The 50,679-nt window shown below is 54.4% G+C and carries 40 protein-coding genes and 1 pseudogene; 18 read left to right on the forward strand and 23 right to left on the reverse strand.

Going from position 1 to position 50,679, the window contains the following annotated elements:
- Positions 1-42: 42 nt before the first annotated feature.
- Positions 43-576, reverse strand: coding sequence for a helix-turn-helix domain-containing protein (locus WHJ28_RS03665; protein WP_340039807.1), 534 nt, complete (start codon positions 574-576; stop codon positions 43-45).
- 525 nt (positions 577-1,101) lie between these two features.
- Between WHJ28_RS03665 and WHJ28_RS03670 the strand changes: the two genes are divergently transcribed.
- The 11 genes from WHJ28_RS03670 to WHJ28_RS16475 all read left to right on the forward strand — a co-directional run bounded on the left by WHJ28_RS03670 (position 1,102) and on the right by WHJ28_RS16475 (position 20,704).
- Positions 1,102-7,221 carry an S-layer homology domain-containing protein gene (locus WHJ28_RS03670; RefSeq protein WP_340039808.1) on the forward strand — a complete coding sequence of 2,040 codons (6,120 nt, stop codon included), beginning with the start codon at positions 1,102-1,104 and terminating at the stop codon, positions 7,219-7,221.
- Between the two features lie 77 nt (positions 7,222-7,298).
- Positions 7,299-8,498, forward strand: coding sequence for a YibE/F family protein (locus WHJ28_RS03675; protein ID WP_340039809.1), 1,200 nt, complete (start codon positions 7,299-7,301; stop codon positions 8,496-8,498).
- A 1,116-nt stretch (positions 8,499-9,614) separates the two neighbouring features.
- Positions 9,615-10,865: a WYL domain-containing transcriptional regulator gene (locus tag WHJ28_RS03680; RefSeq protein ID WP_340039810.1), complete on the forward strand. Its 1,251-nt coding sequence runs from the start codon at positions 9,615-9,617 to the stop codon at positions 10,863-10,865.
- A complete protein-coding gene (locus WHJ28_RS03685) occupies positions 10,862-11,803 on the forward strand; it encodes a WYL domain-containing protein (RefSeq protein ID WP_340039812.1) in 942 nt (313 codons plus the stop codon). The genes WHJ28_RS03680 and WHJ28_RS03685 overlap by 4 nt, the downstream gene beginning before the upstream one ends.
- Positions 11,804-12,333: 530 nt before the next feature.
- A complete protein-coding gene (locus WHJ28_RS03690) occupies positions 12,334-14,487 on the forward strand; it encodes a hypothetical protein (protein ID WP_340039813.1) in 2,154 nt (717 codons plus the stop codon).
- Positions 14,488-14,506: 19 nt separating this feature from the next.
- The gene (locus tag WHJ28_RS03695; RefSeq protein WP_340039814.1) at positions 14,507-15,238 is read left to right on the forward strand and encodes a vWA domain-containing protein; all 732 of its coding nucleotides are present in this window, start codon (positions 14,507-14,509) and stop codon (positions 15,236-15,238) included.
- Between the two features lie 3 nt (positions 15,239-15,241).
- Positions 15,242-15,964 (forward strand): PP2C family serine/threonine-protein phosphatase, encoded by a 723-nt coding sequence (locus WHJ28_RS03700; protein ID WP_340039815.1) that lies wholly within the window; start codon positions 15,242-15,244, stop codon positions 15,962-15,964.
- 53 nt (positions 15,965-16,017) lie between these two features.
- On the forward strand, positions 16,018-17,757 hold the full coding sequence (locus WHJ28_RS03705) for a hypothetical protein (protein WP_340039816.1): 1,740 nt from the start codon (positions 16,018-16,020) through the stop codon (positions 17,755-17,757).
- 160 nt (positions 17,758-17,917) lie between these two features.
- The gene (locus WHJ28_RS03710) at positions 17,918-18,721 is read left to right on the forward strand and encodes a hypothetical protein (RefSeq protein ID WP_340039818.1); all 804 of its coding nucleotides are present in this window, start codon (positions 17,918-17,920) and stop codon (positions 18,719-18,721) included.
- A gap of 15 nt (positions 18,722-18,736) precedes the next feature.
- Positions 18,737-19,381 (forward strand): S-layer homology domain-containing protein, encoded by a 645-nt coding sequence (locus WHJ28_RS03715; RefSeq protein WP_340039819.1) that lies wholly within the window; start codon positions 18,737-18,739, stop codon positions 19,379-19,381.
- 1,068 nt (positions 19,382-20,449) lie between these two features.
- Positions 20,450-20,704: a DDE-type integrase/transposase/recombinase gene (locus WHJ28_RS16475; RefSeq protein ID WP_425461096.1), complete on the forward strand. Its 255-nt coding sequence runs from the start codon at positions 20,450-20,452 to the stop codon at positions 20,702-20,704.
- A gap of 26 nt (positions 20,705-20,730) precedes the next feature.
- Here WHJ28_RS16475 and WHJ28_RS03720 read toward each other — a convergent pair.
- The 17 genes and pseudogenes from WHJ28_RS03720 to WHJ28_RS03800 all read right to left on the reverse strand — a co-directional run.
- A pseudogene (locus tag WHJ28_RS03720) lies at positions 20,731-21,578 on the reverse strand (IS256 family transposase); the annotation flags it as partial.
- Positions 21,579-22,258: 680 nt separating this feature from the next.
- Positions 22,259-22,618 carry a hypothetical protein gene (locus WHJ28_RS03725; protein WP_087334825.1) on the reverse strand — a complete coding sequence of 120 codons (360 nt, stop codon included), beginning with the start codon at positions 22,616-22,618 and terminating at the stop codon, positions 22,259-22,261.
- Between the two features lie 117 nt (positions 22,619-22,735).
- Positions 22,736-23,125 (reverse strand): recombinase family protein, encoded by a 390-nt coding sequence (locus tag WHJ28_RS03730; protein WP_148337050.1) that lies wholly within the window; start codon positions 23,123-23,125, stop codon positions 22,736-22,738.
- A 42-nt stretch (positions 23,126-23,167) separates the two neighbouring features.
- Positions 23,168-23,479: a hypothetical protein gene (locus WHJ28_RS03735; RefSeq protein ID WP_101691777.1), complete on the reverse strand. Its 312-nt coding sequence runs from the start codon at positions 23,477-23,479 to the stop codon at positions 23,168-23,170.
- Positions 23,479-23,703 carry a hypothetical protein gene (locus WHJ28_RS03740; RefSeq protein WP_087937001.1) on the reverse strand — a complete coding sequence of 75 codons (225 nt, stop codon included), beginning with the start codon at positions 23,701-23,703 and terminating at the stop codon, positions 23,479-23,481. Before WHJ28_RS03740 ends, WHJ28_RS03735 begins: the two co-directional genes overlap by 1 nt.
- A complete protein-coding gene (locus WHJ28_RS03745; RefSeq protein WP_340039821.1) occupies positions 23,696-24,151 on the reverse strand; it encodes a hypothetical protein in 456 nt (151 codons plus the stop codon). The genes WHJ28_RS03740 and WHJ28_RS03745 overlap by 8 nt, the downstream gene beginning before the upstream one ends.
- A gap of 424 nt (positions 24,152-24,575) precedes the next feature.
- Positions 24,576-24,806 carry an S-layer homology domain-containing protein gene (locus WHJ28_RS03750; RefSeq protein WP_340039823.1) on the reverse strand — a complete coding sequence of 77 codons (231 nt, stop codon included), beginning with the start codon at positions 24,804-24,806 and terminating at the stop codon, positions 24,576-24,578.
- Entirely contained in the window at positions 24,791-31,531 is a 6,741-nt protein-coding gene (locus tag WHJ28_RS03755) for a YDG domain-containing protein (RefSeq protein ID WP_340039824.1), read from the reverse strand. The genes WHJ28_RS03750 and WHJ28_RS03755 overlap by 16 nt, the downstream gene beginning before the upstream one ends.
- Positions 31,532-31,724: 193 nt before the next feature.
- Positions 31,725-32,519, reverse strand: a complete 795-nt coding sequence (locus WHJ28_RS03760; RefSeq protein ID WP_340039825.1) for a LytTR family transcriptional regulator DNA-binding domain-containing protein — start codon at positions 32,517-32,519, stop codon at positions 31,725-31,727.
- Positions 32,520-32,705: 186 nt separating this feature from the next.
- A complete protein-coding gene (locus tag WHJ28_RS03765; protein WP_340039826.1) occupies positions 32,706-33,932 on the reverse strand; it encodes an ATP-binding protein in 1,227 nt (408 codons plus the stop codon).
- Between the two features lie 184 nt (positions 33,933-34,116).
- A complete protein-coding gene (locus WHJ28_RS03770) occupies positions 34,117-35,217 on the reverse strand; it encodes an anthrax toxin lethal factor-related metalloendopeptidase (RefSeq protein WP_340039827.1) in 1,101 nt (366 codons plus the stop codon).
- 74 nt (positions 35,218-35,291) lie between these two features.
- Positions 35,292-35,558, reverse strand: coding sequence for a hypothetical protein (locus WHJ28_RS03775; RefSeq protein ID WP_340039828.1), 267 nt, complete (start codon positions 35,556-35,558; stop codon positions 35,292-35,294).
- Between the two features lie 29 nt (positions 35,559-35,587).
- The gene (locus WHJ28_RS03780; RefSeq protein WP_340039829.1) at positions 35,588-35,794 is read right to left on the reverse strand and encodes a hypothetical protein; all 207 of its coding nucleotides are present in this window, start codon (positions 35,792-35,794) and stop codon (positions 35,588-35,590) included.
- Positions 35,791-37,035 carry a hypothetical protein gene (locus WHJ28_RS03785; RefSeq protein ID WP_340039830.1) on the reverse strand — a complete coding sequence of 415 codons (1,245 nt, stop codon included), beginning with the start codon at positions 37,033-37,035 and terminating at the stop codon, positions 35,791-35,793. Before WHJ28_RS03785 ends, WHJ28_RS03780 begins: the two co-directional genes overlap by 4 nt.
- Positions 37,032-37,382: a hypothetical protein gene (locus WHJ28_RS03790; protein WP_122791190.1), complete on the reverse strand. Its 351-nt coding sequence runs from the start codon at positions 37,380-37,382 to the stop codon at positions 37,032-37,034. Before WHJ28_RS03790 ends, WHJ28_RS03785 begins: the two co-directional genes overlap by 4 nt.
- A complete protein-coding gene (locus tag WHJ28_RS03795) occupies positions 37,379-38,098 on the reverse strand; it encodes a metallophosphoesterase (RefSeq protein ID WP_340039831.1) in 720 nt (239 codons plus the stop codon). The genes WHJ28_RS03790 and WHJ28_RS03795 overlap by 4 nt, the downstream gene beginning before the upstream one ends.
- Positions 38,099-38,258: 160 nt before the next feature.
- Complete coding sequence (locus WHJ28_RS03800; RefSeq protein ID WP_022289419.1) at positions 38,259-38,636, reverse strand: helix-turn-helix domain-containing protein; 378 nt, start codon at positions 38,634-38,636, stop codon at positions 38,259-38,261.
- Between the two features lie 140 nt (positions 38,637-38,776).
- On the opposite strand from WHJ28_RS03800, the gene WHJ28_RS03805 reads away from it, so the two are divergent.
- From WHJ28_RS03805 to WHJ28_RS03835, 7 genes are all read left to right on the forward strand, one after another.
- On the forward strand, positions 38,777-39,136 hold the full coding sequence (locus tag WHJ28_RS03805) for a helix-turn-helix domain-containing protein (RefSeq protein ID WP_022289418.1): 360 nt from the start codon (positions 38,777-38,779) through the stop codon (positions 39,134-39,136).
- Positions 39,137-39,280: 144 nt separating this feature from the next.
- Positions 39,281-39,886 (forward strand): recombinase family protein, encoded by a 606-nt coding sequence (locus WHJ28_RS03810; protein WP_101691772.1) that lies wholly within the window; start codon positions 39,281-39,283, stop codon positions 39,884-39,886.
- On the forward strand, positions 39,879-41,759 hold the full coding sequence (locus WHJ28_RS03815) for a recombinase family protein (protein WP_340039832.1): 1,881 nt from the start codon (positions 39,879-39,881) through the stop codon (positions 41,757-41,759). The genes WHJ28_RS03810 and WHJ28_RS03815 overlap by 8 nt, the downstream gene beginning before the upstream one ends.
- Positions 41,760-42,566, forward strand: coding sequence for a hypothetical protein (locus WHJ28_RS03820; protein WP_340039833.1), 807 nt, complete (start codon positions 41,760-41,762; stop codon positions 42,564-42,566).
- Positions 42,556-42,954, forward strand: coding sequence for a hypothetical protein (locus tag WHJ28_RS03825; RefSeq protein ID WP_071430665.1), 399 nt, complete (start codon positions 42,556-42,558; stop codon positions 42,952-42,954). Before WHJ28_RS03820 ends, WHJ28_RS03825 begins: the two co-directional genes overlap by 11 nt.
- Positions 42,935-43,888: a ParB N-terminal domain-containing protein gene (locus tag WHJ28_RS03830; RefSeq protein ID WP_340039834.1), complete on the forward strand. Its 954-nt coding sequence runs from the start codon at positions 42,935-42,937 to the stop codon at positions 43,886-43,888. Before WHJ28_RS03825 ends, WHJ28_RS03830 begins: the two co-directional genes overlap by 20 nt.
- Positions 43,888-44,757 (forward strand): DUF6551 family protein, encoded by an 870-nt coding sequence (locus WHJ28_RS03835; protein ID WP_287878907.1) that lies wholly within the window; start codon positions 43,888-43,890, stop codon positions 44,755-44,757. The genes WHJ28_RS03830 and WHJ28_RS03835 overlap by 1 nt, the downstream gene beginning before the upstream one ends.
- A gap of 43 nt (positions 44,758-44,800) precedes the next feature.
- Here WHJ28_RS03835 and WHJ28_RS03840 read toward each other — a convergent pair whose 3' ends face one another.
- From WHJ28_RS03840 to WHJ28_RS03860, 5 genes are all read right to left on the reverse strand, one after another.
- On the reverse strand, positions 44,801-46,057 hold the full coding sequence (locus tag WHJ28_RS03840; RefSeq protein ID WP_340039835.1) for a type II toxin-antitoxin system HipA family toxin: 1,257 nt from the start codon (positions 46,055-46,057) through the stop codon (positions 44,801-44,803).
- A 3-nt stretch (positions 46,058-46,060) separates the two neighbouring features.
- Complete coding sequence (locus WHJ28_RS03845; RefSeq protein WP_071430674.1) at positions 46,061-46,381, reverse strand: helix-turn-helix domain-containing protein; 321 nt, start codon at positions 46,379-46,381, stop codon at positions 46,061-46,063.
- A 69-nt stretch (positions 46,382-46,450) separates the two neighbouring features.
- Positions 46,451-48,094 carry a recombinase family protein gene (locus WHJ28_RS03850; protein WP_209346678.1) on the reverse strand — a complete coding sequence of 548 codons (1,644 nt, stop codon included), beginning with the start codon at positions 48,092-48,094 and terminating at the stop codon, positions 46,451-46,453.
- Positions 48,051-48,956, reverse strand: a complete 906-nt coding sequence (locus WHJ28_RS03855; protein ID WP_148337064.1) for a recombinase family protein — start codon at positions 48,954-48,956, stop codon at positions 48,051-48,053. Before WHJ28_RS03855 ends, WHJ28_RS03850 begins: the two co-directional genes overlap by 44 nt.
- Positions 48,957-48,973: 17 nt before the next feature.
- Complete coding sequence (locus WHJ28_RS03860) at positions 48,974-50,515, reverse strand: recombinase family protein (protein WP_101691766.1); 1,542 nt, start codon at positions 50,513-50,515, stop codon at positions 48,974-48,976.
- Between the last annotated feature and the right edge of the window lie 164 nt (positions 50,516-50,679).

The following is a 50,679-nucleotide window of genomic DNA, read 5'->3' on the forward strand; positions in this document are numbered from 1 at the left end:
AGCGGCGCTGCCTATCGGCAGCGCCGCTTTTTTGTAGGGGGACTATTTCTTGAAACGCCGTTTGAGAAATACGGCCAGAATGACACCTGCCACCATCAGGATGATACCGATGACCAGAATCACGGTGCCAAACAGGGTCACCGGATTGTTCCGGATTATGGACTGGCCGAAGCTGCCCCCATCCCAAAAGGTCATCATCCGGGCGGTGGAGGCCCGAGCCAGAGCGCCTACCAGAGTAAAACCAGCCCCTACGAACACCAGATAGACCCCGGCCAGCCAGCCGTACCGGCGGGCCAGGGTACCGATGAGACCGGGCAGCTGATCGGCCCAGGTGGGGGAGGGCGGGACGCTGGGCTGAGGCTGGGGCTCCGGTTCCGGCTCTGCCTCGGACAGCAGCCAGTCCAGAGAGACGTGAAGCGCCTGGGCCAGCAGGGGCAGCTTGCTGACCTCGGGGGAGGACTCGCCGGTTTCCCACTTGCTGATGGCTTGACGGGATACGCCGATTTGCTCAGCCAGGGCTTCCTGAGACAGGCCGGACTTTTTTCGGCAGTAGTAGATCTTTTCTGACAGCTTCATATACAGGCCTCCTTTCCTTGTGCCCTGAGCATAACAAAAAGGCCGGTTGCGGGTCCAGCAACAGGGACTGTCACTTCCGCAACCAGCGGTTGCGTTTTGCAAGGGCCTGTTTGCGTGCCGAACAAATGAGAGCAGACGGCACATAAAAAGGAAGAAAAAACATAATATGACAAAAATAAGGTGAGATGAGTGGGGAATTACATATAATATACAAATACTTCTGAAAAAGATAAAGAACACAATGGTAATATTACCAAAAAAGGCTTGTGTCCAAAGGAATGTTTTGTTAAAATAACACTGTGTAGTACGCAGTTGCTTTACTGCAATCCATTGGACGGACCATCAGGACCGCCTGGGACAAAGAAAGGCAGGACGAGGCCGAAAATCAGAAGGAGAAGCCGGACGCACCGTCCGGTTTTTTTGGCCCAATCCGCGACATGGGGGTGAGAGAGCGGGGTACATCCGGAAGAAGAAGCGGCTGCGCGGGAGCGCGGCCTCGTGCAAGGAAGGATGGATGATTGCTGTATGAGACATAAACTAAAACCCCTGCTATCCGCGATATTAACCCTTGCAATGCTTTTATCCCTGCTGCCCACCGCGGTCTTTGCCGCCGGTGAAACGGGGACCTTTACGAAGATCACCACACAGGAAGAACTGATCGATGGCAAATACGTCATGGTCGTTGACAGCGGCTATGCCGTGGGCGCACTGGACGGTACCTGGCTTACCGCCACACAGGTGACAGATGAAACCGGAAGCCTTACGAATCCCGATGCCAATCTGGTGTGGGATATCGCCGTCGCGGATGACGGTGTCACCCTTACCGACGCCAACGGGACCCAGGTGGCGCCCAAGGGCGGCAATGAGAATGGCATCCAGACTGGCAGCTATACCTGGGCCATCTCCTTTGAAAATGGTACCTTCCGTTTTCTGGGCACCGGTGCGGACACCGTGACCCTGGCTAGCAACAAGAGCGTCGACAACAAATTCCGCGCTTATAAAAATACCACCATCAACGCAGGCTATCCCTGTGATTTTACCCTCTATAAGCTGGACGGCGAGGGCGGCACGGACCCCGGCCCCACGGAGCCGGAGACCATTACCATTGCGGATGCCCTGAAGGCTCCAGATGACACTGCTGACCTTGCAGTCAAGGGTGTTGTTACACTTGTTGATGGGAAGAACGTCTACCTCCAGGACAGCACTGGGGGTATCTGCGTTCGCATGAGCGACAATTTTGACGACATTGCCCTGGGCGACACCGTCATCGGAACCGGCAAGCGTGCTACGTTCAACGGTTTACCCCAGCTGGACGGTTCTACCTATGTAAAATCCTCCGGTCTGACCCTTACCCCCACCGTCAAGACCATCAGTGAGCTGACCACTGCCGACATCTGCACCTATGTGACCATTCAGAATGTGGAAGTTACGGAGGTCGACGATAACGGCGGCAAGTATTCCAATCCTAATATTACCGTTACCGACGGCACCAACTCTATTGAGCTTTACAAGGCCGTTATTGAAAAGAACAAAGATGGCGCCTGGCCTGTGAAGGTGGGCGACACCATTACCATTACTGCCGCGGTGGGCGTATATAATACCACCCTCCAGTTGCGTAATACGACCGCCGCCGAGATCGACCTGGGCGGCACTCCTGCCGGTCCCATCACCCACGGCGACCAGGTGGTCATTTACAACCCCGCCTACAACAAGGCGCTCTCCGCTACTTACAACGGCTTCTACAATAACGGTGTGGATGTGGCCTATTCAAACGGCACCCTGTCCGGCTTTACCGCCGCCGAGGTGTGGACCGTGGCCGACAACGGGGACGGCACCTGGTCCTTCTCCTATAACAGCCAGAACATCGGCATGGGTGACTCCTTCGCTAGTATGCCTCTGGGCGAGAAAAATGACAAGTGGGTGCTGGAGGATGCCGGCAACGGCCTCTGGTACATCAAAAACTTCGTACGCGGCGCCTATATGGAGTGGTATGCCGAGAAGAACAACTGGAGTTCTTATTACAAAATTAACCCCGGCAGCGAGAGTATGTTTGCCCTCTCTTTCTACAAAGTGACTGATATTCCTGAGCCGCCTACCGGCGATCTGCCCAAAGACGGAGACCAGGTGGTCATTTACAACCTGTCCGCTCAGGGCGTGCTGTCCGGAGAGGGCGACAATCAGGTTGTCAACAACGCTGCTGCTACGGTGACTGACGGCGTGGCCACCCCCACCAATGGCGCCCGGGTGTTTACTGTGGAGCAGAAAGGCGAGTGGTTCCGCTTTAAGACCGACTATGACGGCTATCTCTGCTCCAACGGTACCGGCAACAATGCGTTCTATTCCAAGGATGCTGCTGACGACGCTGACTGGAAGCTGGAGGCATATAACGGCGGCTTTACCCTGGAAAGCCGCACCGCCAAGTTTAATGGAAAGTATTCGCAGTTCCTGGAGTATTATGGCGGTACTTATAAGTCTTACAGCATGAACAAGGTCACGGACAAGGATATTTTCACCTTCCAATTCTATCCGGTATCCTCTGGTGTGAATGTGACCGAAGGCGTGGTCAATGCGCCTGTAGTCAACTTTGGCACCCTGCCTGAGGCCTATGTGGGACAGGACTACACCGTGACCTTCACCGTGGACGCGGTGTTCGGCGTGGCCGACGGCCTGACCGCCAAGTATGACACTACTGATGCCGTACTGACCAATGATAACGGCACTTACTCCTTCACCATCCCCGCTTCCGCTCTGAGCGAGGGGAAACTGACCGTTACTGTCAGCGGTACCGACACCAAGGGTGTGAGCTTTAACGGCAGTGCGGAGATCACCGTGAAGGACGAGCCGGTCATTACCGACATTTTCCCCGCCGCCAATGCCCAGACCGGTGAGGAAAAGCAGCCTGAGATCGGCTTTACCTTCGCCAACGGGGGTGAGACTCCCACCATTGCCCTGAAGGTAAATGATCAGGATGTTACTCCCACCGTGGAGAACGGCAAGGTCTCTTACAAGCCTGCCGAGGCCATGGCGGATGGTAAGGTCACCGTTACTGCCAGTATTACTCGGAGTGACAACAAGAAAGCGGAGCGTACCTGGACCTTTACCATCGGCACGGCCCAGTATCAGCTCTACTTCGGCCAGCTCCACTCCCATACCGGCGAATACTCCGATGGCTCCGGTACTTTGCAGCAGGGCCTGGACTATGTGGCTGGACTCCCTGAGAATGCCAACGTGGATTTTGTGGCCTTCACGGATCACTCCAACTATTTCGACACCTCTTCCGAGGCAAACCCCGAGGCCGCCCTCTATGATATCAGCCAGATGTCTGCGGGCAGCAAGGAAAAGTGGAATGCCTATACCGGTACCATCGACACATTCAATACCCAGCACGCCGGGAAACTGGTGGCCCTGGCGGGCTTTGAGATGACCTGGTCCGGAGGCCCCGGCCACATCAATACCTTCAATACACCCGGTATTGTTTCCCGCAACAATAAGACGCTCAACAACAAAAATGACGATGCGGGTCTGCAGGCTTACTACGCCCTGCTGAGCAACGAGAACCTGGCGGACTCCATCAGCCAGTTCAACCACCCCGGTACCACATTCGGCAACTTTGTTGACTTCGGCTACTATAATGCCGTCATTGACAGCCGGATGTACCTGGTGGAGGTGGGCAACGGCGAGGGCGCCATCGGCGCCGGCGGCTATTACCCCAGCTATGAGCAGTACATCATGGCCCTGGATAAGGGCTGGCACGTGGCCCCCACCAACAACCAGGACAACCACAAGGGCAGATGGGGCAATGCCAACGATGCCCGTGACGTGGTCCTCACCGATGATTTCTCTCAGGACGGCATCTATGAGGCCATCCGGAATTATCGGGTCTATGCCACTGAGGATAAGAATCTGGAGATCAACTATACCCTCAACGGCCAGATGCTGGGTTCCACCATTGAGGAAGTCCCCGAGACAGCCAACATCAGCGTCAACGTCTACGATCCCGATGCCTCTGATTCCATCGCCAGGGTGGAAGTGGTCGTCAACTCCGGCGTTGTGGCTTATACCTGGGACGATCCTGCCCAGCTGAAGACCGGAACGCTGAGCTGTGCCATCCCCGCCGACTACAGCTACTACTTCATCCGCGTTACCCAGAATGATGGCGATCTGGCCGTTACCGCTCCTGTGTGGGTGGGCGAGACCGTGAAACTGGGCATCTCCTCCGTGACGTGCGATACCGCGATCCCCGTTACTGGCGAAGAGCTGACCCTCACCACCACCTTCTTCAACAGCGAGGCGGAGGAAGTAACGGTGGAATCCATCACCTATGCCAGCGGCGATAAGGTGCTGTACACCGATAACACCGGCTATACCCTGGCCACCGGCACCCATGATGTGACCTGGAACTACACCCCCGCTGAAGCCAAGGTGATGACGATTACCGTGACCGCCGTTCTGATGCGGGGCGATGTAAAGTACACCTACTCCAAGGATGTGACCCTGGACGTTATGGATGCCGACAAACTGGTGTATATCGGTATCGACGCCTCTCACTACAACGAATATGTGAACGGCAACTATAAGGACTCCATGGGCAACTTCAGCAATTTGGCCGCCGGTTATTCGGTGCGGACCGTACAGCTGAACACCAGCGAGGAACTGATCGCCGCCTGCGGAAACGCCAAGTACAAGGCCATCATCCTTACCGCTCCGTCCCGTCGGCTGGCAGAGGCTCAGAGCGATCCAAAGACCTACTCTGAGGCCGAACTGGCGGCCATCGCCGCCTTCAACGATGCCGGCGGCATGGTCATTCTGGCGGGTTGGTCGGACAATTACGAGAATTATGATGTCATTCAGAATAACCCGGATATCCTCCACATGGCGGCCGCTCAGAACGAGGTGTTGAAGGCTCTGGGTTCCTCCCTGCGGATCGGTGACGACGCCACCTATGACGATGTGTTCAGCAAAATTGATGGGGTGGACCCCTGGCGGCTGTACTTCAATACCTACAACTGGGACAGCTTCCTGACCCAGGGCATTGAGTATGATAAGGACCACGACTATGACAATATGTACACCCAGCTGTACAGCCACTACGGCGGCGCCACAGTCTACGCTGTGGATGGGACTGGAAACGCTGCTTCCGCACTGCCGGAGACGGTGACCCCCGTGGTCTATGGACACAGCTCCACCTATTCCAAGGATGTGGATGGGGATGGCCTGGGCGGCAATGATATCCCCAAGTATCCCGTTACAGACGGTGACAACCGTTTGATGGTGCTAGCCACTGAAGATCTGGGCGGCGGCAAGGGCCTGATCGTGGTCTCCGGTGCGGCCTTCATGTCCAACTTCGAGGTCCAGGCCAATTTGGACAACGGTTCGGAAAAGAATTACTCCAACTATAATATCTGTGAAAACCTGGTGAACTATCTCAATCCTCTGGCGGTTACCCCCATCGAACAGGTACAGGCGGAGAAGGAAGAAAACGTCAAGTTTGCCATTGAGGGCGTGATCACCTCCAACGCCTCCGGCTATGACAAAGATACTGCTTTCTTTGACTGTATCTATCTTCAGGACGATACCGCCGGTATCAATGCCTTCCCCGTGGCGGGCAATTACAAGATTGGGGACAAAGTCCGCATCATTGGTACCACCTCCTCCTATCAGGGTGAGCGGCAGATGAACGTTCTCAGCATCAAGAAGATCGGCGAGGAGAAGGCGCCAGAGCCCAAGCCCATCACCACCAAGGAGGCCGCCCAGTCCACCTATCTGGGCAGTCTGGTCAAGCTCCAGGGTGTGGTGGTCAGCTTTGCCGAGTCAGAGGGCCTGGTCCAGACCATCATCGTCCGGGATAAGACCGGCTATGACGCCCGGGTGTTTATTGACGGCTATATCACCAAGGACAAGGTCATCGAAAACCTGGCTGTTGGCCACGAGATCACCGTGACCGGTCTGGCCTCCTATGACAACACCTTCAACGCCCCCCAGGGCCCCTTCCCCCGTATCCGCGTCCGTGACCGTGGGGACATTGTGTGCGGCACCGAAGTGGTAGACATCCCGCCCGCCTATGTGCCTCCCTCCGGCGGTGGCGGCGGCAGCGGAAGCAATGTTCCCAGGTTTACCGACCTGGACAAGGATGCCTGGTACTATGAAGATGTAATGGATGTGGTTAAGGCTGGCCTGATGGAAGGCGTGTCCAAAACCAAGTTTGGTCCCGGACTGGTAGTGAACCGGGCCATGGTTGCCACCATCCTCTACCGGCTCTCCGGTGAAAAGTTTGACGGCTCCGCTGACTTCCCCGATGTGGCTGACGACAGTTGGTATGATGAGGCGGTAGCCTGGGCGGTTGACTGCGGAATCGTAACCGGCTATGACTCCGGTCTCTTTGGTCCCGACGATGCCGTTACCCGGGAGCAGGTGGCGGTGATGTTCTATCGCTACTGGCAGCATCAGAAAGGCGAGAATAAGGTCGGCGATGTGTCCCGCTTCTCCGACGCCGGCCAGATCGGCGACTATGCCGTGGAAGCTATGAAGTGGGCTGTGGGTATGGGCCTGATCCAGGGCCGCTCCAGCCAGACGCTGGCGCCCACGGCCCAGGCCTGCCGGGCTGAGCTGTGTACCATGCTGAATCGTATGCTGAAACTCAGCTGATCGGATTTATGCACTCCACAGGGCGCCGCCTGCCTCGGTGGGCGGCGCCCCGCCTTATATCTTGAGAGGAGAGAGCCATGGGAAAGAAACAAGACCAGCCTGTTCGGCCGCAAAGACAGCCCCTTTGGCCTCCCAGCAAGGGGCGAATTGCAGGTCTGGCGGTAGGTCTGTGCCTGTTGCTCATTTTGGTGGTGGGGGCCGTGCTGCTCCGGCCGGAGAATGGGGAACTGACCGCTGCCCAGAAGAGAAACTTTGCTTCCGCCCGAGTCACTGATATCCTGGCCGATGATGCCCAGCCGGATGACTGGACCGAAGGCCTGCGATTGGGCAGCCAGTATTTGGAGCTTGAGATCCTCAGCGGACCTTACAAAGGGGCGGTTTTGGAGACAATCAATTACCTGACTGCCTATGCCAATGTGGACTGCTCTCTGGGCACACGGGTCATTGTGCGGCTGGATGTGGATGAAAATGGGGAGCCCTATGTGGTCTCTATTCCCAACTATGACCGGGGTATTGTTCTTATGGGTATGCTGGCCGTTTTCACCCTGCTGCTGATCATCATTGGAGGCAAAAAGGGCGTCATGGCTCTGCTGGGATTGGTCTACACCCTGGCGAGTATTTGGTTTTTGCTCATTCCCATGGTACTGAAGGGAGCGCCATCCATTCCGTCGGCCATTTTTATCGCGGCGCTGACGGCGTCGGCCTCTCTGCTGATGCTGACCGGCTTTTCCCGCAAGACCCTATGTGCCGGGCTGGGCTGCGTATGCGGCGTGGCGGCGGCAGGTTTGTTTGCCTGGATCGTGGGGATCATCACGCCTATCGGCGGATTCAATATGTCGGAGGCGGAGGAACTGGTACTGCGGGCCTATGACAGCCCCCTGGAGATCCGGGGGCTGTTGGTTAGCGGTATCCTCATTGCAGCCTTGGGGGCGGTGATGGATGTGGCTATGTCCATCTCCTCCGCCTGCCACGAACTGCGGACGGTGGACCCGGAGATCACCTCCGGCCGTCTGTTCCGGTCGGGGATGAACATTGGCCGGGACGCCATGGGCACCATGGCCAATACGCTGATCCTGGCTTTTGCGGGCGCCTCCTTCAATATGCTGCTGCTCTTCCAGGTCTATCATTACCCTCTAATCCAGATCATCAACAGCGATACCATGGCCATTGAACTGATCCAGAGCGTGGCCGGCTCGGTGGGCATTATCTTGACCGTGCCGCTGGTTTCCCTGTTTGCCTCCCTGCTGCTGGGGAAGAAAAAGAAACAAGTCAGATGAACAACAAAAAGGCAGGGCGGAATTCAAAAGCATTCCGTCCTGCTTTTTGTAGTCCGAACCCCCCGGCTATGCCGGGGGGCCTATTATACCTTTAAACAGAATTTTGGTCAAATTTGCCGTTTGTCGGAGGTTTGTCCGAGATCTTGCAGCACTTTCTTCCGGCGGCAAACACAGGGTGGGCAGGCAGGCGTCTGAATCTGTTCTTGCTCCGGCTGGGGGATGCAGCCTCTTCCTGGCAGGGTTAGGCGGGCCACTGGAGTGATGGACTGCATGGCCCGGCGCATGGCCTCCTGGCGGGGATGAACATAGTAGTGTGTGGTGGTGGTCACGTCCGCATGGCCCAACAATCCGGAGACAGTAGCCACATCTACACCATTTTCAATGGCCCGGGTGGCAAACATATAGCATTTGGGCAACGAATGGTATTTGGGAAAATGGCGCTCTTAACACCTATCCAAAGTATGTTCTGAGTATGGGTGGTAGCGATAAAATAACCTTAGATAAGTATAACTTGGTTGTGGTAACAAAAGGGAAAATGAGGTTTATTCCATATTAACTCAAATGATTTGAAACTACACAAATGAGATACCATCCATCTCATTTGTGTAGTTTAACTGACCAATACTTATCTATAAATGGGACTCTGACAATGCTAAATCCATTTTAGTGGCCATCCTCTCAATGCACCATATCTGCGGTGACTATGCACCATTTTAGCGGTCTGGCTGCACCATTCGTGCGGTCTAAAGGTACCGTTTCAGACGGCGCATTCAAAGAGCGCCAAAGACATTACATCTTTGACGCTCTCCCTTTCGTTTTGACATCACCACCACGCCAGCACGGCACACGCTCCTATAATTGATTTCAAACAAGAAAAGAATCCAAATAATCCCATAACTCTGTTTTTATGTATTACGGAACGCGTGGAAATCGTCAATTTTGTCGGTTCCTCTTTACTTAAATCAATTATCGCTTATAATGAGAGAAAAAGTTATAGGTGACGTTTCTTATGTAAGAGCAGGAAATATTCAGTATAATGAGAGATAAGATCGAAGCCGCCAGCAAAAATATTGCTGTATTCCGTTGCTTTGAATTTAATGTAGGAGAGAGCAGGGTATGCCGGAGATCATCGGGGTGCGGGATTATAATCGGGTCCGCAAGTATTTGGAAAGAATCTACCTCTACGGTTTCTTTAACAGGACTGATTTTGCGCGCATGGGGATCGGAAGCGTCAAAGACTACGACTTCGGTACCAGCCTGATCCGCTCTATGTTTCCTGAATCAGACGAAAATGCCGTCTGGATGGAGGGACAAAAATACCTGCGATTCCAGAGAGCGTATGCAAAAAGCGGCGAAAATCGAATGGCGGACTCCTATCTCCTGTTTGCGATGGACGCGGAGAAAGAATTGGTCGAACTTTTGGCAATACTTTCAACTCTGGCAGAGGCGCCCTGTACCACGGAGACGCTGAAGCGGCGCCTGGAAACCTATTGTCAAGAGGAGGATACATCAAAGTACAGTTCGGCCAGGCGCAGGGCGAAAGATCTGTGCGACAGCGGGTATGTATATAAATCCGGAAAAGAGTACAAGCTGGTCCCCGCCCCGTTCAAAGCGTTGGATAACGAGGAACTGGACCAGCTCTTTGATTGCGTGCGCTTCTTCTGCGGAGTCTCCTATCCAAGGGTGGCGGGCAGCTTTTTGCTGAGGACGCTGGAACAGGAATATATCAGACGGGGCAGACCCTTTGCCCAGAGGTCACCGTTTTTGCTGCGTCACAGCGTGAATCGGAACGTTTTTGACGAAGAGATCCTGTATCAGCTACTGGACGCAATGGAGGAACACCGCCGCGTGACCTTGGAACTTGAGCATAAGGGACAAGCTGAGGTGCTTCCGGTCGCTCTGCGGGCAGACATCCGGCTGGGACGGTGGTATCTGCTGGCACAGGAGCGGGACAGCGCTCCGTTTATTTGCAGAGTCAGTTTCATTCGGTCATTGAAAGGCGGAGAGCGGGAAGAGAAAGAGCGCTGGCACATGGCTGAGGCTGCCGTAAAAAAAGCCTATAAGGCGGCCGGGTGTTCCGGACTGCTTCCCTCGAATGGCCCCACGCTGGTGAAAGCGGAGTTATGCTTTGGCGATTATACCGGGATGCGTATGCAGTTTGAACGAGAGATCTGTATCGGGACGATATCCGTTCAGAACGGAAAGGAATACTATTGCGCGGAGATCAACGACCCGCTGGAACTGCTTCCGTTTCTGCGGTCCTTTTCACCCTGGCTGCGAATTCTGCCGGGAGACCATGGACTGGATACCGCGCTGCAAGAGGATCTGCGCAGGATGAGACGCAGGCTGAAAGGGGTTGGAGCATGAAACTGCTGAATCGATATCACAGCCGGGTGTTCCAATTTGCCGCAGAGCTGATGGCCCACCTGTCCGCAGAAACAATCGTCACCCAGAAGACCGCAGAACAGATCGCGGCACGTACAGGCCTGGATTATGCGGACCAGGTACTCAAACCGCTGTGCGACACCGGGATTTTGGAGAAAACCGATCAGGGGTATACCGCTGGAAGCGGTTTTTCTCCATTCGCCCTGTCGCCCCACAAAGAGGAACTGGACTATCTGAAATATATCCTGGCCTTTCCGGAGGCAAAGCTGTTTCTTCCGGATAAAACACTGAGAAAACTAGAAACGGTTTCGGACAGCCCGTCGAAATTCGGGCATCTCCAATTTTACGCGCCCAAAGGGACCGGGTTTTCCGGTCAGCCCCGTGCGGAGGATATGAGACGCTTGCTCAAAGCCATCCGGGAACGGCGCATGGTACGGTATCATTATCGGACAAAAGACAGGCAGGACCTGCAAGAGGCGACGACCTTGCCCTGGAAGCTGGAATACAGTGTGTTTGACCGCCGCTGGTGGATTATTTTGTATGAGCCGGATCAAAGAAGGACCATCAAGGCCCGGCTGGATAACCTTCAGTCCGTAGAACTGTTGGGTGGGACAAACATATCGGAAGAAGAGATCTCCAACGCCATTGAGCAGCTGTTAGAGCCGGAGCCTGTCGTATTGGAGGTGGAGCCGGCCCGGAATGCCCTGGAGCGGTGCTTTTTGGTGTTTGAGGGCCAGCTCTTTTTGGAAACGCAGCAGGTATCAGAGAATCGATATCGCCTGTCTTTTCAGTATTACCGATTCGACCGCGGTGAGATCCTGCGGCGGCTGCTGTACCTGGGCTCCATGGTCACGGTAATAGAGCCGGCGTCCATGCGGGAAGAACTGCTCGCTATGGTGGAGCAGGCGCTGTCACTGTAATTTATACAGATACTGAACAGAAACGGGGCTCAGAGGCGCTAACATAGAGCAAGCGGGATGATAGAAGAAGCGGGTGAATGAAAGTGTGCAAAGCAACCAAGGATCTCTGGGATGAGATGCAAAAGGAAGAAGCGGCGATCTACTGCATTAATGTGGCACAAATGGTCAGCAAATATATGATATCTGCTGTGGAATATGCCAATGGCAAAACGAACATCAGCAGCCAAGCGTTCTGGGAAAATCTATTTGAACCACGAAAAAACAACCCTCAACTGAGTTATGTTTTCAGGGATGGGGAAGGCAAGCGCTTCAAGCGTGTGTGTCCCGCAAAGCCGTATCAGGAGCTGGATCTGCAGGCGGTATTAAAGTATCTGAAATATGGCGACGGGCATAGGGGACCGGATTATAGCCAATCTTTTTTTCAGATCTTTGACATATCCGATGTCAGGGGCTATAAGGAGCTTCTGAACAAGGCGATCAATTTCCGGAACCAGTATTTAGGCCATCTGTCTGGAAATGCGATCAAGACCTTGGATCGTGAAAAATTTCAGGAGATCATCAACACATATAAGAAACTGACTCGGGTGCTGAAGAACTGTCGGGAATGTATCCCTGCAGGAATGGAGCCCATCGAGGAAGCCTGGAAGAAAATCGATGAGGAACTAGAGGAGCTGAATGGCTCCATTGAAATCAGGTCCTCCATGGACGAGGAAAGAAGCGTACCGGTTGATACCACCTGTATGAGCTGGCCCATCAAAGCGGCCGCTCTGCTGCGTCAGAGAGCGCTGGCCATTAAATTGGAGCCCGGCATGATTGATCTCTATCTGGAATATTTTGTGCCCTTGCTGGATGAGAGCGTGTTCCTTTATGAGGACGGACGGAAATTGATTGCCCAGCTGCAGCCCATCCTGGCAAAAAGAAAAGAGAAGCTGCTGCTGGATGAATCTGTGATCCAGGCCATCTTCCGGCAGCTCCGCAGCAACGCCCCCACGGAGGATACGGCGGAGCCGGATGTGCTGATGAAAAGGGAGCGCCAGACCCTCTATGAAGAGGCAAAAAACGCAGTAAAGGTCCTGCGGCTGTTAAAGGGGAAGGGATGCATGGAGATCCTGTCCGCCGCCACAGCCAGTGAACATAGCGGTGAAAACCTCAGGTCCATCATCCAAACCCACCCCGATACCCGCTTTCTGCTCCTGACAGCGGACAAGCAGCTGGCGGAAGAGATTGCCCATGTGGAGGAGCAGAACGCTGTGGCGGCAAAGCCCACCTTTGCTGCAGAGCCCCGGCTGTTTCTGTTTTACACCACCTATGATATTTATTGCAGTATGCTGGACGCTGCCGCAAAGCCCGATGCACAGGCAAACCCCTCCCCGTCCCGCGTGGAGGCGTCCCCCTACGTCCTGCCTGAAGCCGGAGAACAGGTGACGATCCAATATCCCAACGGAACGAGCCAAAGCATCCGTCTGACAGAACGTCTGGGGGACGGCGGCGAAGGGATCGTCTATGCCACGGAGGATCCCCGGTATGCAGTCAAGCTGTATTTCCCTGAGAACTTAACTGAAGTCCGCCTTGAGAAGCTGGATTGCATGGTAAGGCGCGACCCTCATATCCCCGGACTGTGTTGGCCCTCCGGAACAATATCCGATCAGAATGGCCGCCGGCTCGGGTTTCTGATGCCCAGGGCCATGGGAAAAGAGCTGGCCCACACGGTCTTTTACCCAGGGCGGGATAACCGGAACATCCTGGAACAGGGGTGGAGCAGAAAGGACCTGGTCCAAATCGCCTGCAACATCAGCCGCGTTTTTTCGCAGATGCATGAGCGGGGCATCCTGATGGGCGACGTAAACCCCAGAAACTTTATGGCAACAAAAGACTGCGGCGTATTCTTTGTTGATTGTGACAGCTATCAATTCGAGGACTTTGCGTGCCCTGTGGGTACTCCCCTTTTTACCCCGCCGGAAATCCATAGGGATCATTTCGGGAAGGGAATACAGGAGTACAGCTACATCCGGACGGAAGAAAACGAGCGCTATGCCATCGCCACCCTGCTGTTTGAGATCCTGATGCTGGGGAAAGGCCCCTATGAGAGCCGCAATTCCAATAATGACGACATTGTTCAGGCGATCATCAACGGTGATTTCCCGTATCCCTATCACGCCGATGATGAAGATACAAGAGCAGCCTCGTCAAATATCCAGCCGCCGGTGGGAAAATGGCGGATGATCTGGAGCCATATGCCCTATCAGGTCAAAACAAAGTTTTATGCGGTTTTTAAAGGGAAAGAGCGGCCGTCCGCCCGTGAATGGCAGACCATCATGGAGCGCTATGTTCGCCTGATTGAAGAGGGCAAAAGCACAGACGAGATCCTGCCCAATACATTCAAGGTGGTCAAATCCATGGGAATCGACGATGCCACGACAAACATGGTTGATCTTCTTTGCAGCGATTGCGGCCAGCCCTTCAATATGGGTCAAGACGTATATGAGCGCCGACGGGCCCGTCGCGAGCCCGTCCTGTGCGACAAGTGCCGGGAAATACGGCGCAACCTGGAAAAACGGCAGATCTCTGTGACCTGCTCCAGATGCGGCGCGACCTATCAGGAGCAGGTGATGAACCTGGAGCATAACGCGGAGGGGCCGCTATGTCCAAAATGCAGGCAGAAAAGGGCAGGTTTTTGGCGATGAATAGAGAGGAGAAAGCAGTATGAAGCAGGGGCGTTATCCGATCAAATCAGCCCGGGAATACCGCATTGAAGAGGAGGAAATCGCCCGGAACGCCAGCCGCAGGGCGCCCATCATCGTGTGCGTGGACCGGTCCTATTCCATGCGGCAGCAGCGGCGGCTGGAAAAAGTGATGGAGGGACTTGAGACCTTCCGCAGTGATATGATGGCCGACCCCATCGCCCGGGATTCGGTAGAACTCTGCCTGATCAGCTTCGGAGGAACGATGGCCCGGGTGGAGTGCGACTTTGCCACGGCCGACCGGATCCACTTCCCGAAGCTGGAGGCGTCCGGCGAAACGCCTCTGGCAGACGCGATAGACCTGGCCCTTGAGAATCTGCAGCATCGCAAGGTGCGATATGAGGACAACGGGATCAGCTTTTACCGGCCATGGCTGGTGCTGATTGGGGACGGTGACGAAACGCAGTCCAGCGCACAGCTGGAAGAAGCAGCCCATCGGCTGAAGCGGGAATACGATGAGAAGCATCTGAATGTCCTGTGCATCATCGTGGGGGATGAGGACCGGGTGGAATATGGTTCCCTGCTCCGCCTGGCGCCGGATGGAAAGGTCCACTATCTGAGGGACCTGAAGTTCCGGGAGTTCTTTGGCTGGCTCAGCCGCAGTCTGAAGAAGGCCGGGCAGTCCATGAGCGGAGAAGAACTGAAGTATGAGCCCACCGGCTCCTGGTCAGAGCGTTTGGAGCGCAAGGGGTAAGGGATGGAGCATAAAATGAGCGGCGCGGTCCGCCCGGGAAGACAGCATCTGGCGGAGGGGCGTCCCTGCCAGGACAGAATTCGTATGGCGCGGGGCCGGAATGTGGTATGCTGCGCGCTGGCGGACGGAGCCGGGAGCCGGCCCAGCAGTCAGTTGGGCGCCGAATGTGTGACCCGGACGGTAACGGAGCTGCTGGCGCAGGACTTTGAAAGACTGTGGGCGTTGGAGGAGCCGCTGGTGATCGGGCGGATCCTGGCCTGCTGTACACAGGCGCTGCGGGAGCTGGAGTACCCCATCTATGACCTTGCCTGTACCCTTGAATTCTGTGGGGCCCACATGGACGGGAGATACCTGGCCGGACACCTGGGCGACGGAGTCATGATCCTGGAGCAGTGTGGGGAGACGTCAGTATTCAGTTATCCCGAAAACGGCGAATACCAGAATGAGACCTGCTTTATTACAGAGGAGGATGCGAAGGAGCATCTGCGCATCAAACGCGGGCGCTGGAACGAAGGGGGCGTCCTTCTGCTGATGAGCGACGGAATGGCGGACAGCTTATTTCAATACAGCACTCAAACCCCGGCAAAGGTGTGCGGCACACTTGCAGAGTGGATACGGGATGGGGATGAGGAACAGGTCAGCCAGGCCCTGGCCGCAAATATGCAGACCGTATTTTCAAAGCATACCGCCGACGATATGAGCCTAATCCTGCTCTGCTGGCAGTAATACCAGTGGAAACGATGAAGCAGGATGTACCGGAATGCAGAGGAGAAGAGAGCATGGACGAAAAGATGATACGTTTTTCCAATTTGATGGCAGGGGATCTGAATGATCCGGAGATCCAATATCAGGTGGGGCTCTGCTATCTCAATGGAGACGGTATTGACAGAAGCCGGGACGAGGCGCTGGTATGGCTGCGCCGCGCGGCGGAACAGGGCCATGAGGCGGCTAAGAAGTATTTTTGTGCAGAGGAAGAGCCAACAACCAAAACAGATCTGGATGAGATCACAGAGGCAAACCTGCCGGAGTGGTGCATGGCCGCTGAGGAAGGAGACGCCGACGCACAATACCGGGTGGCACAGTATTTCCTGGCGCTGGGCGATAGAAACAGCACGGGCGAGGCGGAGCGCTACTTCGCCATGGCCGGAGAACAGGGACATGCAGAATCCTGCCTGCATCTGGCCAAGCAGAAACTGCACAGCGGCAGCTATGCGCAGGCCGTGGAACTGCTGCGCAACGCTGCCGACTGCGGATTGCCGGAGGCTGCTTCCCTGCTGGGAGAGTGCTACAGCCGCGGTTACGGCGTGGAGCAGAACAGCAAGATGGCGGAGCGCTACCTCCGGCAGGGCGCCCTGAACAGTGGGAGCCAGGAAATGCTGAACTTGGCCATCCGCTTTGCCACAGGCGACGGGGTGCCTGTCAGTACCGGAAAGGCCATGTACTGGGTCCAGAAGACCAAGGACGCCGGGATGACCGACGCGTATGAGGTCTATCAGGCCCGCTTGGACGAGATCCGCCGGCAGAAAGAGGAGGCGGACAAACGCCAGACTGAAGCCAAAGAGGAGGAATGCCAGCGCATGGAGGAACTCCATGCCCAGCGGGTGAAAGAGACGCTCAGGCAGAGGGAAGAGAACAGAAAACAGCAGAGAAAGAGACATATCCGCGCAGGGATCGGCGGCTTTGTTAAGCGCCACCCTATTATCTCTGTTTTGCTGGTCCTCTGCCTGATCGGGGCGGTTTTTACGGCGGGGAATTCGATCTATAACAGTACCATCGGATCTATCGGCCTGCAAACTGTGGATGCTTTTGAGGAGATTGAACTGCACTATCTAACCGCTTCCCCCTATGCCAAGGTAGAGATCGTCAACAATTCCACCTATCCGTTCCTCCAGGAGGCTACATATACCGCCACTCCGGATCAGTATTTTAACAACGGCGATGTGATTACGGTCACCGTCAAATACTCCCGATCGGCGGCCCGGGAAGCCGGCTACAAGGTCAAGACAGATCGGAAGGAGTATGTGGTGGAGGATCTCCCCGCCTATGTCGCTCAGCCGGAGCAGGTGGACGAGGCCAGCCTGACTGCCATGACACAACAGGCGAAGGACATGGTGGAGGCTGCGTTGACTGACACAACATGGTATGAGATGGCCGGGTTCATGACAGGAGACATGACGGCGGTCATATGGAACAGAGGTGAGCTGGTCTGTGGAGATCCTGAAGTCAGCAATCTATATTTGCTTTCCCTAAAGGATGGGGCCAGCGGTCAGTATGCCAATCTGTATTATGTCATTTACAGGGTTCCGGTAAAGGTTGCCTACCGCGGCGGCAGTTATGATGGATACGCCTACTATACAACGCTTTTCCATGATCTGACCGTATCTCCCGACGGCGTGACCAATGTGACGCTGTCTGAGGCTTCCCTGAAAGACCCCGCACCCAGCATGGACAGCGTGCAGCAAGATTATATCAGCGTTTTCAAAGCGTCGTATGATGTGACAGAACTCCCCCTTCCATAATACGTGGGCCATGATCTGTATACCCGCAGCGGGGGCCGGAGAAGATCCGGCCCCCGCTGTTTTATATCGTTTTTGAACAGTTGGGACGCTCACGCCTGCTGCTGCCCTGGTCCTGTCGGCAACCGCTACGGCAGTCCCCGCTCTGGCCGCGCCCAGCGGTATGGACGTTACAGTTGCCATGCCGGTGAGCGATGCCTGCATGACGCTTCACAACTATGTGGGCGAATATCAATACATGATGGACCTGAATGGGGAAAACGAGGTGTTCACCTGCTACATGGTTGACAGCAACACTTCGCTGACTTTTGAGGTCAAAAATGAATATATCATTGGCGAGACCTATGAAATCGGGTATCTTGACGGAAGGTTTCAGCGATATGGCGGGGTCTGGCTGACTGGCGAGGAGGGCTTTATGCCCATAAAACCACTGGATCTTTTCACCGAGGGGCAGATGATGTGGCAGGTGCGGCTGCTAGACCCCATCACCGGAGAGTATGCCGATCTGTATATTATGCAGGGAAGCGAGTGGGGCGGTAAGGATGAATCCGGGACAGCAGAGCCGGAAAACCCGGAGCCTGACGGCGGCATGGACCTGAACGGGCTCAATCTTCAGTTCTCTTACGATGAGGATAACGATGTTGGAGCCGGCTATCGCTGCCGGATCACCAACAACACGGATCAAGCGCTCCGCGGATACTATGCGCTGCTCAGTTACGAAAGCGGCGAGTTTGGACAGCTCCACACACTGGACCTGTCCCTGTCTGCCGGTGAAAGCCATGAGGTCTATCTGACCTCCGGTATCCGGAATCTGAGCCAGTCCAAGATGATGTGGATCGAATTTGAGAGCAAGGAGGAGCGGGATGAGTTCCTGCGCACCGCTCCGCTCAAGGAGGATATCGGGCGGTACAACTTCTCCTGTAAAGACAGCGCCCAGTGGCTCTATGACAACTTTGGAATCAAATAATTGGGGGAATATCAGATGAAAAAGTATCTAACCGGAATTTTGTCCACTATCATGGTCCTTTGTATGCTGACCGGAAACGCATTTGCCTTCACGGCAACTGAAATCGACACAGAGCAGGCCTTCGACCAGGAGACCTTGCGTCAGGAGTACGTCTCTGATTGGGCCAAAGACCCTGTGGATCAGGCTATCAGCCTGGGCTTTGTCCCCGAGCAGCTCCAGCGGAACTATGGGACATCCATCACCAGAGCGGAGTTCTGCACGCTGGCAGTCTGGTTTTATGAAACGGTGACCGGCGCTGCGGTGGAGGGCCGGTCACCGTTCCAGGACACGGAGGACGTCAACGTGGAGAAGGCGGCTTATCTGGGGATTGTATCGGGAGTCGGCAACGGCCGCTTTCTGCCTGATGCGGAACTGAACCGGGAGCAGGCGGCAAAGCTTCTGTCCTCGCTGGCTGGAGTGCTTGGGGATGAATTGCCCCGAACCGGGGCGGCCTTTGAGGATCTGGGAGAAATCTCTGACTGGGCCCGAGAAGCCGTCGGACAAGTGCGGGCGGCGGGCATCATGGGCGGCGTCGGTGAAGGCAGGTTTGCGCCCCAACTTGAATATACCCGTGAACAGAGCATCGCCACCATCATGCGCCTTTACGAAAGGATCAAATGATTGGCCAGCATTTTGCTATTATGATCAGGAAGAGACCAGTGGATCAAAGCGCGAGTCGTGGTGTTCTCTCAGCTTTCTGTTGGCCTTATGACAGCCGCGCCACTGTCGTGCGCGCTGTAGTCAGCCGTAAGGTATGGCACCGCAGGCGTATGCTCTTCAAACGAAAGCCCGTCCTGGACGATCTCCCGTAAGGTTCAGGATTTCACCACACGAAAACTCCGTGTACCGCAGAAGGGCTGCAAGCCGCTCCGTATGCCATACCCCTATTCCAATTCCGCAGCCTTGCTGGGTGTCAGGCACAGGGTTGACCCTGGGTACTGGCCCGATATCTACCAAATCAGAATTTACAAACCAATATGGCACAAAAAGACGAAATCAGGTCTGAAATCCTAGGATTTCAGGGATCAATCCAAAATTCTGTGTAAACTCTATTTCGGGTGCGAATATAGCAAAATTTATTCAGGGCGGTAGCTGAGGAATCCGGCTGCCATCTTTTCAACAACATAGCGCCGGTGGAGGTAGATGTCAAGGGCGGCGGAGCACTTTATCGTACCCTTGACATCCGGCTCCGGCGGTGCTGGCATACGCTCGGCAAAATAGCAAAATAGATAGCCATCTGGGCGTGAATCAGGCCCCAGTCCTGCCGCCGCCCGGTCCACTTTTTGGTAATATCCATCATAAAAATACCATACCATATATCGTCACAGAGCAGAGTATCCGGTGTGTGTCATGTGTCAATTTTTCAAAGTATCCAGAAGCGGATACTAATCTTTCATCCATCGTCTTGGCAGGCGGGAGAAAGACACTGCTCTTGCAGAGTTCATCGCGCAGTAGCAAGAACGCAGCTTTTGTACTTACATCTACCATCGGGCGTGGCTGTGGCTGAAGTGTCAAAATATCTACCGCAACCCGAAAACTGTGCTGTGGATCATGAAAAAGTATGATCTGTTATCTGAAATTCGCCGACGCAGGAAATGGATACAGATAGGACAGCAACTCCACAAGTATGAGAATCTGCTGAACAGGGAGTTTCACGCAGACAGGCCTAACAGCAAATGAGTAACGGACATCTCTTATATCCATATCAAGCAGGGTGTATTGTATCTATCCATGATCCATGACCTTTACGACAACAGCATTGTTGCTTATAAGACAGGGACGTGGCAGACAGTGAATTTGATTCTGGAGACCATTCACTTGGCAATGAAGAAAGAGAAAAAGAGGGTCGCTGCGGAGTTGCAGCTCCACAGCGACCAGGGATTTCAGTACACCTTGCAAGCATACGACATTACGCCATCTATGTCAAGGAAGGGCAACCCATAGGACAATGCCTTTTCCCGGGCGGCTTACTTGCTCTCCTGGGCGTGGATCGCCTTGAGCATCTTGGCCACCAGCTTCACCTTGGAGCGAGGCGTTATACAGAGAACACATTACGGTAAAAATGGACGGTGCAACGCTGGTACTTGGCTTCGGGGAACACTTCGCCCACGGCCTCCAGCATACCGAGACACTTGTCGCCAACAATGAGTTTCACTCCATGCAGCCCACGCCCGCGGAGCCATTGAAAGAAGCTGACCCAGCTGGCCTTGTCCTCTTTCATGCCCTCGGCAGCACCTAAAACCTCACGGTATCCATCCTCATTGACTGCAATCGCCACCAAAATTGCTACATTTTCAAACTCTCCACCCCAGTTTCAGCGCAGGTAGATCCCATCCACATAGACATACGGATAACGCCCACCTTGCAGGGGCCGGTTCCGCCAATCTTCAATGTGGACATACGCTTTCTTATTCAGCTCACTGATGGTGGAGGGAGAGACCTTGCTGCCCCACAGGGCCTCGGTGATGTCCTCCACACGCCGGACTGATACACCTGCCAGGTACATTTCAATAAGAGCCTCTTCCACACTGCTCTCTCGGCGGCGATGCCGTTCAATGATGGTAGTTTCAAAGGAGATTCCCTTGAGCTTAGGTACCTTGAGAGTGACATCCCTGGAAGTGGTGGTGAGGTCGCGGTTGTAGTGGCCGCTGTGGTAGCCTTGGCGCTGCGCGTTACGCTCGTACCGGGCTGCCTGGGTCAACTTTTCCGTCTCGGCCTCCAGCAGCTCGTTGAGGGTTTCCTCTACGCTGCCTCGTACCAACTCCTTAAGCTCACCCTTGATAACTTCCTCGTTTAGCTGTACAATTTTCTCGGACATGGTTTGCTGTCTCCTTTCGAATGGTGCGTCGCGACTTCATTCTGCCAGAGATCTGCAAACCATGTCTTTTTTGTTTTTGCGAGACTTATTCCGCCTGACCCTGTTAAATTAGGTGATTTTTGCCATCTAGTTTTACGCAGTGAAACTTTGCGGTGCAGGACCTGTACAGCGGACAGCTTGCGCGCCCAAGCGATTCGCATACTGAAACAGATGACTCCACTACTCTCTCAATATGATCATGCAAAAAAGTTAAGTATATTTTTTCGAAGGAAAGAGGAAGAGAATGGCACATAGTTCAAACAAGAGTGTTCAAGAGCATAAAACTTTGGACCAAATTTTGGGTCGAAAACGGCCCAATTTGGTCCAAAAAATTTTTGACGGCTGGTTGGGGCCTGCTCGGGGAGCGGTAGAAATGTGGATCAGAATATTTTGAGAAAAAGAAAAGCCTTGAAATCTTTCAATTTCAAGGCTTTTATGGAGTGTAAGACCAATTGAGATATTTGCGGAAATCCATGATTTTCAAGGCTTTGCGGGTCTTCACCCATTATTTTTTGGCGTTTTCGCTGCGATGGCTGTGGATTTTCCACCCGAGGGTCAATTTTAGTGTTCGACCAAAAAAGATGTCCGCTTTATCCATGCCGAAAGATTGACTGAGGGAAGCGCCTGCTTCATCGGACACATTATCCAAGGAGTTCGTCCAGCAGGTAGTTGTATTCCGGCAGCTGATCCGTGTACTCTTTCATCCATTCCCGCATAGCTCGCTTTTCCAGATTGGTGGCTTCCGTGTAATCCTCGCTGTGCCCTTCCTGCTCCATAAAGTCGTATGCGAGATTCTGATAGATCTCTTTCACCAATGTTTCGGGATCTTCCAGTCGTGTTACATCGGAGTCATCAATGGAATCCGCCGCAGGCAGGCCAAGCAGAACATACCCGAACTTTTTCGAATAGACCACATCGAGCAATTCAGAGCCTTCAATGTAGTTCTGGAATACCCCAAGGACCCTCTCAAGCTCACTTTTCTTTTCCTCTAATGAACTCATGGCAACATCTCCTTCCTGCCGGAATGAGCAACTTTCCCGGTCTGGTGTATGTGGTTCTTTTATTATACCGCATTTTCTTTGGCCGTGGAAGAGAGGTGGGACGGGAACTTTTCCCAATCACATGGTCTGTTCCATCGTTGCCACCCGGAAATAACCATGAGAATATGCGGGGGCCAGATCAATTTCGCCATCTGGACAATAGACCCGAATTCCTGCTGCGGTCAACTTTTCTCCAATTGCCGCCAAACCTTCGGCGTCACGAGCCAGACGGTCGCCGTTCATCACCAGCACACGGTCATAGACTCCATGTCGTGCATCACGGATCAGCGTTCGAATGCTCTGTCGGTTTGCGTCCAAGCCACTCTCATATTGGAGCATCTCTGCGGAAATCGAAAAGCCAAGCTGGCCGGCGAGGCTTCGGAGTGCGGTGAGCTGCTGGTTTATGGCGAGACGATTGCTTTCCGTAGACGCTCCATCTACCCGGCAGTATAGGCAGCACTTAGACATCTGATTTGACCTCCTTGAACGAATTTGGGGAGACGCTACCACTCAGCCCTGACATTCATCCCGGATGAAATCATACAGGGCTTCCGGTTCCTTCAGGCACCACTTAGTTTTTTCATCATCGGTCCAGACTTCATAGTCCGGGGCGGCATCGTAAAGCCACCAGCTGATATAGTCGTACTGGTCGTTGACCGCTTCCTTCAGTACATCCAGCAAGGCGGCAAGAAGCGGTGCTCCGCCCTCAAATACGAAATGTCCGTCTCCCATCAGGGTGAGTGCCTTACTGAACTGTTCGTCTCGATCCTTTTGCGCTTGGATCTTTCGCAGGGCTTCACAGAAGGTTTCCTTGGACAGCATTAAAGTCCCCCTCCCGGATTCTCCCCCTCCGCTTCCTGTTCGGCTTTCCATTTCAGAAGCAAGGAGATGGCCAACTCCTGAGTAGCGGGATCGACGCAGAACTCGAAAAACTTTACAGCCAACATTTCTGGCGTCAGCCCCATCGGGGCGATTACCGCTTCCAACTGTTCCAGAAGCTCCGCATCTACTTGAATTTCCACGAGCTCATATTGCTTTTCATCCATGGTGCGTTTCCTCGCCTTCCGAAGATTCCTTCCGCAACTCGTCCAGTCGCTGCCGGAACAGCTTCTGGAGCTCCTTCCAGACCTGCGGCTGCTTGAGGGTCACTATCGGCTGGTTCAGTTCCCGCTCCAGATCGGCGACAGCCACCGAAAGCGTCTTTTCATCGAACAACTGGTAGTGGCGACGAAGATACTGGACGACCGCCGCACTCTCCTCATCTTCGCTGCGCATGGCATAGCGGAGGGCGCTGTTGATGACACAGGAAAAGTCATCCACATAGTCAAGGTTGAACCAGGAGGCTGGGCAGAGAACCAGGTCATCTTTGCCTTCCTCGGTGATCACCAGCCCAATGTCCTCGCGGCTTATCCTTTCCAGCACGGTGTCCAGGTCATCTGCCAGTGCTTGGCGTGAGATGCGTTCCATGCTTTCCAGAGGTTGTAAAATCGGCATCCTTTCCTTCCTCCTATCGTCTTCTTTGATTTTGCCAGATGTGAGCACCCGACTCAAGCTGTGCCACAATCGAGGATAGATGGCTTTTTTCAATGCGTGATCAAATTACAACAATGTCCTGTTCAGAACTGCGGATAGGATAGAAAAAGACCGCCTACATTTTCGGTAGACGGTCTGACTGACGGCATGGGATTTTCAAACTTTGCGGCGGGGACTGTCTGCGTCAGAAGATTGTATCCGCCACAAAGTGCGCTGGGATAGCTGCGTAAGCAACGCAAGGGGGTCACTCCCTTGTTCGGAACGGAGTGACGCAAAACAGCCCAGACCTCGGTGGTCTGGGCTGTCATTGCCTCGCGGAGCGCACATACGGGGTTCACCCCGTATCAAAGTGCGCCCTTGTTATCAAGGGGTCTTTTGTGGGTTCTTATTCGTCGCCCAGGCAGCGATAGAGGAACGTCAGGATCTGCCCACACGTGCAAGTTGCATCGGGGCTGAACGTGGTATCGCCGGTGCCCGTGGTGATGCCCTGCTCAACGGCCAACAGCACAGCGTCGTGATAATAGGCGTCAGCGGGAACGTCTACAAAGTGCATTTCCGTGCTCTTGGACTCGGGGCCGTCCTGCTTTCCATATAGCCGATTTACTGATTCAGGCACTTCACAAAGTTCATAAGCATCTGTGCGACCTGCGCGCGGGTGGCGTTGTCCTTGACCCCCAGCAGACCGTTGCCGTAGCCGTTGATGATGCCGTTCTCGTTGGCCCAGCGCATGGCCTCCAGAGCGTAGCCGCTGATTTCATCAGCGTTGGTGTAGCCGTCCAGGCTGTGGCTGCTTGTCGGGCTTCCGGCGTAGCGCCACAACATGGTCGCCAACTGCTCCCGGGTGATGTTTCCGTTGGGGTTGGAGCCGTCGGACACGCCGTTGGCCTTTGCCCACTCCATGCCCTTTTCATACCATACGCTGCCGCCGGAGGTGTACACACCATCAAGTCGGGCAAGGACAGTCATCAGCATAGCGCGGGTCATATGGGAATTGGGGCTGAATGTGGTTTCACTTGTACCGGCAAACATACCGCGGGCCACAACGAAGTCCACAGCGTCCTCTGTCCAGTGGCTGACGGAATGAATGTCCTCGAACACCTTGGCGTTGTCTACGATCTTCACGGTAGCGCTGCCGTCCAGGGTCAGCACCACGCCGGTTTCGGTGACCACGGAGGTCTTGACGATCTCCTCGGTGCCGTCGGCATGGACGATGACAGCCACGGTGCCGGGGGTGACCTGCTCCACGGGGATCTCCACCTTGACCTCCCCGGCGCTCTTGGGCACGGTGACCTCCACAGCGGGAGCCGCTTCGGTGGTCTTAGCGGCGGGAACCTCCACGGGCAGGGTCACAGCCTCGCCGGTCTCGGCGGCTTCCTTCGCGGCGGTGGAGGACACGCTGGACTTGACCTCGGTGATCTCGCCGCTGCTGTCCGTAACAACGGTGCCGGTGGTGCCGTCGGCGGACTTGCTGGTCTCGGTGACGGTTCCGTCCTTCTTGGTTTCCACCACGGTGGTGGAGCCATCGGTGTTTTTGGTGGTCTCGGTCACGGTGCCGGTGGTCTTATCTGTCACGGTCGTGGTGGTGGAGCCGTCCTCGTTCTTCTCCGTGGTGGTCGTGGTGTTAGAGCCGCCGCCAGAAGAACTGGGATTGTTGATGGTCAGGGTACCGGTAGCTGCCACGACCCGATAGTTTGTCTCGCCGTCGAAGACATCGGTGTTGGTCCAGGTGATGGTGTAGGTACCCGCCGCCGTTCCGGTGCTGACGGCGGTGGTGCCGTCTTTCTCATAGCAGGTAAAGGCCGGGTCAGCGCTGGGGGTCAGCGTGTCCTCGCCCAGCAAACCGGTGTAGGTCAGCTCAAAGGCGGGGATGGCGCTGCCTCTGGTGATGGTGACATTCTTCGGAGCCGCGGTGACTTCCTTGCGGGCGATGGAGAATGTGGTGTTTTTTTCGACGGGCAGCTGATAATTGCCGTTATCCAAATCTGTCGCCTCGGCGGTGTAGCTGTCGCCCGCGTTGGTCTGTTCGCCGCTGACGGTGATGGTGCAGGCGTCCTCTCCGACCAGCCCGGTGGCGGTGGCGGTGGGTTTCTGCGGCATACCGTTGTAGGTGAGGGTGGTGTTGCTCCAGTCAATGCCGATGGCCTTGGGGAGGATGTCGCCCGTGGCTTCGGTGGGGATGGTCACATCGTAATTGGAAGCATCGGTGCCGGTGATGGACTTGCCTGCTGCGTTCACGGTAACAGGCTTATCATCTCCCACGTTGGCATCGTCGACGAAGGTACCGGTAAGACCCGTGATGGTGATGCTGTCACCGTTGATCAGGCCCTCTGAGGTTGTCACCACGGCGCTGACCGTGGCATCGGTGTCACCGTTGTAGGGCCTGGTGGTCACGGTGACGGTGGCGGTGACGCGCTTGGGGGCGATGGTCCATTGGATGGAGCCGTCACTGCCCTCGTTCCACTTGTGGTTGCCGTCAAGCGTGACCGTGGCGGTGTAGGCGCCCGCGTTGGTGCCGGTGTTGCCGGTAACAGTCATGTAAGAGCTTTCAAAGCCGTCCAGCGTGACCGTCTTCTGGGTGCGGTCATAAGTGTAGGTGCCGGTAACGGTGGGCTCATCCACGCCCAGCGGTTCGATGTTCACGGTGACCATGGGCCGGCGCAGGGCATAGTTTTCCGACTTGTCACCGGTCAGGTCAATAGTGGCATAGGTAACGAGCTTGCCATTGCCTGCATCGGCGTTCGCGATGGTGCCGGTGGTGGGCATGGCGGCCGTGACCCGTCCTTCGTCACCGGCCACAATGCCGGACAGTTCACCGCCGGTCAGGGTAACATTCGTCGTGCCGTCATAGACCCGATCGGTGGCCGTCAGGCCGGTGACGGTCAGAACCTTGGGTACAATGGTAAAATCGTCGTAAACCACATCTTGCTGATAGTTGGCGGTGGCGGCGATGGTGGCCTTCACGGAGTATTTGCCAGCCTCGGTGGGGACGGTTGGCGAATAGGTTTCATCGGAAGCACTCCAGACCTTATACAGGTAGGTGACTTCGCCGTTCTCTGTGTTGCCGGTCACCACAGGGCCTTTGGGTGTATCGCCGTAGGTCCAGCCGTCCAGGGTGACGGAGGCGCCCAGCGCGGCCTTGCTGATGGTGCCTGTGGCTTCAGTGGGGATGGTCACATCGTAGTTCCCGGAGCCGGTACCGGTGATGGACTTGTTAGTCGCATTGACGGTGACGGGGATGTTCGTTCCCACATTGGCATCTTCAAAAGTGCCGGTGAGGCCCTCGATGGTGATGGTATCGCCGGAAACCACGCCAGCGTTTACCGCTGCGGTAACTGTGGCAACGGTGTCGCCATTGTAGGTCTTGTCGGCCACGGTGACGGCGGCGGTGACAGACTTCTTGGTGATGCTGGCGGTGGCGGTGGCCTGCTGGCCGGAATCTGCCAGACGGTACTTGCCTGCATCGTCTCCCGTGAGGGTCAGGCCGATGATGGTGACGGTCTTGTTTGCGCCCACATCCTTATCTTCGAAGGTGCCGGTAGCGTTGACAGTAACCGTGTCGCCGCTGACCACGCCGCTTAGGGTCACACGGCTGAAATCAAGTGTTGCCGTGGTGGTGCCGTCATAAATCTTATCCTTGGCAGTGATGCCGCTGACTATGACGGGAATGATTCCCTGATGACCGCACCAGGTGCAGACATAGTTCTCATACTTGTGCTGTTTGATACCGTTTGAATTGTTGGTGTAGCCCTGACAGGGGGAAGTGGAGGTAGTCGCGTACACCGTGCCGCCGGTGAATTGGGGGGCGGCGTCCGGGATGCCGCTGTCGATATTCTGATACCAGACCAGTGGAGCTTCTGCGGTTCCCACAGAGCGGCTGCCGTTGAGCAGGTAGGCCACCTCGCCGCTGGCGAATTCCCTGGTGGTTTTGCCAAGGACGCTGTCAACGGTACCGCTGTTATCTCCAACTGCATTCCCGGAATAGGCTTCGCTGTTGTGGTAGCAATTACTCACCGTGCCGCTGTTGACACCGCAGACGCCGCCGACAGAGGAGGTGCCGGTGACCGTGCCAATGCTGTAACACCCACTGATCGTACCCTTGTTCTCGCCGCACACGCCGCCGACATAGTAGGAGGTACTGCTGCCGGTGACCGCGCCGGTGTTGGTGCAGCCGATCACCGTTTTGCTGTTGACACCGCACACGCCGCCGACATAGGAGGAGGTGCCGTTGACCGCACCATAGTTGATGCAGCCGCTCACTTCACCGTAGAGGGCATAACCGCAAATGCCGCCGACGTAGCCGCTGCCGTTGACCGCACCATAGTTGATGCAGCCGCTCACCGTACCTTGGAAGGCATAGCCGCAGATACCGCCGACCTTGTTGTTGCCGGTAACTTTGCCTCTGTTGGTGCAGCCGCTCACCGTACCTTGGCTTTGACCGCAGATGCCGCCGATACCCCCGGTGCCGGTGACCGCGCCGCTGTAGGAGCAGCCGCTCACCTCACCGGAGGTATCACCGCATACGCCGCCCACGTAATTATCGCCCTTAAAATAGGAATCCGCAATCGTCAGGTTTTTTATGGTTCCTCCACCTATTATACATCCAAAGAAACCAACATAACTCGTTCTTGCCGCATTCACATACAGTCCGGAAATGGTATGGTGATTGCCGTCAAAGGTACCATCATAGTTTGAGCTGGATTTTCCGATCGGCGTCCACTCCGTAAAAGAGGTATGGGCATCAGAAAGGGTACCGTCAGCATTCAGGACATTGGAGTTCACAGTGATATCGTTCATGAGGATCGCGTTCTTGGTTTTGTCTGTAATCCCAGAAATTGTCCCGTTGATATACTGTGCATACCAGTACAGCTCATCCACATTGGTGATCTGCCACTTATCGTTCGCATAGGTTGGCGTGATCGTGCAGATACTGCAATATCCATTGTGATTGTGGTATTCGGGATTGCCGCCCTGCTTATAGTACACCGCCTTGCCGTCAAAAACAGGAAGCGAATCCGTACCGATGGTCTGTCCCCAGACGCCACCGGGATAGCCTTCCGTTCCCTGATTCAGCCGGTACGCCACCTCGCCGCTGGCAAAGGGAGAGTCAGTCGTAAGAGTCGTTCCGCCAATCGGCGAGGCAGTGCTGTCCGCAAGGGCGTAGCAGTTGGTGATGGTACCGCCGCTGCCCACCGTCGTGCCGCTGCCGCCGGCGGCAAAGCAGTTGGCAATGGTGCCGCTGTTGCTGGAGCACAGGGTCACGCTGCCGGTGCCGGTGGCATAGCAGTTGATGATTTCGCCGCCGCTGTCGTTGGTCGTACACAGCTTGGCGCCACCCGCCGCATAGCTCTTTTGGATGGTGCCGGAGTTGGCGCCGACCAGCACCGTGCTGGCCGCGCCGGAAACATAGCAGTCCGTGACGGTGCCGCCAGCGTTATTGTTGGCACACAGGGTCGCTCCGCTGCCTTCTTCATGGCAGTCCGTGATGGTGCCGGTATTGGTTTGGACCAGCGTGCCGCCGGGCGCGCTGCTGTTCTTGACGGTGCCGCTGTTGTTTGCAATCAGCGTACCGCCGGACGCGCTGCTATCGCTGACGGTGCCGCTGTTGGCGCCGCTGACCAGCATACCGCTGCCGGAAACATGGCAGTCAACGATTTTGCCGCCGCTCGTGGCGCACAGGCTGCCGCTGGTCACCGTGATCCGGGCGATCTCGGCCTCGGAGCCGGTGACGCCGAACAGGCTGCTGTTCGCCGGTATGCCGCTGATGGTCTTTTGACCTTCAGGGTATGAAAATGTGCCGGTGAAGGGATAGGTCTCATTGCCAATGGGAACCCAGTCATTATCTACCTCAATGTCATTACGCACCTGGGCATTGGCGGCGGGATAGCCTTTGTTGACGTAGTCGGCAAACCAGTACAGCTCTTCCTTATTATCGATCAGATACTCGTTGTTGTAGAAATCGGGCACCGAACAATAGGAACAGCTTGCTTCGCCATCGGTATGATTATGGTAGTAGACAGCGCCGTCCTTTTTACCAAGATAGACGATAGCGCCATCGGTGGTGCACTGGGGGAAGTCCTGCGTACCGATGGTCTGTCTCCAACTGGGCGTTGCCTGGTTCTTCGTCAGGCCGTAGGTCACTTCGCCGCTTTTGAACGCATCAATGGTTCTGTATTTCAGGTCGCTGTCGTTTGTACCGTCACTATTCGTATCGGACAACGCGTAGCAGAAGTCAACGTCACCGTCGTTTCCTGTAAATTTGCCATAGGAGTCGCCAACTGTGCCCGCGCTGTAGCAGTTATTGATATTCGCGTTGCTGTACCCGCAGAAGGTACCCACATTACTCGTCCCGCTTACAGTTGCGGTGGTATAGCAGGATTCTATCCTTACGTCGGAAAGGGCTCTTCCGCAAAGGCCGCCAACATTCTGATTGCCGGCAAAGTAGGAATCCACCACGCCCACACGGTAAATGCTGGCGGGGGAATCCACAATACCGAACAAGCCTACATTGCTTGTATTCGAATTGTTGAGGTACAGTCCGGAGATGGTGTGCCCCTGTCCGTCAAATTTGCCCCTAAAATTATGGTCAACCGTTCCAATGGGCGTCCACGCTTCAAAGCTGCCGCTGTTCAGCCCGCCGCTGGCATTGAGCACGTTCTGATTGACGGTGATATCCGCCGTCAGAACGGCACTAATGTCTTGCTGGGTAGTATTGATTTGGTTTGCAAACCAATACAGGTGGGCTGCGGTGGAAAGCTCGTAGGCATAGACCGTACTACCGCCGATGGTATGATCAGCCTGGGGTGGCTCCGTCATGGAAACCGCCAGCATCGCCACAGGCTCCCCTTCCGGGCCGCCCAGCGCCACGGTCAGCGTCAGGGTGCTGCCGCCGTCGGACAGGGCATAGCCCTCGGGTAAGGTTGTCTCAAAGATGTATTCGCCCTCGTATGCGCCATCTTCAGGGTAGTACGGGCAGAGCCAGTCCCCCAGGGTCAGCTCCTCGCCGCCGGCAAGGATGGACACGGGCATCAGCCCCACGACGTCCTCGAAGTATGCCACATTGTCCTCGCTGGCAAAGGGCAGCAGGACGTTTCCGCTGTCCGGGTCGATGATCTCCCAGTCATCCACCCATTCCCAGTCCGTGAGTACCGTGACGGTATCCTTCCCGGAGCACAGGTCGCAGACAAAGCCGCAGGGCGTTTCACCTTCCACATAGCCGCATTCCGCCGTGTGTTCTGTATGATGCTCACACAGCCCATCACTTTCCGCCGCCAGCGCCGCAGTGGGCAGCAGGCTCAGGCACAGCGCCAGCGCCGTGAGGATGCTGAACAATCGTTTTTTCATAGAGGTTCCTCCTGCTTTTGCAAAAAATTCATATGTAATCATCACAAAAGTATATGCAGTTCCTTTTAAGTTTTCAACCGCCCCTGCGCGAAACGACATTAAAACGGTCCAAAACGACAAAAGCCGCCGCACACCCCGCTGCCGAAGCAAGCAGCCGCGCGCGGCGGTTCGGATATGGGGTTGTCACCTTTCGCTATCTCTCCCGCGTCTTGCCAAAGTAGCGCATCAGCGCTTTGTCGGCGTCGGGGCTGATTTTGGCGTATTCGATCTCCGTAAGATCGAACAGGATGCACCCGCAGTGGCCCTTGAAGGTGGGGAAACAGGTCACCTTCAGATAGGCGTCGATCTCCGGGCTGTAGTCCATGACCTCCAGCGTTTCGCCGTACAGGGTGGCGCGCTCATACAAACGCAACCATTTGGTATTCATGTTGGAAAACAGGCTGCCGAAGGAGCTGCCGATCAGCTTCTCAAGCGGCAGCTTTTCCAGCCTGGCCAGGGCGGGGTTGCCGTAGCGGAAGATCCAGTCCACCGCCCGGCGCTCCTCGTCGAATACCATCTCAATGTCCGTGAAGGCAAAGGGCATGGCGTCAAAGCTGCGGTAATAGGCTCGGTATTCCTCCTCCGTGGCGGGAATGCCGTCCCGGGTGAAGCCGCTGATCAGGCGCTTCTGCGCTTCCTGAAGCTGGGCGATAATCTGCTTTTTCTTCCGGCGGGTGTAGATCAGGGATTCGCCGTTGTTGAGATTGATGTGGTCAGTGATGTCGTGGATGGCCATGGAGGACACCAGACAGCCCCGGTGGACCTTGAGAAAGCCGTCGCCCAGAGCTTCCTCCAGCTCGCTGATCTTCATCCGCGTCTCATATACCTTGCCGCCGGAAACGTGGATCTCGGCGGTCCTTTCGATCATCAGGACATAGAGAATGGTGTTGGCGTTCAGCACCAGCTTTTTCCCGTTGGATACTATCGTGATGTATACTGCTTCCTGCAATGCAAACACCTCTTTTTCCTGCTGCTATTCGCAATTATCGCACGTTTTCTTTGAAATATCAACCGTTCGCGCGCGGACAGGAAAAAGAAATGAGAGTATGCAAAAACACGCCATATCCAGCCGTTGAAGCTGCATATGGCGTATTTTTTCGTGACCGTGAACACTGCCGCTCCGCTTGAGGCTCGGTCAGAGTACGGATACGGGACAATACCAGGACTCCCGATTGTAGGGGATGAGTTCGTCGCTCATGCAGAGGATGAGCCCCGGCTGAACATCCAGCTTGAACTGCTGGAGGACACCGAAGTTTTTATCCGGCTTGGACGGCTCCTTGCTTTTCTTGATCTCGATGGGATACATCTTATCCCCCTCAACGATCAGCAGGTCGATCTCCTTCTTGTCTATGTCGCGGTAGTAGAACAGGTCAGCGGGCTTACCTGCGTTGTAGTAGCTCTTGACGATCTCCGTGACCACATAAGTCTCAAAGAACGCTCCGTCCATCGCACCGTTCTCCAGTGTTTCCGCAGTGGGCCAGCGGCAGAGATAGGCGGCAAGGCCGGTATCCATGAAATACACCTTGGGCGTCTTGACCAGCCGCTTGGTGATGTTGGAGTAGTAAGGCCGCAGGATGAAGATGATCCCTGAGCGCTCCAGGATGGACACCCAGGATTTTGCGGTGGGAGCGGACACGCCGATGGTACTGGCGATCTCGTCGTACTTCAGCTCCTGTCCGGTGCGCGCCGCCATATAGACGAGGAAATCATAGAACTCATTCAGCTTTCCCACCTGAGACAGATCCTTGATATCCCGCTCAATGTAGGTGTTGATGTAGTCCATATAGAAGCGGTCACGGTCGAGGTCGGTGGCGCGCAGCTTTGGCATACCGCCCCGGAAGATGTCCTCATAGACCTCGTGGATATTTTTGCGCTTGCAGTGCTTCAAACGCTCTCGGATGGTTTTCAGGTCGGGGTGGAACAGGTCGGCAGGGCGCTCCTCGATCTCCGCCGTGGACAGGCTCGCCATATCGAAGATGGCGATGCGGCCAGCCAGAGACTCGGCAACATCCTGCATCATTTTGAACTTCTGTGAGCCGGTCAGCCAGAACATTCCGTTGTTGTCCTCACCATCCAGCGCCTTCTGATCAACGATCTTCTTCATCTCCAGCAAGATGGACGGGACCCGCTGGAACTCGTCAATGAGAAGCGGGTAGCCGTAGGTCTCAAAGAACAGCGCAGGATCGGTGGATGCCAGACGGCGGGCGTTTCCATCGTCCAGCGTGACGTAGCGGCGCTCCGGCTCACGGATGTGGTTGAGCATGGTGGATTTGCCCACCTGTCGCTGACCGCAGACCATGACCACCGGGTAGTACTGAGAAGCGTTGCGGATCTGCTCTTCCAAATGTCGCTTAATGTACAATCCAAACACCTCGTCTTAAGAAATCTAAAGTGTGACTTTATTTTACTCGAAGTTGTAATGAAAAGCAAGTGTCAAGAGCAATTTCCTATTTCATGATATCCAACTTATTGAAAAAAGATACCGCAAAACCGATATAAGGACAACAGCCAGCTGCGGATAGAGGCTTTCGTAAACCATGGCTGCTTTATTTCGGCATCGTCCAGTTGTTATCCGCCAGCGCACAGAAATACGCATAGGTCTTTGGCGTTCGCTCTCTCATCAAGGCAGCTTTTTCCTCATTGTCGCGGTTTTGCAGCCAATATGCAAAATAGTCCGCAAAGTATTCCCGGCAGTTGGTCAGGGAGTAGTCCCGCAGGAATATGGCAGCAGCCTGGGCCTCATCTGCGTAAAAGCTCCTGGTCTTGGAAGGGAATCCCACCGCGCCATCGAGGAAATGGCCGAATTCGTGCAATGTGGCTTTGGCATCAGAAACATATATCTTCTTGCCGCTGTAATCCGCCGCGCCGATACAGCTCATTTCAAACCGCTTGCTCAGATCGGCCAGATAGTCAAAATCCACGATGTAGACCCAGCCCATACGCTGAAACTCATAGAGGATCGGCTCCGGGACACGGCGCAGCTCCAGCAGATAGCTGTTCATATTCACACCCTCGCGGTTTTCAATGGGAAACTCGGTGAGCACCGGCGGCTCCTGGATCACAAAGTCCTGGGTCAGGACCGCCTGGAGCAGTGCGGCAGTCTCACCGCGGCTGACGATCTCGTATGATTCCGTCCCGTCGGGACACAGTCCAAGCTCTGCGCCAATTCGGAGACAGTTTTCATAGGGCGTCAGGATCTCGCCGCCCGGATAAAGGGTGTAGTCGTAAACGCTCAGCCCAATGACCGCAAACGCGCTCTGATAGAGCGCTCCCCGGCACATCCGGGTATCCGGCTCCGTGAGGGCTTCCACGGACAGCCATCCGCTGCGATAGCTCTCCGTCAGGCAGTTCTTCCCGAACTCGCCATCAAGGATCTCCAGCGCATCGGTCTTGTCATATGCTCTGCAAAGCATCACAGCCCATTGTCTGGCGGTGATGGGTGAATCAGGAGAATACCGCCCTTCGCCGGTGCCAACGGTGATCCCCCGGCGAGCAATGTACTCCACGCTTTCAAACCAGGGGGAATCCACCGGGACATCGGTGAAGCGGCTTTCCGCTTCAGAGGCGGCAAAAGCGGGGACTGTCAGCGTCAGAGCCAGCACCAGGGCCATCATAAGGGCGCCGATTTTTTTGAAGTGTGAACGCATCAGGTTTTCATTCCTTTCCCAATCGTATCATGTAAGAAAAGGCGGGGCGGCAGAAATGCCGCCCCGCTTGTCCGTCACCACTTGGCGACGATCTTGCCGTAGATCTGTTTCTTTGCGTAGTCATAGCGCTGGATCATGACCATGACCCGCTCTCCGATGGCAAATTCCGAGTCCTCATACTGGAAGGAATAGTTGCACATGACCACTACGCCGTCAGGGAGATTGCAGAAGACGCCGCCGGCATACTTGCCCGCGATAACGGCCTGACGCCGGGAGTCCTCCGGGTGGCGCATCTCAGCGCCGTCAAAGGGGTTGGGTTCCGTTTCCTTGACAGAGACCATCAACATACCTCTACGCCGGTCATATTCCTTTACGATGCAGTCCAGCTCCTGTCCTCTCTGGTACTCCGTCCGCAGGTCGGGGATCGCCGCATATAGACGGTATCCTTTCCTGTGATCTTGCGGTTCCAGTTTTCGATGAGGGTTTCGTCCATCTCCTCGATACTGGAAAAGGGGCGGTTGCATAGGCGGATGCAGTTTTCGTGACCGAGATGCAGGTCAGAGGTAAAGAAGATCATGGGGTTTCACCCTCCTTCTTCATCCTGGGAACTGGGATTGGCTGCCATCGGCAGTATTTTGCAAGTTCATCCTGACGCTCCCGAGGCAGGTTCATAAAATCGACAATGCTCTCTCCCGGAAACCTGTCGTGGCAGTAGGCGGGAAAGACTCCCTCCGGCACGATGCCGATGGACTCCGCTCCGGTCAGGCGGGCCTTCAGTTCCTCTGCGTTTCGGATGCATACGGGAACGCCTGCCCGATAAAGCGCCAGGAAGAAACGGACCGCCTCAATCGTCCGGGTCTCCGCAAGACCGGCCACCACCAGATAGTAGCCATGCGCATCTTGGTGTACGATGCAGTCGATGTGGGTGCTGTTGCCGCCCCGGCATACCTCCCAGGGGTGACCGGTGCGGGGACGCTCCTTCAGCCACCGTGCAAAAGCTTCGGGGGAATCTCCGTCCAGCTTGGACAGTCCCTCGTCCCGCCCATCGGCGTGGAGAGCGTACTGCTCTTTTTCCGATTTCTCCGTTCCAGTGTATCCCATGGCCCGATAGCCCAGGGCACAGAAGTGATAGAATTCGTTTGCGGTTACGGATGGGAGCCGCTTGTTATTTCCCAAAGGATACCCAACCGCCGAGGTGAGAAACTCCTCCACCTCCTGCTGGGAGAAGTCCTGGAAGAACTCCTCCTTCCACTGTGGGAATACCCTCCACAGATCCCGGCGCAGGATGGTTCCGGTTCGATGCCAGATGGGCAGCTCCCGCTCCACCAGTTCCTGATAAGAACCGGTTTCCACCATCTGAACGGTGTCCCGTACCGCACCCTCCAGCCAGGCGGTGAATGGGGCGATGTCATAGGGGAAGGCGCGCTCTTTGCGGCTGTCCACCTCCAGCACATGCCGATGCCCCAAGAATATTGCCCGATATCCGATCTCTTGATCCTCGCCGGCGGCAAAGTGGAACCACGCTGCCTCCTCCGGGAACTCGGAATGCCACCAGGTTTCAAACCCCTCAAAGCTCTCCACCTGGCCGTCCGCCCGTAGCTCCTCAAAGCTGCCGAAGTCTTCGGTGGTACCTCGCTCCGCACGGAGCCATAGTTCCCAGCTTGTGTTCTCCGGGCCTGGCTCCAGCCGGTGGAGAAGGCGGAAGATTCGGTCGATGGCCGCATAGGATGTCTCGTCATAGGTGAAGGAGCAGTTGATGTTTCGGTATTCCACCCGACCCAGCCAGTTGATGTAGTGCTTGATCTCCGGCGCTTTCATGTTTCCACCTCCTCAGTATCCGTATCCCCATCCTCCGTTTCCTCAAACTGGAGCCGGAAGAGGGCAGTGTGCTCTCCCACAAGATCGGGGTATTTGTAATAGACATGGCGGCAGAGGGTTTTGTACAGTTCAAGGAGCCTCGGATCATCTCCGAAGTCCACAAGCCCGTCCATGATTCGCTCGATCTCCCGCTCCTCAGTGATCCTGCCGTTCAACACCTGCTCTACCAAACGGCTGTATTGCTGATATGCGGCGTCCATTAGGCGGAAAATCTCCTGGACGATCTCACGGATTGCGGCAAAGCACGCCTCCTGCTCCTTGGCCTCCGGTCTTTCTTCCTCTGTCACAATGTGTTCCCTCCCGTCAAGAGCTGCGGCGCAGCCTCCACGCTGTGGAAGAGGAAGTGCATCCGGTCGATATGCTTGTCAATATGCCAGTGTCCACAGAACCAGTGGTCGTATTTGAGTTTCCGCTCGATCTCCTCCAGCCATTTCTCGGTAGAGTCGTCCACGGTACTCTGGTCGATCATCGGAAGAAAGGCCTCGCGAGGCTCATACGGATAGGGACAGGTGTGGGAGAGGACGGTATCTACCTGCCACCCGCAGGCGTCCAGCGTCTGGATAACCTTGTCCTTGATCTCCTGGGAAGGCTGCTCATCCGGCCACCAGCCGTAACCTCTGGCCAGCCGGTAGAATTTGTCCACGCTGTAAGCTCCGCCGATGACCAAATGTCGGAGACCTTCCAGATCAAAGATCTCACCATCCATAGCAAACAGCAGGCGGGGAAAGGCTTCCTCTACCCAGACTGTCCCGCCGTTCCACTGCTTCGTGCGATAGGAAGGGATGCTGGCCGGCCGGATCTCATGGTTGCCGTGGATGCAGAGCATCGTCGGCTTTACGGCGGCAAGAACTCTCTTCATCTCTGTGTCTCGCCGGTTTCGGTAGTAGTTCGCTCCTACATCTCCAAGCAGAACCAGAGTATCCTGCTCTGTCAGCTTCTTGCTGTCGCAAAACTGTATGACCTCATAGGGGTCTCCGTGGATATCACCCGTGTAATAGATCATTGGTCATTCCACCTTTCTTTTCTCATTATACCAACTCGGAAGACCCATATCCGGGACTTTCCAAAAACATATCCACTGTTCCAAAAATATATCCACCTTTACTGGCATAGATCGACCGGCAGTCAATGCTCGTGACTTCCGGTTGATTGCTTTCTCAGGTTCAGACGGTAAAATCAAAGTTATCTGGTTTACCGTATCTGCCTTGATGCTCTTTCAAGGAGGCTTTCAGCGATTTTATAACATCCAGGAGAATCATCATCTCATAGGTACTGCAATCCGAAAGGAGCAGGGCGATTTCTTCGCTGGCGCACCGTTCAGTGCTGATGATTTGCTCCATCAAAAGCCGGTCGGGAGATACGCCCAAAGCATTGGCGATAAGCACAAAGGTGTCAAGGCTCATGCTCTTGATCCCGCTCTCTATGTAGCTGATGTAAGATGGCGTTTTATCCACCAGTTCAGAGAGCATCGCTTGCGAAAGGTGGTTGCGCTGACGGACTTCACGGATGTGTTTTCCAATGACTTTGTAGTTCAGGCTCATAATAAGACCTCCAAAAAATTTTGCAGTCTTATTATAGTGTTTAGATTATATCATCAACTCGACCTTATATCAATTTCACCCCAAGTTGATATACTCTTAGAAATAGATAATCTGGAGAATATATTTGAGGGGGGAAGCCGATGACGGAACATGATTTGACCGAGAGCCAGTTGGTCGGCTCCCGTATTCGAGATGCGCGGATCAATCGCCGGATGAGCCAGGCCGATCTTGCTGCAAAGGCCAATATCTCGCTGCCCCATGTCAGCAATATCGAAAAAGGCAAGACGAGCATGAAGTTGGAAACCTTTATCCGAATCATCGAAGCCCTGCAAGTGTCTGCTGATTCCCTTCTTCGGCCCGATGTGCCGGAGGTGAGAAGCCTATACCAGAGCGAGTTTGACGAGCTGCTGGCCGACTGCTCTCCCAAGGAGCTGGATTCCATCCTGAAGATTGTTCGTGAGTTAAAATCCACTATGGCCAGACGGGATGACAATACCTGAAAAATTGCGAGCTGGAATTGCCGGCTCGCTTCTTTTTTTCTCATCTATCGACCAGAAGTCAAGGTGTTGACTTCTGGTCGATTTTGTTATTAGTCTGCAGATTATATAATGGCCTGGAAGAGAAATAACACAGGGGGAGCAAATATGTCAGATCTGGCCGTTCAAAATAGAGAGTCAGAGCAGGAAGTTATGCCCTCATTTGATTTCCTGCTGGAACGGGAGACGGAACGAAACACCCTTTTAGCGGAACATCGTGCCTGGTTAAAGGAAATCAAGCGGGAACGCCCGCTTCCCAAAACACATTACCGTGTGGCGGTATACATCCGCTACTTCAACCAGACCCGCTATGAGGACTATCTCTCAGCTCATAAAAAGCAATTTCTTGATACACTGGCTCTCTGCCCAAACTGGAAGTTTGTCGGTTTCTATGTGGACGAGGGCAGCACTGCGCCCAATATGGAGAACGCTCCGGAGTGGTCAAGGCTCCTTCAAGACTGCTACGAGGAAAAGGTCAATCTGATCATTACCCAGAAAGCAAGCAATATCTCGAAGAAGCTCTCCGAGCTCTCTTTCTGTACGCGCCTCTTGGCAGCACTCCCAAAGCCAGTGGGCGTTTACTTCGTTTCGGAGGATATTTATACGCTGGCTTCCTATTACCAGGAGGATCTACACGACCCCTACTTTTTGCCAGATCCCGGTTGGAAGATACTCCCTGATGACGAACCCCGGAGGGAAATGCTGCATGATTGACAAGTCCACACGCAAACAGCTTGCGGAACGGAAAGAACGGGTCCGCCGGCGTATCAACACAAAAGTTGACCCGGAGAACTATGAATTCATTCCGGCTAAAAAGCCCATCGACTATTACGACAATGATATAAGGCAGCGGATCGCCGTGTATGCCCGTGTCTCCACAGACAATGTCCAGCAGACTTCCTCCTATGAGCTGCAAAAGAAATACTATGAAGATTTTGTTGTGCATCATCCCAACTGGACATTGGTTAAAATCTATGCGGATGAGGGCATCAGCGGGACTTCTCTGGCTCATCGGGACGAGTTCAACAGCATGATCGCCGATTGCCGCAGCGGGAAAATCGATATGATCATTACCAAAAGCGTGTCTCGCTTTGCCCGGAATGTGGTGGACTGTATCAGCATGGTGCGAATGCTTGCGGAGCTGCCCAGTCCTGTCGGGGTATTCTTTGAGAGCGAATGTATCTTCTCCCTCAAAGACGATTCCCAGATGGCGCTTTCGTTTCAGGCCACCATGGCTCAGGAGGAGTCTCACATCCGCAGCCGGAGCATGGAGACCTCCTTGCGGATGCGGCTGGACGGAGGTCTGCCATTGACGCCCAAGCTGCTGGGGTATTCTCACGACGCAGATGGAAACCTGGTCGTCAACCCGGATGAAGCCCCCACGGTAAAACTCATCTTCTATATGTATCTGTACGGATATTCCACCTCCGACATTGCGGCGGCGCTCACCGAGCTGGGCAGGAAGACTTATCTGGGGAATGTCAAGTGGACATCCAACTCCATTGTCCAGGTCCTTCGCAATGAGCGGCATTGCGGGGATGTACTGACCCGGAAGACCTTCACCCCCAACTATCTGAACCACAAGGCCAGAAAAAATCGGGGGGACAGACCCCAGAGCCTTTACCGGAACCACCACGAGGGCATCGTTTCCAGAGATGATTTCATTGCGGTTCAGCATCTTCTGAACAACTCCAAGTATGGCAACCGTTCCATCCTCCCGGAGCTGCGGGTGATCGACAGCGGCCTGCTCAGGGGGTTCGTGACCATCAATCCCCGCTGGGCTGGATTTAAGCCGGCGGATTATTACCAAGCGTCCGCCAGTATCCATCCACCCGATGAGCAGCAGGCGGATGCAGCCCTGCCCTCGAGCATCACATTGGTTCCGGGAGATTTTGATATGAGAGGCTTTGAAATCGCCCGCAGTGAATTCTTTGATAATTATCACCGTCCCTATGTACTGTTTCAAGATAAGAGGATCAAGTTCAGCACCACATGTGTTCGGTCTTTTGGGAAAGACAACCATGTGGAGCTGCTGGTCAACCCTGTGGAGATGAAGTTCGCCGTCCGTACAGCGGCGAAAAGCAGCCGCAACGCAGTCGTGTTTTCCAAGCTGTCAGACGGAAAGTATCAGCCCAGGGATATCGCCGGTGCGGCCTATGTAGAAACGCTTTTTCAGTTATTCGGCTGGAGTCCGGATTTAAAATACCGGATCGCCGGAGCGCTGTTTCAAACCGAAACTGAATCTGCGTATATTTTTGATGTCAATGATGCGGAAGCGTTTATTAAATCGTACCTGCTTTCCGGTTCAAAAAGCACGGAACAGGCAAAGGAGCCTGTACAGCCCCTTTCTGTCTCCGGCAAACGGGTGCGGGCAGTCCCGGAGGAGTGGATCGGCTCTTTTGGCAAGCAATATTACCTCCACCAACAGTCTTTCCCGCCCGTCTGCGATCAGAGTGAGGAAGACTGGAAAATTCGCATGGAGGGCCAGTTGTATGAAACCGGACAGAAACTCCGCGTGACAGGATTTGACGTGCTGCGTGACTATATCTGTCAGGAACTCGGTCAGCGCGGGAAGGAGGAATCCTAAATGTTTGAAGAAAGTCGGGAAAATACCGGCGGCGTAATCGCCGGAATGCTTCGTTCCCTGGAGGACGGGCATTTGGATAATGTTCCGTCTGCTGAATTAGAAAAAGCGGAACCGGCAGCTTCTCCCGCAAACAGCAGTAGTGATGAGGTTCTGGAGATGGCCGGTGACTTTAACTACGATGGCTACCAAGTGGTACGCCGTGAGTTCTTCGCCCATATTAATGAGCCGTCTGTAACTTTCAACAATTACAAATTTTATGTAAATACCGCCTGCCTGAACCGCTTCCCACAAGTTGATTATGTGCAGGTATTGGTCAATCAGGAGAGCAGGATCTTGGCGATCCGTCCCTGTCGGGCGGAAGATCGGGATGCCTGCGCCTGGTGCACCAACGGCTCCGGCAGACGCAAACCGAAACAGATCACCTGCAAGATTTTTTTCGCCAAAGTGTTTTCACTGATGGGCTGGAATCTGGACTATCGATATAAGCTCCTCGGGCGGATAATCCATGCCAGGGATGAGTGGCTCATCGCATTTGATCTCACAGCGACCGAAGTGTATCAGCGGGTGCAAAAAGACGGCCAGAAGCCCAAGTCTTCTCGAACTCCCGTGTTTCCGGAGGGCTGGAAGACGCAGTTTGGACTCCCGTTCCGGGAACACCAGAAATCTATGCAGGTAGACATTTTTGAAGGATATGCTGTATATGGGTTGCGCGATAACATCGCTCCTGCTGCATCAGAGCAGTCAGACGAGGCTGCCTCTGATACTGGTAGTAAGTCCGTTTTGGGAGGACAAGGACATGAATCATGAAAATCAATTGCAGGCTTACTTAACGCTGGACCCTGCGCGAAACCGGATTCGAATCCACAGGCAAACGATTCGTCTCTTGAAGAATCCTGCGTATGTGCAATTCCTGGTAAACCCTGAAGAACTGTATATCGCCGTTCTCGGATCGGACAAACCTATTTCAGGCGGGACCGCAAACAAGGTTCGGATGTCAAGTACATCCCAGCAGTCTATAGAATTCTATAGTACGATCCTTATCAAAAACTTTTCCGAACTGCTGGGTGGCTTTGACCTGAGATTTAATTACCAGCTGACCGGTGAGATCGATCAAGTCAACCGGGTCGCATATTTTTCCCTCAAAACCGTCAAACAGCTGGAACGCAGGAGGCTACATGACAGAGAAAGCATTTAGGCAGCTTAACATCGATCCGGAATTCAAAAACTTGATTCGTCCACTTCGCCGGGAGGAATACCGGCAGCTGGAGCTGAATCTGGTCGTGGAAGGATGCCGGGAAGATATCATCGCATGGAATGATACCATCATCGACGGTCATAATCGCTATGAAATATGCAATAAAATGCGCATTCCTTATGGAGTCAAGGAGCTGGATTTTCCAAGCAGAGATGCTGCCATCGCCTGGATCTGTGCGAACCAACTCGGACGACGCAACATCTCAGAAGAAACCAGGAAATATCTGATTGGGAAACAATATGAAGTGGAAAAGAAAGTACAGCGAAATAGGAATGGCTATAATCAGTACCGTCCGAATCCCAACATTGCTGTGGGGAGAGGCCGCCCAATAGATGAAGAGAGCGGCCGGCGAACAGCAGCCCGGCTGGGAAGGAAGTATCATGTGTCCGGCGCAACCGTACAGAAATATGCGAAATACAGTGCAGCATTAGATACCATTGAACAAAATGCTCCTGAGCTTGTTCCGCACATTCTTTCCGGGGCATATAAGATTTCTTTCGAAAATATCGTTGCTCTATCAGAAATGGAACCCGAAGAATTGAGAGCACTTAGTAAAAAAATCGGAAAAAATCCCTACGCTTTTGCTCGTTACAGTGAATCGAGACGATGCCTTTATTCCGACGCTTCTGCCAAGCCCGGTACAGCGGCGGCAGAGCAGCCGGCTATCAAGACGATGCCCGCCTATGACCCGGATGCGGAAGTTGCTGGACTTACTCTTACGATCCCCTCCTGGATGAGCTCCATCGACCGGACAAAGTCCATGGCACATTTGGAAGCGATCTCACCTGCTGCAAGACAAAACCTCTTGGCGGCGTTGACTGAATTAGAAGGAAAAATCCAGGAAATGCTCAATGCAATTGAGGTGGAATCCTAATGGAAGATTATAGTATGTTTGTTCCCAATGTTCACTTCGAACAGATTCCCATCAAGAACCTCGTATCCAATCAGGAGTACCAGAGGAATATTTCCGAACAGCATGTGCTGAATGCTGCGGCACACTTTGATCTGTATCAGATCAACCCTGTGAAGGTGAGCCGTCGAAATGGGGTCAACTATGTCTTCAATGGCCAGCACACGGTGGAGATCGTCGCCCTGGCCTCTGGCTCTCGTGAAACGCCAGTCTGGTGCATGATATACGATGATCTGAACTACGAGCACGAGGCAGATATCTTCGCCAACCAGATGAAGTTTGTCAAACCGCTCCGTCCCTATGAAGTGTTTATGGCAAATGTGGAAGCCGGGAATCAGGAGCAGCTTATGATCAAAGATCTGGTAGAGTCTTATTCTCTTTCCATTGGCCAGGTCAGAAACTATGGCGTTGTCTGTGCTGTCTCTACGCTTGAAAATATATATGAGCGGTTCGGTTACCACGTACTTGATCGAACACTCAGACTCTGCGTAGGCACATGGGAGGGCGATATGAATTCGCTTTCCGCCAATATGCTCAACGGAATCGCCAGATTGGTATACACCTTTGGCGACACATTGAAAGATGAAACCTTCAAGGAAAAAGTGGGGGAAATGTCGGTCAAGCTGCTTTCGAGGACAGCCAAGGAACGACGCCCCGGTTCTATGGGCTATGCCGAGGCGATGCTTCTGGCCTATAACCGCAAATGCAAATATCCGCTTAAATGGACCAAGCTCTACGAGAAGAATGTGGGGAACAATGAAGGACTGGACATTGATACGGACATGGACGTGGATGAGGGCGGGGACTCTTTTGAGGGAGCCGCCAAAGAATAAGCAAACGGACGGTTCCACCAGGAATCGTCCGTTTGTGATCTTATCATGGAAGGGAAAAGGCGGGGCGCATATACTCTATCGCTCCTCGGCTGAGACCATACTGCCCGGCCAACTGTTCCCAGTGTCCGGATACTGTTTTGCAGACCTCCTCTGCAGCCTGTTCCGCTTCCTGCGGGGCAAGGCCGAAATAATCGGCTACTTCCAGAGCCAGTTCCAAGTCAATGGTGTTATCATACTCACTCACATTGAGGGAAAGCCGGTCCCCCGAGGGGACTGGGTTCACATCATAGAGAGGGGCCAGCCGCCAGCCGGTGGGTGTCAGAAGGAAACCATGGTTGCGCAGGTGGTCGTCAGTATTGGATACCGCCATGCTGAACACGATCCGCTTCCACAGCTCGGCCAGATCCTGCCGGGGTGATGCCCCGTTGGCCCGGATGAACGCCGCCAGATCCAGATAGCTGCTTCCGTCCGCTGCAGAGGCTCCATCGGTCTTGCCCAGCAGGGTCATGGCTGAGGCGAAGTGGATGCGACGGCTGCCGTTTCGGTCAAATCGCTTGACGAGAAAGGTACTGCCGGTCTTGGAGAACGTCTCCAATTTGGATTCCGGAACATCCAGTCCGCAGAGCCGTGCCAGGTCATGGACGACCTTCTCCCACGCGCCGCTGTTATATTCATCATGCTTGGAAGGGAACTTGGCAATCCACAAGGCACCATCTGTGGCCTGCACCGTAGCTTTGGGTCTTGCGCCTCCCAAGGAGGAGCCGGGGGCCAGAAGCTCACGCAGCCATTTTTCATTCAGGCCGCTCTCATCGCTCTCGAAAGCGATAGAGGCGTTTTCCAGCGTCCGAAGGTTTACCCATGGAGGCGTCGCAAACGCTTTATCGTTCGAAAGAAATTCGCCCCCTTCTTCCAAGCTGAACCGCAGCGCACCCATACGGGATTCATCGTAGACCCCCAACAGGAAGTCGCTCTCGGTGAGCTTACGGGGCTTGCGGTCCTCTTTGCGAGCGTCGATGGCCTCCTTGCGCTTCATCAGCAGACGCCCCCAGCGATCCGGACAGGAGTCGGAAAACAGGCCAAAGAGCTGCTTGTTCAGCGGCACATACTGCCGCCCGCGGTAAAGAGCCAGATCCGGGTCCAGAGAGAAGGAACTCTCGGCGGATGACAGCCAGGCTGGATCATACTCAAAGGAAAAGGTTTCCTGTCCACGGACGAAGCCGCAGCGCAGCCGCCCCAGCAGAGTGGGTGCCTCTCCACGCCAATTTTCATATACATAGATGGTCTTTTCGTCCTGCGCCATGGGCTACTCTCCTTTCTTGGGTGCCCGCCGTCTGGTGGGCAGCGCCAGATCTTGTAGCTTCCTGCCGAATTCATCATCTTTTGCAATAAGCAGCAGGTCGCTGTCCATATTGTTTAATGCGTGCAGCACAGCGGCATAGGAGCCGATGGATACCGTAGGGGTGCCTTTCTCAATGGATATCAGAGTGGCTCGGCTGATCCCGGCACGCTCTGCTACCAATTCCAGGCTCAACTTCCTGCGCAGGCGGGCCAGGCGGATCTGCTCACCCATCTGTGCCAGGATCTCCCGTGTTTGCGGCATGATGACCGCAGCTTTTTTTGCCATGCACAATCGCCTCCTAACATAAATTATACTATATTATTTCGGCGATTATGTCAATTATATTTGAAGTTATCAACTTTCTTTTTCCAGGCGTTCTTCGATAAGGTACCCTCCTCCGAAGATAATGTCCAGTCTCCCGTCGGGATACACCTTCACACACTCAATCATTTGGTGGACGATGGTATCGTCGTACTCCATCTTTTTGGATGCTCGGTCGGCGATGATCTGCTGTAGTTGAAGGATTCGGCTGTCATTCACCTGATCGGAAGCAAGTGCTTCTTCGAGTTTCTGAATCCGTCCTTGCAGGAGTTCAATGGTATCGGAAAGTTCTTTGAATTCAGCTTCGTGACTCTCGATACCCTCCCCGCTTTCCACGCTCTCATTGATAAGAGATACCATTTTCCGATTCAGTCCATCTATTTTCCGCCGGAGCAGGTCGATCTCATCTGTGCCTCCGGTTAGACCGATTGCTTCACCAATGGTTGCCCGCATGAGTGCCATATAAGTGGACTCGTCTTCCTCGTTGAATCGGTTGATTGCCCGAACAATAGCGGCGTGGAGGGCGGTCTCATCTACCGTGAGCGAGGTTTTGCAGTAGCGCTTTCCATAGTCTAAGCGGCTGATGCAGCGCCAGACAACTCGCTTTTTTCCTCGGGATGTCCAGGTCACGCGCTTATATCGACTTCCGCATTCGGCGCAGATCATCACATTGGATAGTGCGTACCGGGAGTATTTTCCGGTGGCTGTGGTAGCCGTTTTGGTGGAATTTGGCTCCCGGCTCATCCGCCTGGCAAGTTCTTCCTGCGTTTTGTGAAAGAGCTCTCGGCTGATGATGCCAACATGGCTATTCTGTACATAGTACATGGGTGCCTCACCTGTGTTTTTGCGGCGAACCTTACCAATACAGTCAATTGTGACCGTCTTTTGAAGGATGCTGTCCCCGCAGTATCGTTCATTCCGGAGAATACCCTTAATCATGCTCGCAGAGAAGGAGAAGCGTTTTCCTGGTATCTGGAGATTTTCTTCTCTGAGTTTGGTTGAGATCCGGTTGATGGTTTCACCTGACAGGTACATATTGAAGATCCTCTCCACGATGGATGCCTCCTCCGGGACGATCTCCGGTTCTCCGTCTGCACCCTTGCGGTATCCCAGAAGGCACTTATAGTTGAATATGGGCTTGCCCTCCTGAAATCGCTTACGAAAAGTCCAGGTGACATTCTTGCTGATGCTTTCGGATTCGGACTGTGCGAACCCTGCGTAGATGACCAGATAGAGTTCGCTGTCGATTTGCAGTGTGTCTATATTTTGCTCCTCGAAGTAGATGCCAATCCCTCTTGCCCTGAGCATTCGGACATGGTCCAGGCAGTCCACTGTATTACGGGCGAAGCGGGAAACGGATTTCGTGATGATATAGTCGATTTTCCCAGACAAGCAGTCGTTGATCATCTTCTGGAACTGGGGGCGCTTATCTGCACGTGTCCCGGAGATGCCCTCATCTGCGTAGAGTCCGGCGAACTCCCATTCGGGCTTAGCGGCAATCATCTCGGTATATACCTTTTTCTGGTTGGTATAGGATGTGAGCTGCTCCTCGCTGTCGGTGGATACCCGGCAGTAGGCAGCAACCCGCCGCTGATGATACTGCTCCCTGTTGACGATCAGGGAGCGTTTTGGCTCAATAACCGATATTGTTTTCTTGGGTATCTTGGTTACATTCATTTTCTTCATCTCCGATCTCGACATCGGTTTTGGTATGTAGGATCACCTTTCCTCCGCTGCCAAGCGTCAGGTAGGCGGCGATGTCACTAAAGTAGGCCGGGCTGAATTCCTCCTGGGGAGTCATCAGACTTACCCGCTTTCGGGCGATGGATGCAGCAATCTGTAGATGGGCATCGCTCTCAGCATAGAGCCGCTCTGCCATTTCGATTGTTTTGACGATAATCAGTGCATCGCTGGGGTCATCCCGCTCCAGTTCGGCATCAATTTCCCGGTTGATTCGCTGGGCTTCCGCCGACAGCTCTTTTCGCTTTTTGGGGCGAGGAATGAGCAGATAGCTATTGGCGATGATGCGGTTCATCAGGATTGCCACCTTTTCCAACAGGTGTGTATCGGAAATCCGTATGCGCTGACCGCAATCAGGATTAGTGCAATCCCAGCTCTCGCGAATCCGGTGCTTACTGCTCACCCTTCGCCGCATAGGGGCTCCGCACTCCGCACATCGGACCAGATCCCGAAGCAGGTCGATCCCCTCCAGATTTTTTTCGAAGGTGTTCCGCTGGCGGGCTGTTTTCACGGCAGCCGCTTCCTCATACTGCTCTTCCTCAATGATCGGGTCATACTCCCCATCGCCAATGTATTTGGCGTTTCCGATGATTCGTGCGATACGAGCTTTATCCCACACGTCCGTTCTCTCACTGTAGGGGATCTTCCTCTCAGTCAGCAGCTCGGCAATACTTTGGAGGGATGCGCCGTTGATGTAGGCGCTGAATATCTCGCGGATGACCGCAGCTTCATCTTGTGCGATGACTGTCCTTCCATTTCTCATGGTGTAACCGTATGGGATATAGCGTATCTTCTTCATGGCGAGGTTCCTCTCTGTCAGAGCATTTCAGTGAATCTCAGCCCGCCGATGAGGGTGACTGTCATTTCATCTCGGCGGCTGATACTGATGGCCTGAACAATCTCAGTAAAAAGCTTCTCATCGAAGCGGTCCAGTGGTTCCTCGAGCTCTTCCAGCAGCTTTTTCAGCCGCGTCAGTTCCTCTATCATATGGGTAATGCCCGAGGAGAATTCACATTGGCGCTCCCGCTTCAGCCGGCGCAGTTGGTCGTTAATCTCCCGCACCTGAGCTTTATGGACCTCATCTTTGAGGTATCCCTTTGCATGGAGCTGCTCCACCATCACCAACTTGGCGTTCAGATCTGCAATGTTCCGGCTGATCTCCCTTGCGGCCGTGTTTTTCTGCTTTCGCTTCAGCTCGGCGGATTCCAGACGGAGTAGAGTCTGACCCAGGATGTCGTATTCAGAGAACCGAAGCTTATTGACCATGGCGATGAAGGCATCGTAGATCCTCTCCTCGCTGTAGTAGTTTGAGCCGCACTGGGTACGATCCTGAATGTGTTTGGAGCATCCCCACTTTACTGTCCCGGAAACCTGCCTCCTGCGAAAATACGAGCCGCACTCAGAACACTGAATGCGGCTCGTAAGAGGGTAGATATTTTGCGTTGTAGATTTTCCAAAGACATCCTGACGCTTTTTCAAGAGGAGCTGGACCTTGTCAAAGGTATCTCGGTCAATAAGAGGAGCGTGGGTCATGGAGGCGTAGAACATATCCTCCTGACCTCGATTTCGGAACTGTTTGAAGGGGACTGTGGTGTCGCGGTAGGTTTTCTGATATTTGCAATCGCCGCAATACCGCTCATTTCCAAGTATGTATGCCACCTTGGTGGAGCGCCAGGTGGATTTCCCGGTTTTGGTTTTGATGCCGCGGCTGTTGAGATCCCGGGCGATCTCCGATGTAGACTGGCCGCTCAGGTAGTTTTCGAACATCATGCGGACGATGGCCGCCTCCGGTTCATAGACCACCAGCGCCTTATCCACCAGCCGGAAGCCGTAAGGAGCGTTGCTGTCCACATATTCCCCAGACTGCATCCGCTTCACGATGGAAAGCCGCTGGTTCTGGGAAATTGCCTTAGACTCCTCCTGTGCGATGGCAGAGAAGGTATTGAGCAGCATCTCATCTCCGAGGGCCAGGGTGTAGATTCCCTCTTTCTCAAACTGCACCCCCACGCCGAGCAATTTCAGCTTCCGGACATATTCCAGAGACTCCTTGGCGTTTCGGGCGAAACGGGAGACGGATTTGGTGACGATCAGGTCGATTTGGTGCTGTTCGCACATCTTGATCATTCGCTGGAATTCGGTGCGGTTCTGTGCGTTCATGCCAGAGAGCCCTTCGTCAGCGAATATCTCCACCAGCTCCCACTCTTTTTTTCTCTGAATGAGGCTGGTATATACCCGAATCTGGTTGGCGTAGGAGTTCTGCTGATCCGCTGAATTGGAAGATACCCGGCAATAGGCGGCAACTCGGATTTTGCGGATTTCCTGCCTGGTGATGGGCGAGATGAGTTTGACCTGCGGCATCAACAGCCCTCCTTTCTGGCTGAATTTTGGATTGTACTACATTTTGACATTAAGGTCAAAAGGGGGTGTGACACAATACTTCAGGTTTGATATAATGTAGATAAAAACAGGGTGGTGGCGGAAGATGTCATACAGGGCCAACGGAAGCCAGCAGTTGTCCATAT

The sequence above is a fragment of the Flavonifractor porci genome (assembly GCF_037572415.1).
Taxonomy (GTDB): domain Bacteria; phylum Bacillota; class Clostridia; order Oscillospirales; family Oscillospiraceae; genus Flavonifractor; species Flavonifractor porci.

Coding starts and splice junctions, on each gene's coding strand:
- WHJ28_RS03665 (WP_340039807.1), bottom strand. CDS start 576: ATGAAGCTGTCAGAAAAGATCTACTACTGCCGAAAAAAGTCCGGCCTG.
- WHJ28_RS03670 (WP_340039808.1), top strand. CDS start 1,102: ATGAGACATAAACTAAAACCCCTGCTATCCGCGATATTAACCCTTGCA.
- WHJ28_RS03675 (WP_340039809.1), top strand. CDS start 7,299: ATGGGAAAGAAACAAGACCAGCCTGTTCGGCCGCAAAGACAGCCCCTT.
- WHJ28_RS03680 (WP_340039810.1), top strand. CDS start 9,615: ATGCCGGAGATCATCGGGGTGCGGGATTATAATCGGGTCCGCAAGTAT.
- WHJ28_RS03685 (WP_340039812.1), top strand. CDS start 10,862: ATGAAACTGCTGAATCGATATCACAGCCGGGTGTTCCAATTTGCCGCA.
- WHJ28_RS03695 (WP_340039814.1), top strand. CDS start 14,507: ATGAAGCAGGGGCGTTATCCGATCAAATCAGCCCGGGAATACCGCATT.
- WHJ28_RS03700 (WP_340039815.1), top strand. CDS start 15,242: ATGGAGCATAAAATGAGCGGCGCGGTCCGCCCGGGAAGACAGCATCTG.
- WHJ28_RS03705 (WP_340039816.1), top strand. CDS start 16,018: ATGGACGAAAAGATGATACGTTTTTCCAATTTGATGGCAGGGGATCTG.
- WHJ28_RS03710 (WP_340039818.1), top strand. CDS start 17,918: ATGGACGTTACAGTTGCCATGCCGGTGAGCGATGCCTGCATGACGCTT.
- WHJ28_RS03715 (WP_340039819.1), top strand. CDS start 18,737: ATGAAAAAGTATCTAACCGGAATTTTGTCCACTATCATGGTCCTTTGT.
- WHJ28_RS03725 (WP_087334825.1), bottom strand. CDS start 22,618: ATGAGTTCATTAGAGGAAAAGAAAAGTGAGCTTGAGAGGGTCCTTGGG.
- WHJ28_RS03730 (WP_148337050.1), bottom strand. CDS start 23,125: ATGTCTAAGTGCTGCCTATACTGCCGGGTAGATGGAGCGTCTACGGAA.
- WHJ28_RS03735 (WP_101691777.1), bottom strand. CDS start 23,479: ATGCTGTCCAAGGAAACCTTCTGTGAAGCCCTGCGAAAGATCCAAGCG.
- WHJ28_RS03740 (WP_087937001.1), bottom strand. CDS start 23,703: ATGGATGAAAAGCAATATGAGCTCGTGGAAATTCAAGTAGATGCGGAG.
- WHJ28_RS03745 (WP_340039821.1), bottom strand. CDS start 24,151: ATGCCGATTTTACAACCTCTGGAAAGCATGGAACGCATCTCACGCCAA.
- WHJ28_RS03755 (WP_340039824.1), bottom strand. CDS start 31,531: ATGAAAAAACGATTGTTCAGCATCCTCACGGCGCTGGCGCTGTGCCTG.
- WHJ28_RS03770 (WP_340039827.1), bottom strand. CDS start 35,217: ATGCGTTCACACTTCAAAAAAATCGGCGCCCTTATGATGGCCCTGGTG.
- WHJ28_RS03775 (WP_340039828.1), bottom strand. CDS start 35,558: ATGGTCTCTGTCAAGGAAACGGAACCCAACCCCTTTGACGGCGCTGAG.
- WHJ28_RS03780 (WP_340039829.1), bottom strand. CDS start 35,794: ATGATCTTCTTTACCTCTGACCTGCATCTCGGTCACGAAAACTGCATC.
- WHJ28_RS03785 (WP_340039830.1), bottom strand. CDS start 37,035: ATGAAAGCGCCGGAGATCAAGCACTACATCAACTGGCTGGGTCGGGTG.
- WHJ28_RS03795 (WP_340039831.1), bottom strand. CDS start 38,098: ATGATCTATTACACGGGTGATATCCACGGAGACCCCTATGAGGTCATA.
- WHJ28_RS03800 (WP_022289419.1), bottom strand. CDS start 38,636: ATGAGCCTGAACTACAAAGTCATTGGAAAACACATCCGTGAAGTCCGT.
- WHJ28_RS03805 (WP_022289418.1), top strand. CDS start 38,777: ATGACGGAACATGATTTGACCGAGAGCCAGTTGGTCGGCTCCCGTATT.
- WHJ28_RS03810 (WP_101691772.1), top strand. CDS start 39,281: ATGTCAGATCTGGCCGTTCAAAATAGAGAGTCAGAGCAGGAAGTTATG.
- WHJ28_RS03815 (WP_340039832.1), top strand. CDS start 39,879: ATGATTGACAAGTCCACACGCAAACAGCTTGCGGAACGGAAAGAACGG.
- WHJ28_RS03820 (WP_340039833.1), top strand. CDS start 41,760: ATGTTTGAAGAAAGTCGGGAAAATACCGGCGGCGTAATCGCCGGAATG.
- WHJ28_RS03825 (WP_071430665.1), top strand. CDS start 42,556: ATGAATCATGAAAATCAATTGCAGGCTTACTTAACGCTGGACCCTGCG.
- WHJ28_RS03830 (WP_340039834.1), top strand. CDS start 42,935: ATGACAGAGAAAGCATTTAGGCAGCTTAACATCGATCCGGAATTCAAA.
- WHJ28_RS03835 (WP_287878907.1), top strand. CDS start 43,888: ATGGAAGATTATAGTATGTTTGTTCCCAATGTTCACTTCGAACAGATT.
- WHJ28_RS03840 (WP_340039835.1), bottom strand. CDS start 46,057: ATGGCGCAGGACGAAAAGACCATCTATGTATATGAAAATTGGCGTGGA.
- WHJ28_RS03845 (WP_071430674.1), bottom strand. CDS start 46,381: ATGGCAAAAAAAGCTGCGGTCATCATGCCGCAAACACGGGAGATCCTG.
- WHJ28_RS03850 (WP_209346678.1), bottom strand. CDS start 48,094: ATGAATGTAACCAAGATACCCAAGAAAACAATATCGGTTATTGAGCCA.
- WHJ28_RS03855 (WP_148337064.1), bottom strand. CDS start 48,956: ATGAAGAAGATACGCTATATCCCATACGGTTACACCATGAGAAATGGA.
- WHJ28_RS03860 (WP_101691766.1), bottom strand. CDS start 50,515: ATGCCGCAGGTCAAACTCATCTCGCCCATCACCAGGCAGGAAATCCGC.